Consider the following 56,120-nt stretch of genomic DNA (forward strand, 5'->3'; position numbering starts at 1 on the left):
CCCGCATTGCGGGGTTCGACCGAAGGAAGAATTCGCGGTCCGCGGCGATGCTTCGCGCGGCCGCCCCGAACCGATGGACTCTGACGAAGCCTGGCACGACTATGTCTATGTGCGCGCCAACCCGCGCGGCCGGACCTTCGAGCACTGGCATCACGTTGCCGGCTGTCGCCGCTTCCTGGTGGTCGAGCGTGATACGGCAACCCACGAGGTCTATTCCGTCGTCGATGCCGCCGAGTTTGCGCGGAGGGTTGAGCGATGACCGGCTATCGTCTCTCCTCCGGCGGTCTGATCGATCGCAGCAAAACGCTGAGCTTCACCTTCGACGGCAGTCCATTGCGCGGCTTTGCGGGCGATACGCTGGCCTCGGCTCTGCTTGCCAACGACCAGCTGCTCGTCGGCCGCAGCTTCAAGTACCATCGGCCGCGCGGCATCGTCAGCGCCGGGCCCTCTGAGCCGAACGCGCTCGTCACCATCGGCTCCGGTGCCCGCACCGATGCGAACACCAAGGCGACCGTCGCCGAACTCTATGGCGGGCTGACGGCGCGAAGCCAGAACCGTTGGCCGTCGCTCGGCTTCGATATCGGGGCAGTCAACGGCGTGTTGTCGCCCTTCCTCGGCGCCGGCTTCTACTACAAGACGTTCATGTGGCCGAAGCAGTTTTGGGAGCGGGTCTACGAGCCCTCCATTCGCCGCGCCGCCGGCCTCGGCCGGGCCGTGCTCGAGCGCGACCCGGAGAGCTACGAGAAATCCTGGGCTTTCTGCGATCTGCTCGTCGTCGGTGCCGGTCCCACCGGACTGATGGCGGCGCTGACTGCCGGCCGCGCCGGCCTCCGCGTTATCGTTGCAGACGAGGATTTCCGGCTCGGCGGTTCCCTGCTTTCGACCAGCGAGACCATCGACGGTGCCCCGGCATCCGTCTTCGCCGACCGCACGGTCGCGGAACTGCAATCGCTGCCCAACGTCACACTGCTTTCGCGCACAACTGTCTTCGGCTGGTACGACGACAACGTCTTCGGCGCCGTCGAGCGCGTGCAGAAGCACGTCGCCGAGCCGTCGTCGAAGCTTGTGAGCGAGCGCGTCTGGCGAATCGTTGCCAAGCGCGCGCTGCTCGCAACCGGTGCCGAGGAACGGCCGCTGGTCTTCGGCGGCAATGATCGCCCCGGCGTGATGATGGCCGGTGCCATGACCACCTATGCCGAACGCTACGGCGTGGGCGCAGGCAAGACGGTCGCGATCTTCACCAGCGGCAGCGCCGGCTATCGCACGGCGCGGGCGCTTTCTGCGAAAGGCGTCGCGATCGCAGCGATCGTCGATGCCCGTGCGGAATCCGGCGATCAGGCGCCCGATGGCATCAGGGTCATCCGTTCGGCCTCCATCGTCGATACCAAGGGCAGCAAGCGTCTCAAGGGCATCGTCGTCGAGCGCTCCGGTTTCGAGGAACTGATCGCCTGCGATGCCCTCGGCATGTCCGGCGGCTGGAGCCCGGTCGTGCATCTTGCCTGCCAGCGGGGTGCAAGACCGGTCTGGTCGGAGGAGTTGAAGGCATTCGCTGCCCCCGATGTCGGTGGCGGTCTGCGCCCCGTCGGTGCTGCCAACGGTATCTATACGCTCGCCGGCTGTCTGTCTGATGGTGCGGACAAGGCCGCAGCGATTGCCGCGGATCTCGGTTTCAGCGCCACCTCGGCCGCGATTCCCGTCGTTGACGGTGAAGAAGCCTCTTCCTTCACTGCGCTCTGGTATGTCCCGGGTGCCAAGTCGAAGGCCTTCGTCGATTTCCAGAACGACGTGCATGCGAAGGATCTTGGCCTCGCGCTTCGCGAAGGCTTCGGCCATGTGGAGCATGCCAAGCGCTACACCACCAACGGCATGGCGACCGACCAGGGCAAGCTTTCCAACATCAACGCTGTCGGCATTCTCGCGGGCATGCGCGGTGTCAGCCCGGCGGAGGTCGGCACCACGACCTTCCGGCCTTTCTACACACCGGTCTCCCTTGGTGCGCTTGCCGGGACGGCACGCGACGAACACGCGGCGCCGGCACGGAAGTCACCGCTGCATGGCTGGGCGATGAAAAACGGTGCGACCTTCGTCGAGGCGGGGCTCTGGCATCGCTCGGCGTGGTTCCCGCGCGCCGGCGAGAAGACCTGGCGCGAAAGCGTCGATCGCGAAGTGCTGAACGTGCGAGCCAATGTCGGCCTCTGCGACGTCTCGACGCTCGGCAAGATCGAGGTTTTCGGCCCCGACGCCGCGGAGTTCCTCAACCGGCTCTACTGCAACCCGGTCTTGAAGCTGCCGGTCGGCAAGGCGCGCTATGGCCTGATGCTGCGCGAGGACGGGTTCGTCTTCGACGACGGCACGGTGAGCCGGTTCGACGAGGCGCATTTCTTCGTCACCACGACGACGGCGATGGCCGGCCCGGTCATGGCGCACATGGAATATTGCGCCCAGGCGCTCTGGCCGGAACTCGAAGTCCGTTTCACCTCGTCGACCGACCAATGGGCGCAGATGGCGATCGCCGGCCCGAAGGCACGCGCGGTGTTGCAGCAGATTGTCGACGGCGACATTTCCGACGGCGCATTTCCGTTCCTTTCCGCCCGGAAGATTGTTCTGAAAAGCGGCGTGGCCGCGCGGCTCTTCCGCATCTCCTTCTCCGGGGAACTCGCCTTCGAACTGGCCGTGCCGGCCGGCAACGGCGAAGCGGTGGCGGACCAGATCATGGAGGCCGGCCGGCCCCACGATATCTGCGCCTATGGCGTCGAGGCGCTCAATGTGCTGCGGCTCGAGAAGGGACTGCTGACGCATGCCGAATTCGACGGTCGCGTGACACCCGACGACGCCGGCCTTGGCCGCATGCTGTCGATGCAGAAAGTCGACTTCATCGGCAAGCGGCTGTCGACGCGCTACGGGCTGACGGCCGCCGATCGCATGCAGCTCGTCGGGCTGAAGCCCGTCGATGCCGACAAGGACATGCGCGCCGGCGCCCATCTCCTGAAGGAAGGTACGAAGCCCTCGACGCTGAACGATCAGGGTTGGGTAAGCTCGGCCGGCTTCTCGCCGGTCCTGGGGCATGCCATCGCACTTGCCTTCCTGAAGTCCGGGCGTGAGCGGTACGGCGAGAAGGTCATCGTTTTCGACAAGCTGCGCGATCAGGAGATCGTCGCCGAGGTCTGCGATCCGGTCTTCGTCGATCCGCAAAACGCAAAGCTGAAGGCCTGAGGAGGCGGCGATGGTTCGCGACTACAACAACCGCCACGCACTGGAACAGAAACTGCGCTCTGCACCGAGGCCCGCGGCCGCCGATCACCTGATGGTCGGCCATTGGCGTGCGATGGCGACGGTACTTGCCCGTGCCGGGCAGGCGGAGGCAGTGCGGCAGTCGATTGCTTCGGTGCCCGAGCTGTCGCTCCGTTTCTCAGGCCCCGGGGAATGGCTGGTGGTCTCCGAGGTGGAGGCGCCGAGCGGGCTCGTGCGTCGCCTCGAAGAGCTCTGCGACGGGGGCGCCTATGTCGTCGACCAAAGCGACGGGCGCGTCGTCTTCCGCCTCACCGGCCCGAACGTGCGCAGCATCCTTGCCAAAGGTATCGGCCTCGACGTCCATCCCGCGACCTTCTCGCTTGGGGGGAGTGCCAATGTTCTGTGCGGCCACATCCCGGTCAATCTCGCCCGGACGGACGAGGATACGTTTGAACTGATCGTGCCGCGAAGCTACGCCGAATCGCTCTTCGACGACCTGATGCGGATGGGGCGGGCGTTCGATCTCACCGCCGCTTTTTCAGACTGAACAGCCTCTTTCGTGAGGCTGAAAACAAATGCGGCATGAAATGCCGCAATCGGGTCGCCGATCCGCCAGCAAACGGCGGAAATGGACAAGCGCCCTTCGCAGCCGTGTCTTTATCGGCGCCGCCTTTCTGACTAGGCTGCCACCATTCGCCGCCTGCGCTTCTGTCCGGAAGGTAAGCGGTCTTGATTTTCTTCCTGACAATTTGGCCATGCCTCCGCCGGAGCATGGAAAGACGGAGTGTACGCATGAAAAGCCATGCCAAGGTCGTCGTTATCGGAGGCGGTGTCGTCGGTTGCTCGGTGCTCTATCATCTGACGAAGTTCGGCTGGACCGATGTTGTCCTGCTCGAACGGTCGGAGCTCACGTCCGGCTCCACCTGGCATGCGGCCGGCGGCATGCACACGATCAACGGTGACCCGAACGTCGCCAAGCTGCAGAAATATACGGTTGAGCTCTACAAGGAGATTGAGGAGTATTCCGGTCAGGACGTCGGCCTGCACATGACATCGGGGATGATGCTGGCGGCCACCAAGGAGCGCTTCGACTGGATGAAGTCGATCCTCGCCAAGGGGCGCTACATGGGGCTCGAGGCCGAGCTGCTGACGTCCAGGGAAGCGCACGACCTGATGCCGCTGCTCGATCCCGACCAGTTCGTCGGCGCGGTCTTCGATCCGGTCGAGGGCCATCTCGATCCCTATGGCACGACGCATGCTTACGCCAAATCGGCGAAGAAGAACGGCGCCGAGATCTATCTGCACACCAAGGTCGAGGACCTGGTGCAGCGGGAGGACGGCTCCTGGCGGGTGATCACCAACCAGGGCGAGATCGTCGCCGAGCATGTCGTCAACGCCGCCGGTCTCTGGGCGCGCGAAGTGGGTCGCATGGTCGGCCTCGAACTGCCTGTTCTCGCCATGGAGCACATGTATCTCATTACCGAGGACATGCCCGAGGTCATCGAATTCAATCAGACGCGCGGCAAGGAACTGATGCACTGCGTCGATTTCGACGGCGAGATCTACTTGCGCCAGGAGCGCAACGGCATGCTGATGGGCACCTATGAGAAGGCCTGCCGCCCGTGGTCGCCGATCTCCACGCCCTGGGATTTCGGCCACGAACTGCTTGCCGAAGACATCGATCGCATCTCGCCGGAACTCGAAGTCGGGTTCCGGCATTTCCCCGCCTTCAATAGGGCCGGCATCAAGAAGATCATCAACGGCCCCTTCACCTTCTCGCCTGACGGCAACCCGCTGGTCGGTCCCGTGCGTGGTCTCAGGAACTTCTGGTCGGCCTGCGCCGTCATGGCCGGCTTCAGCCAGGGCGGCGGCGTCGGCCTGGCGCTCGCCAACTGGATGATCCATGGCGACCCCGGCTTCGACGTCTTTGCCATGGACGTTTCCCGCTACGGCGATTTCGCCACGCTCGCCTATACCAATGCCAAGGTGCGCGAAAACTATTCACGCCGCTTCTCGATCCGCTATCCGAACGAGGAACTGCCGGGTGCGCGGCCGCTGCTGACGACGCCGATCTACGACAGGCTGAAGGCGGCCGGAGCGGTCTTCGGCGCGTCCTATGGCCTCGAAACGCCGCTGTGGTTCGCGCCTGAAGGGGTGAAGGACGCCTTCTCCTGGCGGCGCTCGACGGATTTCGAGACGGTTGGCGCGGAAGCGCGCGCCGTGCGTGAGGGTGTCGGCCTGATGGAGACGTCGGGCTTTGCCAAATATGCGATCACGGGCGAGGGCGCTGAAGCCTGGCTCGACCGGCTGCTGGCCTGCCGTATTCCGCAGGTGGGGCGCATGACGCTGGCGCCGATGCTGAAGGACGACGGCAAGCTGATCGGCGACTTCACGCTTGCCAAGCTCGGGGAGGAAGACTTCCTGCTGATCGGCTCCGGCATCGCCGAGGACTATCACATGCGCTGGTTCGAGGCGCATCTGCCTGAGGACGGCTCGGTTTCGCTGAAGGCGCTGAAGCTGGAACTGGTTGGCCTGTCGATCGCCGGACCGAAGGCGCGCGACGTGCTTGCCGGTCTCACCCATCTCGACGTCTCCGACGCCGCCTTTCCATTCCTGGACATCCGCCGGATGGACCTCGGCATGGCGCCCGTGATCGTCGGCCGCGTGAGCTACACCGGCGATCTCGGCTACGAGATCTGGATGAAGCCCGAATACCAGCGTTATCTCTTCGAGCTGCTGATGGAGAAGGGGGCAGCGTCCGGGATCCGGCTGTTCGGCCTCAGGGCGCTGAATGCGCTGCGCGTCGAGAAATCCTTCGGCAGCTGGGCGCGCGAGTACCGTCCGCTCTATGGCCCGGTCGAGGCCGGCCTCGGCCGCTTCATCGCGACCGGCAAGGACGCGGACTTTATCGGCAAGGTGGCTGCAATGAAGGAGAAGGCGGACGGTGGTGCGCTGCGTCTCAGGACCTTCGTCCTCGGGGCCAGGGATGCCGACGTCATCGGTGACGAGCCGATCTATCTCGACGGCGTCGTGCGCGGATGGGTGACATCGGGCGGTTATGCGCACACGAGCGGCGTTTCGGTGGCCATGGGTTACGTACCGAAGGAGATCGCTGATCGCAGCGATGGCTGGTCGATCGAACTCCTGGGTGAGATTCTGCCGGCACGCCTCCAGCCGAATCCCTTGTTCGACGCAAACGGGCAGCGGATGCGCACCTGAGCGGCGAAGCAGCGCCCAGCCTGGCCATTCGGTGGCCAGGCTGCCACGCGGATCCCCCGCGCATTTGCGACTAAAGTTGATGATTTTGCGGGCGGAAGCTGCGGAAGTTTTGGTTTTTCTGGCTCTAAAAGCGTCAAATCGATTTTATCGAGGAAGTTTTTGGCGAAGTCGCGTTTTTTAGCTTTCCTTTTCGTTTGAAAGAGGTATGGAATCGACCAAACACAGTGCTCAACAATGAGCTTAAAAAACAAGAGACCGGACCTTTAAGGATCTGGTCCAGGGGAAGATTGATGGAGTATTTCGTCCAGCAGCTCGTCAACGGGCTGACTCTTGGGTCTATTTATGGTATGATCGCAATTGGTTATACCATGGTCTACGGCATCATTGGCATGATCAACTTCGCCCACGGCGATATCTTCATGCTTGGCGGTTTCGCCGCTTTGATTGTCTTTCTGCTTCTCACCTCATTTATAGCAGGCGTGCCGGTTGTACTTGCGCTTTTGCTTATGATGGTCGTGGCTATGCTCGCGGCGTCGCTGTGGAACTGGACGATCGAGAAGGTGGCCTACCGGCCACTTCGCGGGTCATTCCGGCTGGCGCCGCTGATCACCGCAATCGGCATGTCGATCGTGTTGTCGAACTTCATCCAGGTGACGCAGGGACCGCGCAACAAGCCGATCCCGCCGCTCGTCTCGTCCGTCTATGAGGTTTTCGGCATCTCCATTTCGCTGAAGCAGATCATCATCATCATCATCACGGCGATCCTGCTTTCCGTCTTCTGGTACATCGTCAACAGGACGCCGCTTGGTCGTGCACAGCGCGCCACCGAGCAGGATCGCAAGATGGCGGCTCTGCTCGGCGTCGACGTCGATCGTACGATCTCGGTGACCTTCATCATGGGTGCGGCACTCGCTGCTGTCGCGGGAACCATGTACCTGATGTATTACGGCGTGGTCGTTTTTACCGACGGCTTCGTTCCCGGGGTCAAGGCATTCACCGCCGCCGTTCTCGGAGGCATTGGCTCGCTGCCGGGCGCTGTTTTGGGCGGACTTCTGATCGGCCTGATCGAGTCCCTGTGGTCGGCCTATTTCACCATCGACTACAAGGACGTTGCGACATTCTCCATTCTCGCAATCGTTCTGATCTTCAAGCCGTCGGGTATTCTCGGACGACCGGAAGTCGAGAAGGTATAATTCAATGGCAAACATTGCTTCTACAACTGCAAGCGCCGGCACTGAGGTGACGGCGCGGGCCCTGCGCGAGTCTGTCTTCGCGGGCCTCATCACGCTCGGACTGTTCGTGCTGTTCGTCGGCCTCAAGACCGACCAGAACATCCGCAACGAGCTGATCCTGACACAACGTTGGGGCCTGCTGGCGATCTTCGTGATCATCGCCATGGTTGGCCGCTTCCTCATGGTCGCCTATGTCCAGCCGCGGCTTGCCCAGCGAAAGGCTGCCAAAGCGGCGGCGCCGGAAGTTGCCAAGGAGGAAAGCTTCTTCAGCCGCAATTTCTCGACGATTGCGATACTTGCCTTGATCCTTTATCCGCCGGTCATCGTCGCGCTAACCGGTGTTCAGGGCTCTCTGAAATGGGTGGACAATTTCGGCATCCAGATCCTGATCTATGTGATGCTCGCCTGGGGCCTGAACATCGTCGTCGGCCTCGCCGGCCTGCTGGACCTCGGTTACGTCGCTTTCTACGCAGTCGGTGCCTATTCCTACGCGCTGCTCTCCACCTATCTGGGCCTGTCCTTCTGGGTGTTGTTGCCGGTGGCCGGCCTCCTCGCCGCCTGCTGGGGCGTGGTCCTCGGCTTCCCGGTGCTTCGTCTGCGCGGAGACTATCTGGCGATCGTCACGCTTGCCTTCGGCGAAATCATCCGTCTTGTCCTGATCAACTGGACCGAGGTCACCAAAGGTACGTTCGGCGTGTCCGGCATTGCCAAGGCAACGCTGTTCGGCATCAAGTTCGATGCCTCCAAGGATGGCTTTGCCGCATTGATGGGGCTGCCGATCTCGTCGGTCTACTACAAGATCTTCCTATTCTACCTGATCCTCGGTCTTTGCTTGATCACGGCTTTCGTGACGATCCGCATGCGTCGGATGCCGATCGGGCGCGCCTGGGAAGCGCTGCGCGAAGATGAGATCGCTTGCAAGTCGCTTGGCATCAACACGGTTACCACCAAGCTGACGGCTTTCGCCATGGGCGCCATGTTCGGCGGCATCGCCGGGTCCTTCTTCGCAGTACGCCAGGGCTTCGTGTCGCCCGAATCCTTCGTGTTCCTCGAATCCGCAGTGATCCTCGCGATCGTCGTCCTCGGCGGCATGGGGTCGCTGACGGGCATTGCGATCGCAGCGATCGTCATGATCGGCGGTACCGAAATTCTGCGTGAGCTTGACTTCCTGAAGGCCGTCTTCGGACCGAACTTCACGCCGGAACTCTACCGCATGCTGATCTTTGGCCTGGCCATGGTCGTCGTCATGGTCTGGAAGCCGCGCGGCTTCGTTGGATCGCGTGAACCGACCGCGTTCCTGCGCGAACGCAAGGCCGTCTCCGGCAGCTTTACCAAGGAAGGGCATGGCTGATGGCCCTCGAGACCACGACGATGACAATGACACAAGATCCCATTCTCAAGGTTGAGCACCTGTCGATGCGCTTCGGCGGTCTGATGGCCATCAACGACTTCTCTTTCGAGGCCTATCGCGGCGACATCACCGCGCTGATCGGCCCGAACGGGGCAGGTAAGACGACGGTATTCAACTGCATCACCGGCTTCTACAAGCCGACGATGGGTATGATCACGATGAAGCAGAAGTCCGGAAAGGAGTATCTCCTCGAGCGGCTGCCGGACTTCGAGATCACCAAGCATGCAAAGGTGGCGCGTACGTTCCAGAACATCCGGATGTTCTCCGGCATGACCGTGCTCGAGAACCTACTGGTCGCGCAGCACAACAAACTAATGCTGGCGTCGGGCTATACCGTGCTCGGGCTCCTTGGATTTCCTGCCTACCGGCAGGCCTCCAGGGAGGCGACTGAACTCGCCAAGCATTGGCTCGAAAAGGCATCGCTGATCGACCGGGCAGACGACCCGGCCGGGGACTTGCCTTACGGCGCGCAGCGGCGGTTGGAGATTGCTCGTGCCATGTGCACGGGACCGGAGTTGCTGTGCCTCGATGAGCCTGCGGCTGGCCTCAATCCGCGCGAATCGCATGCCCTCAATGAACTGTTGCAGGGCATCCGCAGCGACACCGGCACCTCCATCCTGCTGATCGAGCATGACATGTCCGTGGTCATGGAGATATCGGACCATGTCGTCGTGCTCGAATATGGGCAGAAGATCTCCGACGGCACCCCGGATTTCGTGAAGAACGATCCAAGGGTCATCGCGGCCTATCTGGGTGTCGAGGATGAAGAGGTTGAACAGGTGATCGAACAAATCGAGGAAATCGAAGGCGGGCAGGGAGGCACCAAGCAATGACTGCGCCGCTGCTGCAAGTGAAAGCCGTCGAAACCTACTACGGCAACATTCGGGCGCTGAGCGGCGTCGATGTCGAGGTCCATCGCGGAGAAATCGTTTCGCTGATCGGTGCCAACGGCGCGGGCAAGTCGACATTGATGATGACGATCTGCGGCAGCCCGCAGGCGCGCACCGGCACGGTGATGTTCGACGGCCATGACATCACGCGCCTGCCGACCCACGAAATCGCGCGTATGAGGATTGCCCAGTCGCCGGAGGGACGGCGCATCTTCCCGCGCATGACGGTTTTCGAAAACCTGCAGATGGGGGCGAGCCTCGACAACCTGAAGCATTTCGACGAGGACGTGGAAAAGATCTTCAGGCTCTTTCCCCGGCTCAAGGAGCGTAAGGCGCAGCGCGGCGGCACGCTGTCAGGCGGCGAGCAGCAGATGCTCTCGATCGGCCGCGCGCTGATGGCCCGGCCGAAGCTGTTGCTTCTCGACGAGCCGTCGCTTGGTCTTGCGCCGCTGATCGTCAAGGGCATCTTCGAAGCGATCAAGAAACTCAACAAGGAGGAAGGCCTGACCGTCTTCCTCGTCGAGCAGAACGCCTTCGGCGCGCTCAAGCTTTCGGACCGCGGCTATGTGATGGTCAACGGACGGGTGACGATGAGCGGCAGCGGCAGGGATCTGCTCGCCAATCCGGAAGTGCGCGCGGCCTATCTCGAAGGCGGCCGTCATTGATCGGCCGCATCTGGAGCAAGTGACATGCAGGGAATTCTCTACGAAGAAGCGTCGATCTGGCAGTTTCTTTTCATAAGCTGCGTGCTTGGCGGCTGGACCGCCTGGCGCACGGGCAAGAGCGTGGCCGAAAGTTGGCATAACGTTCCGCGGCTGCTGCTCTACGTGGCGTTGCTCGGGCTGGCGATCCGTTTCATCCATCACGCCCTCTTCGGCGGCACGATGTTCAGCCTGCAATACTATATCGTGGACACGATCGTGCTTTTGTTGTTTGCTACCGTAGCTTTCCGGTACTACCGGACCAAGCAAATGACCAAAATCTACTATTGGCTCTACGAGAAGGCTTCACCTTTCTCCTGGAAGACCAAATAAAGGGAACAGCGCGTGCCGGTCCGCCGCGGCCGGTGCGAAGGAAACACCGGCGCAACTATGGTGGGCATTGCGCAGGTTGATAACGAGACCCGCTCGAATATTTGGGAGTAACAAGAATGAAAAAATCTCTTCTGTCGGCCGTTGCGCTGACGGCGATGGTCGCCTTCAGCGGCACCGCCTGGGCTGATATTCTCGTTGGTGTCGCCGGCCCGCTGACTGGCCCGAACGCCGCCTTCGGTGCGCAGCTCCAGAAAGGTGCCGAACAGGCCGCTGCCGACATCAACGCCGCTGGCGGTATCAACGGGGAACAGATCAAGCTTGTGCTCGGCGACGACGTTTCGGACCCGAAGCAGGGCATCTCGGTCGCCAACAAGTTCGTCGCTGACGGTGTGAAGTTCGTCGTTGGTCACTTCAACTCCGGTGTGTCGATCCCGGCATCGGAAGTCTATGCCGAAAACGGCATCCTGGAGATCACGCCGTCTGCGACCAACCCGCAGTTCACCGAGCGCGGTATGTGGAACACGTTCCGCACCTGCGGCCGTGACGACCAGCAGGGCGCAGTAGCCGGTGCCTACCTTGCCGCCAACTTCAAGGACGCGAAGATCGCCGTCATTCACGACAAGACCCCCTATGGTCAGGGCCTTGCCGATGAAACCAAGAAGTCGATGAACGAAGCCGGCCTCACCGAAGCCCTCTATGAAGGTGTCAATATCGGCGACAAGGACTTCTCCGCACTGATCGCCAAGATGAAGGAAGCCGGCGTTTCGGTCGTCTACTGGGGCGGTCTGCACACCGAGGCCGGCCTGATCATGCGCCAGATGAAGGACCAGGGCCTGAAGGCAACGATGATGTCGGGTGACGGTATCGTTTCGAACGAACTGGCCTCGATCGCCGGCGACGCCGTCGACGGCACGCTGATGACCTTCGCGCCGGATCCGCGCAAGAACCCCGCTTCCAAGGAACTCGTCGAGAAGTTCCGTGCTGCCGGCTTCGAGCCGGAAGCCTATACGCTCTATTCCTACGCCGCTCTCCAGGTCATCGCAGAAGCTGCGAAGGCTGGCGGCACGACCGATGCGCAGGCTGTTGCCGAAGCGATCAAGGCCAAGGGTCCGTTCAAGACCGCGATCGGCGAGCTCGGCTATGACGAAAAGGGCGACATCACCCGCCCGGACTACGTCATGTACACCTGGAAGAAGGGCGACGACGGCAAGTACACCTACTTCCAGAACGAGTAGTTCTGATTTCGGACCTTGCGTCCGATCTGTTGCGCCCGGCGAGCGATCGCCGGGCTTTTCTTTTTGGCGAGGCCGAGAGCATAACGCTTTCAAGTGGAACTGCTGGAAGCGGAAGGATGCTCATCTAAGCGATGGGGCTTTGGCGCAGCGATTGGCTATTTCAGCAAGGTGTCTCGCAGTGACGAGACTTCGGCGCGCAACCGCTCGAGATCATCGGCGCCGAGTTTTGTTGCCTCCGTGAGGCCGCGCGGCACATCGACCGCCTTCCGGCGCAGTGCCTTGCCCATGTCGGTCAATTGTACCCGGACCTGCCGCTCGTCCGTCTTATCCCGCACGCGGGCGATGTAGCCGGCCGCTTCGAGGCGTTTCAGCATCGGGGTGAGTGTGCTCGATTCCAGGAAGAGCCGTTCGCCGAGGCTGCCGACGGTCTGGTCGTCCTTTTCCCACAGCAGCACCATCACGAGATATTGCGGGTAGGTGAGGTCGAGTTCCTCCAGCAGAGGCTTGTAGATGCGCGTCAAGGCGTGGTTTGCGGAATAGACTGCAAAGCAGAGGAAACTATCGAGCGTCAGCATCGCATCGTCATCTTTGAGTTCGGTGCCAGTCATCGTTCTCTCCTGTCATTTCCTTAAAATAAATCGTTCGCGATATAATCGCAAGGCATTGACAGGTGTGCGATCACAATATAAAGAGTTGTGCACGATCTAATCGATGGCGATTTAAATGCGAATATATCGCGCACGATTTAATCGCTAGTTATTTACCGGCAGCGCGGCATGACCGCAGGCAAGAAGGAGCGTTTCCATGAGCAAGGCAGTCAGCAAGACCGAAACCAGCAGCATCTCCCGCCGTGATGTCCTCTCGGCCGCTTTCGGCGCTGCGGCGACCGCTGCAGCCCTATCGGCCGCCAACAGCCCGGCTAAGGCCGCCGACGCGTCAGCGGCAAGCAACAACCAGTCGAGCGCCGGTTCGCAAGGTGGGGGGATTTCGGGCAGCCGCATTACCACCCGCGATGGTGTCGAGATCTACTACAAGGACTGGGGTCCAAAGGATGGCCCGGTCGTCGTGCTCAGCCACGGCTGGCCGCTGTCGTCGGACAGCTGGGAAGCGCAGGCCTTCCACCTCGCCGCCAATGGCTTCCGCGTCATCACCCATGACCGCCGCGGCCACGGCCGCTCGTCGCAGCCCTGGGACGGCAACGACATGGATCACTACGCCGACGACCTTGCCGATCTGATCAACGCGCTGGATCTGAAGGACATCTTCCTTGCCGGCTTTTCCACCGGCGGCGGCGAGATCAGCCGTTATATCGGCCGTCACGGCACGGGCCGTGTCGCCAAGGCCGGTTTGATCTCGGCAGTGCCGCCGCTGATGGTCAAGACCGACAAGAACCCCGGCGGCCTGCCGAAGGAGGTGTTCGACGGGCTGCAGGCGGCAAGCCTCAAGGATCGCTCGAAGCTCTACCGCGATATCGCCTCGGGTCCGTTCTTCGGCTTCAACCGCCCGGGCGCGGTCGCCTCTCAAGGCATGATCGACAGTTTCTGGCTGCAGGGCATGACGGGCGGCCACAAGAACACCTACGACTCGATCGTCGCCTTCTCGCAGACCGACTTTACCGAGGACCTGAAGAAGTTTGACGTGCCGACCTTGATCATCCATGGCGACGACGACCAGATCGTGCCGATCGATGCGGCCGCGCGGGCTTCGAAGAAGCTCGTCCCACATGCGGAACTGAAGGTCTATGCCGGCGCGCCGCACGGCATTACCGATACGCACAAGGACCAGCTTAACGCCGACCTGCTCGCCTTTGCCAAGGCCTGATGTGTCTGAAGTCACGGGAAGAGGCGCCTGCAACGACGCCTCATTCTCGCTTTTCGTGATAGGTGTTTCGCTTGTCGAGATGGCTGTCGCGTCGCGCCGTTTCGTGCACTATCTCCCGACGATTCTGTTCCGGAGGCAGACATGAGCTCGAAACCCCGCATTCTCGTCACCCGTCGCTGGCCGGCGGCCGTGGAACAGGTGCTTGCAGAGCGGTTCGACGTCACCTTGAACGAAGGCGACGTGCCGATGACGGCCGAAGGGCTGGCCGATGCGCTCCGGACCTCTGACGCAGTACTTCCAACCGTTTCCGATCGGCTTCCGGCCGAACTCTTCGCCGGCGGCGGCCTCCGGGCGAAGATCCTTGGAAATTATGGCGTCGGCTACAACCACATCGACGTCGCGGCCGCCAAGGCCGCCAATATCGTCGTGACCAACACACCGGGTGTTCTGACCGACTGCACCGCCGACATTGCCATGACGCTGCTGCTTGCAGTCGCGCGCCGGGCGGGCGAGGGGGAGCGCCAGGTTCGGGCCGGCGAATGGACCGGATGGCGCCCGACCCACATGATCGGCAGCAAGGTCACCGGCAAGACGCTCGGCATCATCGGCTTTGGCCGCATCGGCAAGGCGATGGCCAAACGCTGTCATTTCGGCTTCGACATGGATGTCGTCTTCTACAACCGCTCGCGCATCGACCCGGCGGAAGCGAGCCGCTACGGCGCCCGGCAATTGGACACGGTCGAGGATGTGCTGAGAGCTTCGGACTTCGTGTCGCTGCACTGCCCCGGTGGTGGCGAAAATCGGCATCTGATCAATGCGCAACGCTTGGCGCTGATGAAACCGGGTGCTTACCTCATCAATACGGCGCGCGGCGATGTCATCGATGAAGCGGCCCTGGTTGCCGCTCTCGAAAGCGGCGTCATTCGCGGTGCCGGCCTTGATGTCTTCGAGGCGGAGCCGAATGTGCCGGAGCGTCTGCGCAGGCTCGAAAATGTCGTGCTGCTCCCGCATCTCGGCAGTGCCACGGAGGAAACGCGGGTTGCCATGGGTATGAAGGTGGTCGACAACGTCACCGCTTTCTTCGAGGGTCGCGAGCCGCCGGATCGCGTGGCTTAAGCGGCTGCCTGTTTTCTGCGCGGCGCCTGCATGGAAATGCAGCATCCTGGCGATTTTCTTTGCAAAACAATAACTTGACTTGTCGTTCCGCGATGCGGACGATAGCGCGAAGGCAAGGCGACCGACCCAATGGGTGCAGCGCCAGGAATTAAAGGACACCGCTCGGCGGTCGAAACATGAACAAGGCAGCAAGCATCGCTCCGCAACGGGCCTGGGGGAAGGGCCGGCTGGTCGCCAAGATGGCGCTCGGCCAAAGCCGCATTGCCGAACTCTATCAGGAAGGCTGCGCCAAGATCCGGCTGCCGAAGACCTTCGACGCCTCTATGGAAGCGGTGCTCATCAATTCCTCCGGCGGCCTCACCGGCGGCGACCGCATGGTCTGGGAGGTTGCGGCAAGGGCCGGAACCGATGTGACGGTGACGACGCAGGCCTGCGAGAAGATCTATAAGGCGAGTGCCGATACGGTCGAGGTGGCCACGCGTATCGAGGTTGCCGCCGGCGCGCGCGTCGACTGGCTGCCGCAGGAGACGATCCTCTTCGACCGCGCCTCGTTGTCGCGTTCGCTGGAGGTGGAGCTTGCCGCGGACGCGACATTCCTGGCGGTGGAAGCGGTTCTGCTTGGTCGCAAGGCGATGGGCGAGGTGGTGCAAACCGGGCTCTTCCGCGATCGCTGGCGCATCCGCGCCGAAGGCAAGCTGCTGCATGCGGACAATCTGGCGCTTGCCGGAGAGATCGCCAGTCTCGGCCAGCGCCGGGCGGTGCTCGATGGCGCAGCCGCCTTTGCCACGCTCCTCTATGTCGGCCCCGATTGCGAGCCCTTGTTGCCGCGTCTTCGATCGCTCATTGACGGCGAGGCTGGCGTCGGCATCAGCCATTTTCAGGTTGATGGACGCGACAAGCTGGTTGCCCGCTTCGTGGCGTCGGATGGGTTCGCGCTCAGAAAAATCCTCATCCCGGTTATTTCGCACTTGCGCAAGCAGAAGACAGTGCCGAAAGTCTGGGTTCTCTAGGTCATTTCATATTTTTATTGAAACAGTGAAATGATCTAACACGTTGAAACTTTGTAATTCCTGGCGGAAAACCGCTTCGCAGATTTCCTGGGAATTGCTTCACGAACAACCGGTGGCGACGCATGAATCTTACTCCGCGCGAAAAGGACAAATTGCTGATTTCCATGGCGGCCATGGTCGCGCGCCGGCGCCTGGAGCGCGGCGTGAAACTCAACCATCCCGAGGCGATCGCGCTGATCACCGATTTCGTCGTGGAAGGTGCTCGCGACGGGCGCTCGGTCGCCGAGCTGATGGAGGCGGGCGCCCAGGTGCTGACGCGCGATCAGGTGATGGAGGGCATCCCCGAGATGATCCACGACATCCAGGTCGAAGCGACATTCCCCGACGGTACCAAGCTCGTCACCGTTCACGAACCGATCCGCTAAACGAAGGAAACGCGGCCCTTTCCGGCCGTATCCCTCCAACCCTGATCTCAGGAGGCAAGCATGCTGGCTTTGCGCCCCAATTGCGAGTGCTGCGACAAGGATCTGCCGCCGGATAGCCGCGAGGCGATGATCTGTACTTTCGAATGCACCTTCTGCGTCGATTGTGTCGATGGAAAGCTCGATGGCACCTGTCCGAATTGCGGCGGCGAATTCACCAGCCGGCCGGTGCGTCCGGCAGCCCTGCTTGAAAAATATCCGGCCTCCACCGAGCGGGTGCTGAAGCCGCAGGGCTGCGCCGGTTCGAAGGCGGCTTGAGGAGAGAACCATGATCCCAGGAGAAATCATCGCGGTTGCCGGAGAGATCGAGCTCAATGCCGGCCTCGACACGACAACCATCGAGGTTGCCAATACCGGTGACCGCCCGATCCAGGTCGGCAGCCACTACCATTTCGCCGAAACCAATGCCGGGCTGCAGTTTGACCGGAAGGCCGCGTACGGCCGACGGCTCGACATTCCGGCTGGCACCGCGGTGCGGTTCGAGCCGGGGCAGACGCGCCAGGTGACGCTGATTCCTCTTTCCGGCAAGCGCGAAGTCTATGGCTTCCGCCAGCAGGTGATGGGCAAGCTATGAAGCGCCTCGCTGTACTTGCCATCGCTCTCGTTCTGCCGTTTGCGCCGGCTTTGGCGCAGGAGGACAAGGTCGACTGCCAGAATGCGGTGACGCAGATGGACATGAACATCTGCGCCAACAAGGACTACGAGGCGGCCGACACGGAACTGAACAAGGTCTACAAGCTGGCACTGGCAGCGACAAAGCAGCAGGACAAGGAACTCGCCGAGATCGATGCGAACTACGTTGGCGCGGAAGAGGCCCTGAAAAAGGCGCAGCGCGCCTGGATCGGTTACCGTGACGGCCAATGCGAGCTTTCGGGCTTCGAAGCCCGCGGTGGCTCGATGGAGCCGATGCTCGTCTCCGGTTGCCTCACCGAATTGACCAGGGCCCGGACCAAGGAACTCCAGGCCATTGTCGAGCCTGACGGAAACTAGACCTTGAGCGGCGGCCGCATCATCATGATCGTGGGCAATGGCGAAGTGCCTGACGGAGCTGGCACGGTGATCGATGCCGCCGATATCGTCGTGCGTTTCAACGATTGCCGTTCCGTCGGCCCCGGTGGCCACAAGACCGATATCGTCGCCGTCTGCAACACCGGGCGCCCCGGTCTCTCCATGCTCGGCGGTGGCCGCTGGAAGACGAGTGCGGCGGTGCGCCAGGCCCGCGAAATCTGGTGCGTCCGATCCGGCGCGAAGTTCGCCGCGATGCGGGCCGGGCTTGCCGAAACAAATCCGGATCTCGACGATTTCTGTGACGACTACACCATCGGTTTCGAAAGTTTCAGCCGCTCGACCAACCGCGGTTTTCGCGTCGTTCCGGTGGCAGTGCATGACCAGCTGGATCACGATCTCGGCGGCTTCTCACCCGATCCCTACGTCGTCCCATCCAGCGGCCTGATCGTCATTGCCGATATCCTGTCCGATATCGCGATGGCCGGTGACGACGTCGTTGTTGCCGGCTTCGGCCATGTCGGGTGGCAATGGCATCCCTTTGCCGCCGAGCGCCGCTATGTCGACGCGCTGGCGGCGAGCGGTCGCCTTCGCCGCCTCCACCCACTTTCTTCTTCGTCCCAAGGAGCCTGAACCATGCCCTACAAGATGTCGCGCGCGGCCTATGCCAACATGTTCGGCCCGACGGTCGGTGACAAGGTGCGGCTTGCGGACACCGAGCTCTTCATCGAGGTGGAGAAGGACTTCACCACCTATGGCGAGGAGGTGAAGTTCGGGGGTGGCAAGGTCATTCGCGACGGCATGGGGCAGAGCCAGACAACGCGCGCCGAGGGCGCCGTCGATACGGTCATCACCAATGCGCTGATCGTCGACCACTGGGGCATCGTAAAGGCGGATATCGGCCTCAAGGACGGGCGGATTGCGGGGATCGGTAAGGCCGGCAATCCGGATACGCAGCCGGGTGTCACCATCGTCGTCGGCCCAGGAACGGAAGTGATTGCGGGCGAAGGCAAGATCGTCACCGCCGGCGGCATGGACAGCCACATCCACTTCATATGCCCGCAGCAGATCGAGGAAGCGCTGGTCAGCGGGCTCACCTGCATGCTCGGCGGCGGCGCCGGGCCGGGACATGGCACGCTTGCCACCACCTGCACCTCCGGCCCGTGGCATCTCGCCCGCATGATCGAAGCGGCCGACGGCTTCCCGATGAACATCGCTTTTGCCGGCAAGGGCAATGCGTCGCGCCCGGGCGCGCTGGTCGAGATGGTGCTGGCCGGTGCCACCTCGCTGAAGCTGCACGAGGATTGGGGCTCGACGCCGGCGGCGATCGATTGCTGCCTGGGCGTGGCCGACGAATACGACGTGCAGGTGATGATCCACACCGACACATTGAACGAGAGCGGTTTCGTCGAGGACACGATCGCGGCGATCAAGGGCCGCACGATCCATGCCTTCCACACCGAAGGCGCCGGGGGCGGCCACGCGCCTGACATCATCAAGATCTGCGGCCAGCCGAACGTCATTCCGTCCTCGACCAATCCGACGCGGCCCTACACCAAGAATACGCTCGCCGAACACCTGGACATGCTGATGGTCTGCCATCACCTGTCGCCGTCGATCCCCGAAGATATCGCCTTTGCCGAAAGCCGCATCCGCAAGGAAACGATTGCCGCCGAAGACATCCTGCACGACATCGGCGCCTTCTCGATCATCTCCTCCGACAGCCAGGCCATGGGCCGCGTCGGCGAGGTGGCGATCCGCACCTGGCAGACCGCCGACAAGATGAAGCGCCAGCGTGGGCCCTTGCCGCAGGAAACCGGCGACAACGACAATTTCCGGGTGAAGCGCTATATCGCCAAATACACGATCAATCCGGCGATTGCCCACGGGCTCAGCCACGAGATCGGTTCGCTGGAGGTCGGCAAGCGCGCCGATCTCGTCATCTGGAACCCGGCCTTCTTCGGCGTGAAGCCGGACTTCGTGTTGCTCGGCGGCTCGATCGCCATGGCGCCGATGGGTGATCCGAACGCGTCCATCCCGACGCCGCAGCCGGTACATTACCGGCCGATGTTTGCCGCCTACGGCAAGAACCGCACGAGTTCATCGGTCACCTTCGTGTCGCAGGCATCGCTCGATGCGGGTCTTGCCGCCAGGCTCGGCGTCGCCAAGCAGCTGGTGGCCGTCAGGAACACCCGCGGCGGTATCGGCAAGGCGTCGATGATCCACAACAGCCTGACGCCGCATATCGAGGTTGATCCGGAGACCTACGAGGTACGCGCCGACGGCGAGTTGCTGACCTGCGAGCCGGCGACGATCGTGCCGATGGCGCAGCGCTATTTCCTGTTTTGAGCAAGCAGAGACGGAGGATGAAGCGCGGCCTGAAATGGGCCTTCTTCGGCCTGCTGGCTGCGGTCCTGGCGGTCGTTCTCGGAACGCTGCTGCCGCGGCCGCTCTTGCCGGTTTCCGCCGCTGCGGCGGGAGCAGGGACGACGCGCATCCTGGTGCTCTTGGGCCCCATCCACACGGATATCGCCGTGCCCTTGACGGAGGAAACGAGGGCGCGATTCGGCTTCATCGAAGCGGCCGGCGTGTCGCTCAATCATCCGCAGGCACAATGGCTGATCTTCGGCTGGGGCGGGCGCTCCTTCTATCTGGAAACGCCGACCTGGTCGGAGCTGAAGGCCATGCCGGTCTTCAAGGCGCTGACGCTCGACCGCTCGGTCATGCATGTGGATATCGCCGGCCGGATCGTCGAGCCGCAAGCCTCCGTTGCCAGCTTCGAACTGGACGCGGCCGGATATGAACGACTGCTTGGCTTCATTGCCGAGAGTTTCATACGCGACGCCGGGACTGTCGTTCCGGTCGACGGCTTCTCCTACAATGGCAATGACCGCTTCTTCGAAGCCGAGGGCAGGTTCAACGCGCTCTTCGGCTGCAACACATGGACAGCGCGGGCGCTGCGTGAGGCGGGCTTGAGAACCGGCCTATGGAACCCGGTTCCGCCGAGCCTCGGACTATCCTTGCGCATCCACAATTGAGGTGTCACGCAGCCATGCGATCATCGCATGGCTGCCATGCCCGCATGTGAATCGAGGCCTTTCGTGCTGCGCCGCAGCGCAATATCCGATAGGAAAGCGGCTGATCGTTCTCGGTTGTCAGAAATCCTCCCAAGACCTGCCGACCGAGAGCCGAACGAGAGCGGGATGCGGAAACGTGTTTGCGGTTTTCCGCCGGCATCCCGCTCTAACTTGATGGATGTGATCACGTTCATGGTTTTGGGTCGAGCCGGTCCAAATTCATCGTGATCCAAAGGAGATGACGATGCTTGGCAGAAAAGTACCCGCTGTAACGTTCCGCACCCGCGTTCGCGACGAGGCCGTTGGCGGCCCGAATCCGTTCCGCTGGGAGGACGTGTCCTCCGACAATTACTTCGCCGGCAAGCGCGTCGTGCTGTTCTCGCTGCCGGGCGCGTTCACGCCGACCTGCTCGACCTACCAGTTGCCTGATTTCGAAAAGCTGACGGCCGACTTCCGCGCCGAAGGCATTGACGAAATCTACTGCATCTCGGTCAACGACGCCTTCGTCATGAATGCCTGGGGCAAGTCGCAGGGCCTCGAAAACGTCAAGCTGATCCCGGACGGTTCGGGCGAGTTCACCCGCAAGATGGGCATGCTCGTTGCCAAGGACAATCTCGGCTTCGGCATGCGCTCCTGGCGCTACGCCGCCGTCGTCAACAACGGCGTCGTGGAGCAGTGGTTCGAGGAAGAAGGCTACTCCGACAATTGCGACAGCGACCCCTACGGCGTTTCCTCGCCGCAGAACATTCTGGAGACGCTGAAGTCTCAGAAGCTTGCTGCCTGATGCGGCCAGAACGCTTCTTTTTCTGAATTGAAAAAGCCCGAAGATCGGATCCGGTCTTCGGGCTTTTTGTTGTTCGGGAGCTGCATGCCAGATGGTTGAAAACCGGCTCTGCGACTGGCGCAGAAGCGAATTCTTGATACACTGGCGGGCACAAAAGATATCGAGGGTTCAATGGTTTACATTATCGCCTACCTGACCGCGCACAAGGGCAAGGGAGATGACGTCGTGTCGCTGGCAGCACCGCTGATCGAGGCCACGCGCCGCGAGGCCGGCTGCATCAGCTACGACCTCTACCGCAAGCCTGCCGATCCGGACGCGCTGGTGTTCGTCGAGACCTGGAAGGACAAGGCGGCTGTCGATGCGCATTTCGAAGAGCCGCATCTGAAAGCCTTCCAGGCAGCCATGGCCGATCTGCTCATCGAGGCGCGCATCGAGCTTGTGTCGCCGGAAAAGGTCGAGGTGCTCTGAAGATGCCGTACCGCTCCACCCAGGTGCTTTCGCCGGGCCCAGCCGGCACGACTCCGCTTCACAGCGTGACGCTGGCGCACGACGCGCGGCATCTGCGGCGTAAGCTGCTGCACCTCGAAAACGACGATGTGGTGATGCTCGACCTCAAGGAAGCGGTGATGCTCGCCGATGGCGACCTTCTGGTGCTCGAAGGCGGCGGCTATATCCGGATCGTTGCCGCACCAGAAATGCTCTTCGAAATCCGTCCGCGTGATCCGCTGCATCTCATCGAACTCGCCTGGCATCTCGGCAATCGCCATCTGCCTGCGCAGATCGAGCCGGACCGCATTCTGATTACCCGCGATCCGGTCATCCGCCAGATGCTCGAAGGCCTGGGCGCGGCGGTGAGCGAGGTTTCGGAACCCTTCCATCCGCTGCGCGGCGCCTACCATGCCGCCGGCCACAACCATGGCCACAGCCATCACCATCATGGCTGAGCGGCTCGATACGCAAGCTCTGCTTCGCCTGGTCACCTGGATGTCGCCGGCCTTCCCGGTCGGTGCCTTCTCCTATTCCAGCGGGCTTGAACAGGCGGTTCACGATCGCCTCGTCACCGATGCGGAGGAGCTTCGCTGCTGGTTGGAGACAATGCTCGGCCACGGCTCTGGCTGGAACGATGCGCTGCTTCTTGCCGAGAGCTATCGTGCCGTGAATGACAGCGTCCGGCTGGCTGCGGTCGCAGACCTTGCCGAAGCTCTGGCGGGAAGCCGCGAGCGGCATACGGAAACCATGCTGCAGGGCCAGGCGTTTCTGGCGGCCGCACAGTCGTGGCCGCACCCGGTTCTTGATGTGCTCCCGGAGACCGTCGCCTATCCGGTGGCGGTCGGTGCCGTGGCCGGCGCCCATGAAACGGGCCTCGAGCCTGCGCTTGCCGCCTTTCTCAACGCCGCCGTTTCGAATGCCGTTTCGGTGGCGATCCGCTGCGGCGTCACCGGCCAGCGGGATGGCGTCGGCGTCATCGCGGCGCTCGAACCGATCATCGCGGCGGCGGCAGGCAAAGCGGCCAGCGCCTCGCTCGACGATCTGGGCTCGGCCACGATCATGGCGGATATTTCGGCTTTGAAACACGAAACCCTGCATTCTCGGCTCTTCCGATCCTAGGAAGAGACCCCTTGAAAGGACATCCAGATGGCATCGAAGAACGGTCCCCTTCGTATCGGCATCGGCGGGCCGGTGGGCTCGGGCAAAACGGCGCTGACCGACAAGCTCTGCAAGGCGATGCGGGAGAAGTACTCCGTCGCCGTCGTCACCAACGATATCTATACCAAGGAGGATGCGGAGGCGCTCGTGCGCATGCAGGCGCTGCCGTCCGACCGCATCGTCGGCGTCGAGACCGGCGGCTGCCCGCACACGGCGATCCGCGAGGACGCCACGATCAATCTGCAGGCAATCGCCGACCTTAACCGGCGCATTCCCGACCTCGATGTCGTCTTCATCGAATCCGGCGGCGACAATCTCGCGGCGACCTTTTCGCCCGACCTTGCCGATCTGACGATCTATGTCATTTCCGTCTGCCAGGGCGAGGAGATCCCGCGCAAGGGCGGGCCGGGCATCACCAAGTCCGATCTGCTCGTCATCAACAAGAAGGATCTTGCTCCCTATGTCGGGGCCGATCTCGACGTCATGCAGCGGGATGCGACGCGGATGCGGGCGGAAAAGCCCTTCGTGTTCACGGACATGAAACGCGGCGACGGCATCAACCGGATCGTCGATTTCCTGACGCTGCACGGCGGGCTGTGATGCCGCCAGGCTTCTGACAGCCGAACCTTGGTCGGCGCGTCAGAAGCGTTCGAGCGCCTGCCGGTCGTGGATTTCGATCACGCGGCCCTTGACCGTCACGCCCGAGCGGCGAAGTGCCGAGAAAGCGCGCGAGAGTGCTTCCGGCGCCAGGCCAAGCTTGCCGGCCAGCACATTCTTCTGGAAGGGCAGGCGGAAGGAAAAGTTCGTGATGCCGTCCGGGCAGTTCCCGAGAATATAGCTCGCGACCCGCTGCGGGGCCGTCAGCAGCCGGTCTTCCGCCAGGCAATCTTCCGCCATTTGCGCGTGCCGGCACAGGAGCTGCATCAACGCGTCGGCGACTTCAGGCGTTTGCTCGGCGAGTTTGCGCAGCTTGCGGCTGTCGATGCGGGCGAGCATCGTCGTTTCGATCGTCTGGGCGTTGGCTGTGGCGCGGTTGCCGAGGAACATGGCGCTTTCACCGAAAAGCTCACCTCGCGGAAACACGGCGATATCCGCCTCGCGTCCGTCCTTGCCCAGCCGGTAGAGACGCACCAGGCCGGAAAGAACGAAAAAGACGTGATCGAGCGGCTCGCCCTGGCCAAAGAGGATGTCGTGCTCCTCGTGGGTTGAAACGACCACATCCTCCAGAATTGCGTTCGTTGCCGCCATCGGCAGCTTCCCGAAGAAGCAAGAACCGAGCAGCACCGCCCTATCGTTCGAGTTCAATCGCAACGTCTTCATCACACCCGTCCTGAGTAAGATCCAAGTGCAAGGTAATAAAGCTTGGCGGAAGGTGGTTTGACCTCGATCAAATAAGAATGACAAAAAGCCCGCGCTTGCAGGGCGCGGGCTCGTTCCTGGATTGTGACAGTCCCGGGCGAAGCGCCGCTTCAGACCTGGCCTATTCGGCGGCGAGCGCCGGATGGTTGATGACCTTGCCGCCGGGTCGTCCCTTGCTCTGGTCCGATTCCAGCGTCTTCAGCCGGTCTTCCAGGCCTTCGATCGTCTTGTTCTGCTCATGCACCAGACCCGTCAGGGCTTCGCGGTCGAGCGGAAGGTTCTCTTCGTCCTTCTGGCCGACGAACCGCCCGAAGAGGCGGGCGAGTAGCCGCGAGAGGTCGTCCATGATCAGGAAGAACGACGGCACGATCACCAGGCTCAGCACCGTCGAAACGATGATGCCACCGATCACGGCGGTCGCCATCGGCGCGCGGAACGAGCCGCCTTCGCCGACGCCAAGCGCGGAGGGCAGCATGCCCGCCGACATGGCGATCGAGGTCATGATGATCGGACGGGCGCGTTTGCGGCCGGCCTCGATCATGGCCATCTGGCGGTCCATGCCGTGGTGCATCATCTCGATGCCGAAATCGACGAGCAGGATCGCGTTCTTGGTGACGATGCCCATCAGCATCAGAATGCCGATCAGCACCGGCATGGACAGCGCGTTCTGCGTCAGGATCAGCGCCGCAGCAACGCCGCCGATCGCGAGTGGCAGCGAGAACAGGATGGTGAACGGCTGGATCACGTCCTTGAACAGCAGGATCAGCACCACCAGCACCAGCATCAGCCCAAGCAGCATGGCGTTGCCGAAGCTCTGCTGCATCTCCGCCTGAACCTCAGCGTCACCGCTTTCGAGGAACTCGACGGACTTCGGCAAACCGGCCTGGCCGGCGATCTGCTTGAAGCGGTCCGAGGCGGTATTCAGTGCGACGCCGACCGGCAGGTCCGCCCCAAGCGTCACGACGCGGTTGCGGTCGTAGCGCTTGATCGAGCTCGGGCCCTCCGAATAGTTGATGTCGGCAACACTCGAGAGCGGCACCGTCGTGCCTGAAGCGGTGGTGATCTTCAGGTTGCGGATGGCGGCGATATCCGTGCGAAAATCGCGGTTGATCTGCACGCGGATCGGGATCAGCCGCCCGTCGAGCGCGATCTTGGTCAACGCGGCGTCGATATCGCCGATGGTGGCGACACGGATCACTTCAGAAATCTGTGCCGTGGTGATGCCGAGGCGCGACATCTGCTCGTCACGCGGACGGATCTGTAGCTCCGGGCGAGGCAGCGCACCGTCCGGGCTGACATTGGCCAGCAACGGATCGCTGCGCAGCCTGCCTTCGAGCGTCGCCACCGCCTGGTCGAGATCGGCCTCGTTGTTGGAGAGCAGGTTGAAGGAGAGATCGCGCTCACCGCGGTCGTTGAGCTTGATGACCCGGACGTCCGGTATGTCACGGACGCGGGCGAAGATTTCCTTCTCGATCTGCGACTGCGGGATGATGCGACCAGCGGGGGCCATCTTCGGTAGGTAGGGGCCGATCAGTGGCGTGCGGCCGATGACGTCGTTGACGATCTTGTTTACGAGCGAATGGTCGAGCTTTTTCAGAAGCACCGTCACGGTCGCGCGGCGCAATTCCAGGTCGCCCTTCGGCGAAGCGCCACCAAGGACGAATATGTTGTCGACCCCTTCGATATTCTTGACCCGGTTGTAGATCTCCGTGGTCGTTCGGTCGGTGTCCTCGAGCATGGCGTCCGGCGGCAGCTCGATCGACAGGCTGACGCGCGAGGCGTCTTCCGGAGGCAGGAAACTGCCGGGCACATAGAGGATCAGCGCGAATACCGACCCAACGGAGAAGGCGATCGCGGCAAGCAGCGTCAGGTAGCGCGTGTACCAGTAGTGTGTCGTGGCGCGCACGAGACGCGTGTAGTTGCGCATCATGAAGCCGTCTTCGTCGTGGCGACTGCTGCCTGCGTCCGAGGGACGCATCAGGTAGGCCGCCATAACCGGCGTGATCAGGCGGGCGACGAGCAGCGAGAAGAACACTGCGACGGCAACCGTCAGACCGAACTGGATGAAGTACTGGCCAGGAATGCCCGGCATGAAGGACACAGGCACGAAGACGGCGATGATCGTGAAGGTCGTCGCGATAACCGCCAGACCGATCTCATCCGCTGCCTCGATCGACGCGCGATAGGGCGACTTGCCCATGTGGATGTGCCGCTCGATGTTCTCGATCTCGACGATCGCGTCGTCGACGAGGATACCGGTTGCGAGCGTCATCGCGAGGAAGCTGACGAGGTTCAGCGAGAAGCCGAGCAGGTCCATGATCCAGAAGGTCGGGATCGCCGAGAGCGGCAGCGCCACGGCCGAGATCAGCGTGGCGCGCCAATTGCGCAGGAACAGCATGACGACGATGACGGCGAGCAGTGCGCCTTCCATCAGCGTGTGCAGCGCTGCCTCGTAGTTGCCGTAGGTGAAGTAGACGGAATCGTCGACCATCTCGATGGTGACATCGGGATTGGCAGCACGGATCTTTTCGAGCGATGTGGCGACGGTCTCCGCAACGCTCACTTCGCTGGCGCCCTTGGCGCGGAAGACCGCAAAGGTCACGCCGGGATTACCGTTGAAGCGCGAGAAGGAGCGTGGCTCCTCATAGGTGTCGGTGACCGTACCGAGGTCGGAAAGGCGAACGAAGCGACCGCTCGGCACCGAGATCATCGTGTTGGCGAGCTGGTCGACGTTGCGGGTGTCGCCGAGGGTACGGATAGCCTGCTCGCTGCCGCCGACCTGGCCGCGGCCGGAGCCGAGGTCCATGTTCATGCGGCGGAGCTGGCCGTTGACGTCGGCGGCGGTGATGCCGAGCGAATTCAGCTTGTCTTCGTTGAGCTCGACCCGAACCTCGCGGTCGGCGCCACCATAGCGGTCGACACGGCCGATGCCCTTCTTGCCCTGGATCTCGCGCTTGATGACGTCATCCACGAACCAGGAGAGCTCTTCCAGCGACATGCCGGGGGCGGAGACGGAGAAGGTCTGGATCGCCTGGCCCTCGACGTCGACCTTGGAGACGATCGGCTCCTCGATCGAGGTGGGGAGATCGCTGCGGATGCGGTCGATCGCGTCCTTGACGTCCTGCACCGCCTGGGTCGTCGGCACTTCCATGCGGAAGATGACGGCGGTCGTCGACGTGCCGTCATTGATCGTCGACTGGATATGGTCGACGCCGGTGACGCTCGCGACCGCGTCCTCGATTTCCTTGGTGACCTGCGTTTCAAGCTCGGCCGGCGATGCGCCGCTCTGCGTCACGTTGATCGAGACGATCGGCACATCGATGTTGGGGAAACGGGTGATCGGCAGCGATACGAAGGACTGATAGCCGAGCACCATCAGAACGACGAAGGCAAGGATCGGTGCGATCGGATTGCGTATGGACCAGGCTGAGAAGTTCATGGTCACGGTTCCTGTCAGTTGGTCGCTGGTTCAGCGGACTTGACGGGGTTGATGCGGTCGCCGTCGCGGACATAGGCTCCGGCCCTCGCCACCACTTCCTCGCCAGCCTTCAAGCCTTCGAGGACTTCGATGAACTTGCCGTCGGAAATCCCTGTCTTGACTGGCAGGATGCGGATGACGCCGTTTTCGACCTTGCGGACGATCGTGCGGCCATTCTCATTGGTAACGGCCGTTTGCGGCAGGACCACTGTCTGCTTCTGTTGGGCGGTGATCAGCGCGCTTGCATACATGCCGGCGCGTGCCTTCTCGGTATCCGCCAGGTTGATGAAGACGGTTCCGAGGCGGCTGACGGGATCGACGGTCGGGGCGATCAGGCGGATGGTGCCCTCGACCTTGGTGTTGCCGCCGGCGAGCGTCACGGTTGCCGGCTGGCCCACGGCGAGCTTGATGATGTCGGCTTCGGCAACATCTGCCTTCATCTCGATCGCGCCATCGCGGATCATGGCGAAGAGCGGTTCGCTATTGCCGGTGGCGATCGCGCCGACCTTGGCGTTCTTGGCGGAGATGACGCCGGCGACGGGCGCCTTTACCTCGGTACGAGCGAGGCGAAGGTCGATGTCGTCGATCTGCGCTTCGGCCACCTTGATGTCGGCATTGGCGACGGCGACGGCCTGCTCCGCCGAAAGGACGCGTGCCTGCGTCGCAATCGCGAGCGCCCGCACCCGGTCGGCCTCAGCCGTCGAAACCGTGCCGTTCTTCGAAAGTCCCGCAGCGCGGTCGCTGACGCGTTTGGCCTCGTCAGCGTTCGCCCTGGTTTCGCTGAGCTGTGCGTTCAGTTGAGCAAGCCCGGCCTCCGCCTTGGCAAGCGACGCTTGGAGTTCGCTTTTTTGCAGGCGAAGGGCGTCGTCGTTCAGGACCACGAGCACGCTGCCGGCTTCGACCTTGTCGCCGACATCGACATTGAGTGTCCGGATGGAAAGGCCCTCGACCATGGGGGCGACGTAGACCTGCTCGACCGCCTGGATGGTGCCGGTCGCAACGACGCGGTCGCTGATCGATTGGTCGACCGCTGTGGTGACAACGATGGAGGGGAGGTTTTGCGTCGGCTTCGGTTGCGTCGCTTCCTCCGCCCAGACGGACGAAAGCGAACCAAAGGTCATCGCAGCGCACACGCTGAGAACGGGCAGTACTTTTAGAGCCATCGGCTTCACAGTCCCGGCAATGGAAACAACATCGAGCGGATCACCGCTCGATGCAGGATCCACGGGCAATCAGGCGATTTTATCACGCCGACATCTCGCCCCGGCGGATTGCGCGGGGACAGGAGACTGCGCTTTCCTCATTTCGCGCTCCGCGTGCACGGTATCAGACCGTAGACGCGGGCGGAACTGGGACCGGTTACCGCAGGCAAAACATCGGGAAAAGGGTGCCCTCCACCATGCCTGCCTCCAACAAACATCGGGGCCTATGTAATCTCGGCCTTCGACGCTTACAAGTGCGCATGAAGCGATGGTGCCTCAATATTCGACCTGTTCTGCGGTTATGGTTGCGATCTTGACACGATCTTGACAATGGCAAGCAAGGGTAGCGCCGTTGCTTCCAGGGTTACCACCCCCACGCCCGGTACCCGGCAGCAATTTGGCGGATGCGAACGGCCGCCGAGAAAACGGAAGAGGGCCGCACGATCGTGCGACCCTCTTCTGACGATTTGGCGATGTCTACTTCAGTGCGGCATCGGTGATCTCGTGCGTCCAGGCGCCTTCCGGCTCCTTGGAGATCACGGGATCGGAGCCGCCCGCGAGCAGCGATTGCACCGTGCGCTTGTAGTCGGCCTCATCCAGCGCGCCGTTCGAGCCGGCCGTGAGCTTGGCCACTTCGCCCATCATGCGCTTCTGGTGTTTTTCCGTCTGGGCGCCGGTGGAGTCGTTTTCGAGCACGATGCCTGCGGCTTCATCCGGGTTCTCTTCCGCGAATTTCCAGCCTTTCATCGAGGCGCGCACGAACTTGACCATCTTTTCCTTGAAGGCGGCGTCCTTGAGCTTGTCTTCAAGCACGTAGAGGCCGTCTTCGAGCGTCGCCACGCCCTGGTCCTCGTATTTGAAGGTAACGAGGTCGTCCGGCTTGATGCCGGCGTCGATGACCTGCCAGTATTCGTTATAGGTCATGGTCGAGATGCAGGCGGCCTGCTTCTGGATCAGCGGGTCGACGTTGAAGCCCTGTTTCAGGACCGTGACGCCGTTCGGGCCGCCATCCGTCGGGATCTTCAGATGCGCCATCCAGGAGAGGAACGGATACTCGTTGCCGAAGAACCAGACGCCGAGGGTCTGGCCCTTGAACTTGTCGGGGCTGGTGACGCCGGTTTCCTTGAGGCAGGTCAGCATCATGCCCGATTTCTTGAAGGGCTGGGCGATGTTGACGAGCGCGACACCCTTTTCGCGGGTGGCAAGGGCAGAGGGCATCCAGTCGACGATCACATCGGCGCCGCCGCCGGCGATCACCTGTGCCGGTGCGATATCAGGACCGCCGGGCTTGATGTCGACGTCGAGACCTTCCTCCTCGTAATAGCCCTTGTCCTTGGCGACGTAGTAGCCGGCAAATTGCGCCTGGGTCACCCATTTCAGCTGCAGTGTCACCTTCTCGGCGGCCTCAGCCTGGAACGCTGCCAGCGAAAAGACGCCTGCGGCGAGAAGCGATGCAAGTCTTTTGTTCATGTCAGTTCCCTCTTGTTTTTGTTTCATTTTCTTTCAACTGCGCAATTCCGGACGGAAAACCGTTTCACACTTTTTCTGGAATTGCTCAGGCAGTATGCGTCAGGCGCGCCCTCCGCGGATGGAAGGATGCCAGAAGGTGACAGCGCGCTCGATGAGCGCGACCACCCCGTAGAAGGCGGAGCCTGCGACCGCCGCGACGGCGATCTCGGCCCAGACCATGTCGACATTCATGCGTCCCACTTCCGTGGAAATCCGGAACCCCATGCCGACGATGGGGGTTCCGAAGAACTCGGCGACGATGGCGCCGATCAGCGCCAGCGTCGAATTGATCTTGAGCGCGTTGAAGATGAACGGCCAGGCGGCCGGCAGGCGCAGCTTGACGAGCGTCTGCCACCAGGAAGCCGCATAGGTGCGCATCAGATCGCGCTCCATGTGGCTGGCGGCGGCAAGGCCGGCGACCGTGTTCACCAGCATCGGGAAGAAGGTCATGATGACGACGACCGCGACCTTCGACTGCCAGTCGAAGCCGAACCACATGACCATGATAGGCGCGACGCCGATGACGGGGAGGGCCGAGACGAAGTTGCCGAGCGGCAAGAGGCCCTTCTGCAGGAACGGCGAGCGGTCGATGAGGATCGCGACGGCAAAGCCGAGGCCGCAGCCGAGCGCGTAGCCAATCAGCACCGCCTTCAGGAAGGTCTGGCGGAAGTCGGCGCCAAGCGTCGGCAGCGAATTGATCAGCTTCTGCCAGATCATGGAGGGTGCCGGCAGCAGCACGGACGGCACGGAGAAGCCGCGAACGATGCCTTCCCAGAGAACCAGGATGGTGATGCCGAAGAGCAAGGGCACGGCAAATCGTGCGGCGCTGTTGGCGACGTCGCTTTGGAATTTTTGGCGCACCAGCCACTCGTTGAAGGCCCAGGCGGCGAGCCAGAAGATGATCGCTGCTGCAAGGACTGGCAGGTTCATGGCTTGGCTCCCATGCGCTTCAGGACGGCGGTGTGGGCAAAGCCGACGATCATGACGAGGACAGCGGCGAGTGCTGCCGCCATGAAGAGGGCCGCCCAGATCTGCACCGTCTGGCCGTAATAGGAACCGGCGAGCAGGCGGGCGCCGAGGCCGGCGACAGCACCGGTCGGCAGCTCGCCAACGATCGCGCCGACCAGCGAGATGGCAACGGCAACCTTCAGCGAGGTGAAGAGATAGGGCATGGACGACGGCCAGCGCAGCTTCCAGAAGGTCTGTGCCGATGAGGCGTAATAAGTGTGCATCAGATCGAGCTGGATCGTTTCCGGACTACGTAGCCCCTTCACCATGCCGACGACGACGGGGAAGAAGGAAAGGTAAGTGGAAATCAGCGCCTTCGGCAGCAGGCCCGAGATGCCGATGGCGTTCAAGACGACGATGATCATCGGCGCGATGGCGAGGATCGGGATCGTCTGGCTGGCGATCACCCACGGCATCAGCGAACGATCCATGGCGCGGTTGTGCACGATGCCGACCGCGAGCAGGATACCGAGTGCTGCACCGATGCCGAAGCCGAGCAGGGTCGCCGAAAGCGTGATCCAGGCGTGGTAGACGAGGCTGCGTTTCGACGTGATTGCCTTGTTGAACGTCGTGTCCCAGATCTCGGCGATCACCTGGTGCGGCGCCGGCAGCACCGGGCGTTCCTGCGCCATGGTGTTGCGCATGATCTCGGAGAAGGTGATTTCGGTGCCGGCACGCGCGGCCGTGTCGCGCTCGAAGGGCGCGTTCAGGAAGACGACTGCGACGTACCAGAGCGCGATCAGCAGCACGACGACGGTGCCGACCGGCAGCAACTTGTCCCTGAGGAAGCTTGGTTCCTGCATTGTCACGCCTTTCCGCTTGCGGGCAACAACATCAGACCCATGGCGACGATGCCGAGAAGGACACCGGCGGCCTGTGTGAGGCTCAACCGTTCACCAAAGACCGCAAAGGCGATGATGTTGACGAGCACGAGCTGTACGATCGCCGAAAGCGAAATTGCGAGGCCGAGGCCACCTTCGCGCATCAGCTTCACCATGATGATGTTGCCGATGACGTAGAGCCCAAGCGCGAGGACGAGCATACCGAGGTGATTATTCGAAACATAGGCGCGCGAGGCGGTCGCGCCGCCGAGAAAGATCGTCGTTGCCAAGAGCATCCAGAGGCCAAAGGCGAGGTTCATGCCTGCATCTCCTTGGCCTGCCAGCGATAGTGGATATCCGGCAGCTTCTCTTCGTTGTCGCCGTCCGTGCGCCGCACGACTTCGAAGCCCTGGTGCTGGTAGAAGCGCTGGGCGTCACGATTGTGTTCGAAGGTCCAGAGATTGAGTTCTTCCGGAGACAAGTCCTTGGCGGCCTGCACGAGCTGCGAGCCGATGCCGGCGCCGCGGTGAGGCGCGTCGATGTAGAGCGCCGTGACGTAGCGGTCGTCGGAAAGCGCAAGGAAGCCGGCGACGTCGTTCTTCCGCTCCGCCACGATCACCCTGCGTTCGGCAAACACCGTGTCGGCGTAGTAGCGCTCGACGTCGGCATGATCGTGCACGCGCGGCATCCACGGTGTTGCGTCGATCCAGCGGTTGAGGATGCCGGCGCAGGCGGCCATGTCGGTCCGTTCGGCCGGGCGGATCACGGCACTATTCGTCATAGCTGTGTCCCGCGCGCAGGCCCTCGCGAACGCGATGGGCAATCTCCAAGAATTCCGGCGTCTCGCGAATGCCGAGCGGGCGTTCGCGCGGCAGCGTCGATTCGATGACGTCGGTGACGCGGCCGGGACGCGGGCTCATCACCACGATCTTGGTTGAGAGGTAGACGGCCTCGGGGATCGAGTGGGTAACGAAACAGATCGTCTTGTTGGTGCGGGCCCAGAGCTTCAACAGCTGTTCGTTGAGGTGATCGCGGACGATCTCGTCGAGCGCGCCGAAGGGTTCGTCCATCAAAAGCAGATCGGCATCGAAGGCGAGTGCACGGGCGATCGAGGCGCGCTGCTGCATGCCGCCAGACAGCTGCCAGGGATATTTCTTGCCGAAGCCCGTGAGGTTGACGAGGTCGAGCGTGCGCTCGATGCGCGCCTTCTTCTCTTCCCTCGAATAGCCCATGATCTCCAGCGGCAGGGCGATGTTGTTCTCGATCGTGCGCCAGGGATAAAGCGCTGCCGCCTGGAACACGTAGCCATAGGCGCGCTGCTTGCGCGCTTCCTCGGGCGTCATACCGTTGACGCTGATCTTGCCGGAGCTCGCCTTTTCGAGATCGGCGATCACTCTGAGAAACGTCGTCTTGCCGCAGCCGGACGGGCCGATGAAGGAAACGAAGTCACCCTTGGCGACGTCCAGATTGACGCCGGTCAGCGCATGCACCGGTCCATCGGCGGTTTCGAAAGTCAGGCAGAGGTCCCGGGCCGAAACCACGGATGCGGTATTGGACGTCATCGGCGAATACTCATTCTGGCTGGTCTGTGTCAGACTGCTATCCGGACCGGCAACATGCAATCGCGGATTTGGGTGCGGAGCCGTTTGTTGCTGGTTTTTCAGGGAATTCTGGAGAACAGTCATGTCTCGATCATCCAATCCGGGCTGTCGCGTGGTTCGTCCTGAAGGCGTGCAGGCCGGCCAGCAGGGGCTCAACTATTTCGAGGGCATTGCGGCGGAGACCGTAGGTGCGACTGGCCTCAGCATGCATATCGTCACGATCCCGCCCGGCGCGCGCGCCAAGGCGCATCTGCACGAGAGCCACGAGACGGCGATCTATGTGCTTTCGGGCGAGGCCTGGACCTGGTTTGGCGAGAAGCTGGAGGAACACGTCGTCGCCCGGGCCGGTGACATGGTCTATATCCCCGCCGGCATGCCACACCTGCCGGAGAACCGTTCGAATGAGCCCTGTTCGGCCGTCATTGCGCGCACGGACCCGAAGCAATTGGAAAGCGTCATGCTTCTGCCCGAGCTCGACGCGCTCGTGCCTGCCTGACGCCACCCGCGCCGAAGTGCCCCGCCGATCTGGCAGGGCATGTCCGGTGGGACAGAGCGGCGCGAAGACGTGCAAGCCGCGAAACATGAGGCCTCAGACGCCGGTCGTCGGAATGCCGGTGCGCTGGACGGCGCGCGGTGCCGTGACTTCCTTCCAGGTAGAAAGAGCGGAGCTGACGGCCGGGAACGGATCGCGGTGGACGAATTCGCCGTGGCCTTCGCGGGTCTTGATCGTGCTTTCCTCGATCGCGACGACGCCGCGGGTCAACGTGTAGCGTGGCAGGCCCTTCACCTCCTTGCCCTCGAAGACGTTGTAGTCGATCGCCGACTGCTGGTTCTTGGCCGAGATGGTCTTGGTGCGCTTCGGGTCCCAGACGACCAGGTCGGCATCGGCGCCGACGAGGATCGCGCCCTTCTTCGGGTAGATGTTGAGGATCTTGGCGATGTTGGTCGAGGTGACCGCCACGAACTCGTTCATGGTGATGCGGCCGGTGTTGACGCCATGGGTCCAGAGCATCGGCATGCGGTCTTCGAGACCGCCGGTGCCGTTGGGGATCTTGGTGAAGTCGCCGAGGCCGGAGCGTTTCTGTTCGCTTGTAAAGGCGCAATGGTCGGTCGCGACCACCTGCAGCGAGCCCGAGGCGAGACCGGCCCAGAGTGAGTCCTGATGCAGCTTGTTGCGGAAGGGTGGCGACATCACGCGGCGGGCCGCATGGTCCCAGTCCTTGTTGAAATATTCGGTTTCATCCAGCGTCAGATGCTGGATCAGCGGCTCGCCGAAGACGCGCATGCCCTTGGCGCGGGCCCGGCGGATCGCCTCATGCGCCTGCTCGCAGGAGGTGTGCACGATATAGACCGGGCAGCCGGCCATGTCGGCGATCATGATCGCGCGGTTGGTTGCTTCGCCCTCGACTTCGGCCGGCCGCGAATAGGCGTGTGCCTCCGGACCGTTGTTGCCTTCGGCAAGCAGCTTCGCCTGGAGCTGGGCGACGACATCGCCGTTTTCCGCGTGCACGAGCGGCAGCGCGCCGAGGGCTGCGCAGCGCTGGAAGGACGAGAACATCTCGTCGTCGTCGACCATCAGCGCGCCCTTATAGGCCATGAAGTGCTTGAAGGTGTTGATGCCCTTGTCCTTAACGATGGTCTCCATCTCGTTGAAGACCTGCTCGCTCCACCAGGTGATCGCCATGTGGAAGGAATAGTCGCAGTTGGCGCGGGTAGACTTGTTGTCCCACATGGTGAGCGCTTCGAGCAGCGACTGGTTGGGGGAGGGCAGCGCGAAATCGACCACCATGGTCGTGCCGCCGGCAAGTGCCGCACGCGTGCCGCTTTCGAAATCGTCCGAGGAATAGGTGCCCATGAAGGGCATTTCGAGATGGGTGTGCGGGTCGATGCCGCCCGGCATGATGAAACAGCCGCTCGCATCCAGCGTCTCGTCACCGGAAAGATTGGGGCCGATCTCGACGATCCTGCCGCCCTCGATCTTGACGTCCGCCTTGTAGGTCAGGTCGGCCGTGACGATGGTTCCACCCTTGATGACAGTGCTCATGGTACTTGATCCTCGCGATTGCGCTTCCGGCGCCCACACGGCCGCCACGAAAAAGGGCGGAACTTTCGTCCCGCCCGCAAACTCATTCGACGATTTCAGCCGTTTCGACGACGGCGTGGAAGAGGACGTCGGCGCCGGCGCTGGCCCACTCCTTGGAGATATCCTCCGCCTCGTTGTGGCTGAGGCCACCGACGCAAGGGCACATGATCATCGTCGTCGGCGCCACCTTGGCGGCCCAGCAGGCGTCGTGGCCGGCGCCCGAGATGATGTTCATGTGGCTGTAGCCGAGCCGTTCGGCGGCATCGCGCACGGCGGTAACCAGTTTCGGGTCGAAGGTCACCGGTTCGAAGTGGCCGATCGCCTCGATGGAACAGCCGACGCCGAGCGGCTCGGTGATCTTTGGCGCTTCGGCCTCGATCCTGGCGCGCATGCGATCGAGCTTCTCCTTGTCGGGCGAGCGGATATCAACGGTGAAGACCACCTTGCCCGGCAGAACGTTGCGGGAATTGGGGGAGAAGACCACCTGGCCGACGCCACCGACGGCACCCGGCTGGTTCACCATGGCAACACTCTGGACCATTTCCATGATGCGGGCCATGGCGAGGCCGGCATTGACGCGCATGTTCATCGGCGTCGAGCCGGTATGGGCTTCGCGTCCCGTCAGCGTGAACTCCAGCCACCAGAGGCCCTGACAGTGGGTGACGACGCCGATGTCCTTCCCCTCGGCTTCGAGGATCGGGCCCTGCTCGATATGGTATTCGAAATAGGCATGCATCCTGCGGGCGCCGACCTCTTCGTCGCCGACCCAGCCGATGCGTTTCAATTCATCGCCGAAGGTCTTTCCTTCCGGATCCTTGCGGCCATAGGCGAAGTCCTGGCTGTGCACGCCGGCAAAGACGCCGGAGGCGAGCATGGCCGGCGCGAAGCGTGCGCCTTCCTCGTTCGTCCAGTTGGTAACGACGACCGGGTGCTTGGTCTTGATGCCGAGGTCGTTCATCGAGCGAATGACTTCGAGGCCGGAGAGCACGCCCAACACACCGTCGAACTTGCCGCCGGTCGGCTGGGTGTCGAGATGCGAACCGACATAGACGGGCAGAGCGTCCGGGTCGGTGCCGGCGCGTGTGAAGAACATGTTGCCCATACTATCGACGCCCATGGTGAGGCCGGCCGTCTCGCACCAGGACTCGAACAACCGGCGCCCTTCGGCGTCCGCGTCGGTCAATGTCTGGCGGTTATTGCCGCCAGCAACGCCAGGGCCGATCTTGGCCATTTCCATAAGTGAATCCCACAGGCGGTCGGCATTGACACGCATGTTCTCGCCAGGTGCAGCCACGGCGGTCTCCTCATCTTTTCAGGGCCTTGCCTCAATCGGCGCGCCCTTATGTTCCCTTGGTCAAATCCAGGCTTGGTTTTTTCTGGTGCCCTTCGATCAGCCGTTGCCTTTGGCGGTGAACTGGCTGATAATTTGACCGGTTGGTAAACATTACAACTTCCATTGCGGCACTCAAGCCGGAAAAGCAAAAAAACGAAGTTGTTGCCCAAGAAGATGGCGAGGCCGGAAATTGGGCAGATCGGTTCTTGCGCGGCGAGGCGCGCGGGGATCGCCAGGGGGACAGATGGTACTACCGAGAGCGGCCAGGACCCAGAGGCGGACACGCATCCAGGAAGAGAAAGAAGAGCGCATTCTGGAAGCGGCGCTTGAAGTCTTCTCCGCCAATGGTTTCCGCGGCGCGACCGTCGACCAGATCGCCGAAGTGGCGGGCATGTCGAAGCCCAATTTGCTTTATTATTTCCGCACGAAGGAAGCGATGCACCGGGCGCTGATCGACCGGGTGCTCGATACCTGGCTCGATCCCCTGCGCGAGTTCAATGCCGAGGGAAATCCGGTCGCCGAGATCCGCAGCTACATCCGGCGCAAGCTCGAAATGGCCCGCGACTATCCGCGCGAAAGCCGGCTCTTCGCCAACGAGGTGCTGCAGGGTGCTCCGCATATCGAGGACGAGCTCAAGGGGCCGTTGAAGGCGCTGGTCGACGAGAAGGCGGAGGTGATCCGCGCCTGGGCGAAAGCCGGCAAGATCGCCAAATGCGACCCCTACCACCTGATCTTTGCGATCTGGTCAACGACCCAGCATTATGCCGACTTCGACGTGCAGGTACGCGCCGTGCTTGGCCAGGGCAATGCCGGCGAGGGACGGTTCGAAGACGCAGCGCGCTTTTTGGAGCGGCTCTTTGTCGACGGGCTGCAGGTCAGCGAGCAGCCGGCGGCCTGAGCCGCCCGCACATCTTCAATCGGGCAGCAGCGCCATCAGGAGCAGGCCGCAGGCCGTGGTCAGCGCGCCGGCAAGAACCGGCAGGCTGGTCCAGCCGTGGCCGAGCAGCCCTTCGAGCAGAATGATGAAGCTCGGCGTCAAATAGCCATAGCCGAGCACCTTGGATGCCGGCAGCCGCATCGAAGCATATTGCAGCAGCAGGAAGGTGATAGCGGTGGTGACGACGGCGAGATAGAGGACGGCGACCCAGACGATCGCGGGAAGCGCTGTAAAGTCCGTGGTGATGAGACCGATGCCACCGGGCACCAGCAGCCAGGGCACGGTGAAGACCGCGACCCAGAAGCCGAAGGCGAAGGGGTTTTCCTGTCGGCCGAACTTGCGGATCAGCGGCACATAGATCGCGTGGCAGACGACGCCGACGAAGAAGATTAGCTCGCCCTGGCCGATATCGAAGGCAAGGATCGCCTGGATATTGGCGCGGAAGATCACCCAGACGGCGCCGAGGGCTGCGATGATGAGGCCCGCGAGCACGCCCGGGCGCGTGCGCTGGCCGAGCAGCAGATAGGCGAAACCGGCGCTGAGCAACGGCATCAGGGTGAAGACCGCGCCGGTGGAAACCGGGTTGGTGAATTCCAGCGCCTTGAACATCGTCAGCATGTAGACCGCGATCAGGCCGCCGAGGATCACGAAGCGCCACGATTGCTTGGGGAAGTGAAAAGGCACGCGCGCATAGCCGAAGGTCATCAGCCCCAGCACGATGACAGTCAGCAGATAGCGCCAGAGCGTCAGCGGTCCGGCGCCCATGTGCTGGGTGGCGAGGCCGCCGAAGGAGAAAGAACCGGCGATCAGGATGGCAAAGCTCATCATCGCCAGATGCGCCCTCAGCTTCTCGATGCCTATGGCGTGAACCTGGTGGGGCGTTTTCGGGGATACGTCCTGCTTCATTCACGATTCCGGGGAGCATGAGGGCGGGGACGCCAACCTAAGCGTTTGATGGCGTTGGTTGCAAGGCCGCGGAGATTCGTGCGGCATCCTCGACGATCCAGGTTTCGAGCGTCGCCTGCCGGCCGCGCAGGCCGATGTCCAGCCGCTCATGGCCTTCGATCACGAGACCCGCCCGGTTGACGAGTTCGGCGGAGACGGCGAGCTGCACGTCATGCTCTTTGGCGAGGCCCTCCAAGCGGCTGGCGGTGTTGATCGTGTCGCCGACGGCCGTCAGCGACGTCGCCTGGCCATAGCCGATCTCACCGATGATGGCGGGGCCGGAGTGCAGCCCCATCGCGATGCGCAGCGGTTCGTCGAGTTCGCCGCGGAAGGTCTGATTGAGCGTCTCGATACCCTTGGATATGCGCACGGCGGCGGCGAGCGACTGCCGGCAGGCCTCGGTATAGGAGCTCTTGAGGCCGAAGATCGCGAGCGCGCCATCGCCGATGAACTTGTCGATGACGCCGCCGGAATCCTCGACCGCTTCGCCCACCATTTCGAAGTAGCGGTTGAGCAGGAACACTGTGTCGAAGGGCAGCTTGTGTTCGGCAATGCTGGTAAAGCCGCGCATATCGCAGAAGAGCACGGCGATGCGTCGCTCCCGGCCTTCGCCGCCCTCGCGTCCGATCTGTTTCTTGATACCGAGGCTGTCGCTGTCGAGGATCGGCACGACGGTGACGTTGTGCACAGGGCGGAACTGGCAGGCGAGACGGACATTGTCGGGCGCGCCGATACGGGTCAGCGTCGCAAGCTCGGCGTCCTCAGGGGCAGGCTGGTCTTCCAATCCCTGGATGACGCGGACGCGGCAGGTCGAGCAACGCCCGCGGCCGCCGCAGACCGAGACATGCGGGATACCGGCGGCGCGGCTTGCTTCCAGCACGCTGAAGCCGAGATTGACGGTTGCGGTCCTGCCATCGGGATAACGGACGCGAATGCGGCCGCCCTTCGGCATCGCCCGCAGCAGGAAGGTGCCACCGATCAGCCCGCCGAAACCGAGATAGAGGCCGAGGCGGATATCCTCGAGAAGCGTGAGATCGACCGCCGGCTTGGTGTCGGCCCTGTCGCCGTAGCCACCGTGTTCTTCATAATTGCTCTCGATCGAGCGGGCGCCGCTGACGAAGCCGAGCAACGCGAAGATCGGCAAGAGGATTGCGACTGTGTAAAGCAGGATTTCATAGCGCGGGAACCAGGCGCGGCCGCGCATCCAGAACCAGGCGCCGAGGCAGCCATGGCCCCAGACGAGCAAGAGGGCGACCGATTGCCTGATGGCGTTGACCGAGTTCGACCAGAGAATCCGGAGCATGTCCGGGTAATCCGTATCGACGCCTGTGAAGAGCGGTTCGACGCGCGCGGCGGTAACATGGCCGATCAGCAGAAACGGCAGGCTGAGACCGAAGATGATCTTCAGCGCTTCGCGCGCCGGCATTCTGAGCGTCTGCCGGCGGTAGATGCTTTCGAGCGCCATGGCGAAATGCAGCAGCAGGGCGCCGTAGAGGAGCACCGTGCCGGGGACGCTGTGCCAGATGAGATTGAACGCCTTGCGGGCGGTTTCCATCGCTTCGATGGAAATGAGACCGAGCGAATGGTTGAAGAAATGGGCCAGCACGAACGAACCGAGTATCGCCCCGGATACGAGGTGCATTCGCTTGCGTCGGTTGGCCGAAATGATCGTCAAGCAAAAGTCCGGCTCTGCCGGAGCTTTGTCCGGCCGCAGTTTCAAAACCGTCGGAAGATGCGTCGCCGATCCCGGATCGAACGTCACGCACCCCCGGTGTGAGTTCTCCCTTATTATCCAGATCGCGCGGGTCGACAACTTACCATTTTTACACAATCTGTTTCGTTTTCGTGTCCTGTTCGTTATCGGCGGGGAGCGCTATTGAGCGGGGTTCGGTGCCGTCGTTCGAACGGGTTCGCCACATGCATGTCGAACTCCCCATGCTTTTGGCTTGTGATGGCGGCGCCGGAAACAGCGGCCACCGCTTGCTTCATTCCATCATGGCCGGCAGGCGTGCGGCAAGCGTATCGATGAGCAGCCGCAGCTTTGGCGGCATGTATTGGGTTTTCGGCCAGACGACATAGGCGCCATAGGAGAGCGCCGGCGCATCGGCGAGAATCCGGACCAGCGAGCCGGCGGCGATTCGGTTTCCCACGAGCCAGCACGGCAGCCAGGCGATACCGAAGCCGTCGGCTGCCGCGTCGGCGATTGAGGTCAGGTCATCGAGCCGCAGCCGCGCCGGCGGCGTGATCGCCTGGGGCTGGCCGGCCTTGACGGGAAAAGACCAAGCGAGCGGCTGTCCGCTGCGCCGGTAGAGGATCGCCTGATGCGACATCAGGTCATCGATCGTTCCAGGCGTGCCGTTTGCTTCAAGATAGGCCGGTGAAGCGCATACGATCATGCGCTGGTCGGCGATCTTGCGCGTCATCAGTTCGGGATCGCTCCTCAGCGGGCCGGAGCGGATGGCGAGATCGAAGCCGTCCTCGATGAGGTCGACGTTGCGGTCGCTGAAGTTGAGATCGAATTCCAGGTGCGGATGCAGCCGGAGCAGTTCCGACAGCAGCGGCATGATGCATTGGCGGCCGAAATGCACAGGCATCGACAGGCGCAGGCGGCCCCGGATCTCCTGTTTGCCCGATTCCAGCAGCGCCTCTCCGGCCCTGATTTCGCCGAGCGCCCTCAGGCAGTTTTCGTAGAAGAGCTGGCCTTCGTCGGTCAGGCTCTGGGTGCGGGTGGTGCGATGGAAGAGGCGAACGCCCAGCCTCTGTTCCAGCTTGGCGACCGTTTTTCCGACTGCCGAGCGCGACAGGTTGAGCCTTTCGGCCGCCGCAGAAAAGCCGCCGGCGTCGGCCGCTTCCACGAACACCGAAACTCCGTTCAGGTAGCTCATGTTTGTATCCTTAGTGGAACCAATATGGCGAAATCATATCGCAACTGGAGAGATAAATTCAACGCTATGGTTTCTTCATCAGCAAACCGATGAAAGGAAAGACCATGGCAAGACTGATGAAGGAATGGACGATCGATACATTCGGCGCCTCGAACCTGAAGGTCACCGAGCGGCGCGTTCCTGAGCCGGGTGCGGGCGAGGTGCTCGTTCGCACCACCGCCTTGTCGCTCAACTTTCGCGACAAGCTGGTGCTGGAAAACGGCATGGGCATGCCGCTCGCCTTCCCCTTTGTGCCGGGTTCCGACATGGCCGGCGTGGTGGAAGCGGTCGGCCGCGACGTCACGCGGTTTAAGCCGGGCGATCGTGTGATTTCCGTCTTCGATCCGACCTGGATTGACGGTCAGAAGCCGGGGACCGCCCGTCATCCGACGTCGTTTGCGCTTGGGGGCCTCAACCCGGGTGTTGCCTCCGAATATGTCGCCTTCCCAGAGGACTGGTTCGTGAAGGCACCTGAGAGCCTCGACGATGGCGAGGCGAGCACCTTGCCCTGCGCCGGGCTGACGGCCTGGTTCGCTCTGGTCGAGACGGGGCATCCGAAGGCCGGCGACCGCGTCGTCGTGCAGGGTACCGGCGGTGTTTCACTGTTCGGGCTGCAGATCGCCAAGGCGTACGGGGCCGAAGTGATCGTGACATCGGCCAGTCAGGAAAAGCTCGAACGTGCGCGCGCGCTTGGAGCCGATCACGGCGTAAACCGGCTGTCGGAAGACTGGGCGGAGCGTGTTCTCGACATTACCGGCGATCATGGCGCGGACCATATCCTCGAGCTCGCCGGTGGCGCCAATCTCGGCAAGTCGTTGCAAGCGGTGGCCGTGCAGGGGCGGATCTCTGTCATCGGCGTGCTCGAAGGCGGCGAGATCTCGGCGCCGGCGCCGTTTGTGCTGTTGAAGTCGCCGGTCATCCAGGGCATCGGCGTCGGCCATCGCCGGGCGCTGGAAGATCTGGTCGGCGCCATCGATCGGACCGGCATCAGGCCGGTCATCGATGCCCGCTACCGCTTCGCAGAGTTACCCGAGGCGCTGGCGCATCTCGATCGCGGGCCGTTCGGCAAGGTGGTCGTCGAGTTCCAGGGTTGAAAGACAAAGCCGCCGGATGGATGTCCGACGGCTTTGCTCGATGCGATCGCGGGCGAACCCGCTTGGGCGCCCTTACTCCGCGGCCTGGCGGGCCATCGGGTTGTTCGGGTGGGTCGTCCAGTTGGCGTAGTTCGGGTCGACCGGCTTGCCGGTGCGCTGGTCGATCGTGCCGGCCGGCAGTTCTTCCATGGTGATGCAGTTCTCGACCGGACAGACGCTGACGCAGAGGTTGCAGCCGACGCACTCGTCTTCCATTACCTCGAAGTGGCGCACGCCGTTGACGAACTGGGTGATCGCCTGGTGCGAGGTGTCCTCGCAGACGATGTGACAGCGGCCGCACTTGATGCAGGAATCCTGATCGATCTTGGCCTTGGCGATATAGTTGAGGTTGAGGTACTGCCAGTCGGTGACATTCGGCACGGCGCGGCCGGTGATGTCGTCGAGGTCGCGGTGACCCTTGGCATCCATCCAGTCGGAAAGGCCGGAGATCATTTCCTGGACAATCTTGAAGCCGTAGGTCATCGCCGCGGTGCAGACCTGCACGTTACCGGCGCCAAGCACCAGGAATTCGGCCGCGTCGCGCCAGGTGGTTATGCCACCGATGCCGGAGATCGGCAGGCCATAGGTTTCGGGATCGCGGGCGATTTCGGCGACCATGTTGAGTGCGATCGGCTTGACCGCCGGGCCGCAATAGCCGCCATGAGTGCCCTTGCCGCCGACCGTCGGGTTCGGGGCGAAGTTGTCGAGATCGACTGACACGATCGAGTTGATCGTGTTGATCAGCGACACGGCGTCGGTGCCGCCGGCCTTGGCGGCGCGGGCAGGCTTGCGGATGTCGGTGATATTCGGCGTCAGCTTGGTGATGACAGGCATGCGCGTGTACTGCTTGCACCAGCGCACGACCATCTCGATATATTCCGGCACCTGGCCGACCGCAGCGCCCATACCGCGCTCGGACATGCCGTGCGGACAGCCGAAGTTGAGCTCGATGCCGTCGGCGCCGGTTTCTTCCACCAACGGCAGGATCGCCTTCCACGCCTCTTCCTCGCAGGGCACCATGATCGAGGCGATCAGGGCCCGGTCCGGCCAGTTCATCTTGACCTGCTTCATTTCGCGCAGGTTCACATAAAGGTCGCGGTCGGTGATGAGCTCGATATTGTTGAAGCCCAGCAGCCGGCGGTCGGCACCCCAGATCGCGCCGTAGCGCGGTCCGTTGACGTTGACGACCGGCGGTCCTTCTTCGCCGAGCGTTTTCCAGACGACGCCGCCCCAGCCCGCCTTGAAGGCGCGCTCGACGTTATAGGCCTTGTCCGTCGGCGGGGCGGATGCCAGCCAGAACGGGTTCGGGGATTTGATGCCGACGAAGTTATTGCGAAGATCAGCCATTGGTTTCTCCTCCCGATCCTTTAGGCAACTGCGCTCGCATGCGGCGCTGCCGCGGCGAGGGCCCGGTTGATCGATTCAGCCGCATCGCGGCCCATGGCGACGGCCGAGACGGTGAGGTCTTCGCCGCCGAGCACGCAGTCGCCACCGGCCCAGACGTTGTCGATCGAGGTTCGCCCTTCGGCATCGGTGACGATACGGCCGCCTTCAAGCTGCAGGGCGCCAAGGCCGCTTCCGAGGAAGCTCTGGCCGATTGCCTTGAAGATCTGATCGGCGGCAATGATACCCGTTTCGCCGGTCGCCGTCAGCTTTCCGTCTTCAAGCGTGGTGTATTCCAGCTCGATGCCTGCGACCTTGCCGTCCTTTTCGGCAATGCGCTTCGGCTGCAGCCAATGGCGGATGGTGACGCCCTTGGAGGTGGCGAGATCCTGCTCGAACTCGGAGGCGTTCATGTGCTCCTTGCCGCGGCGATAACAGATCGTTACCTCTTCGGCGCCGAGCAGCTTTGCCTGGACGGCGGCGTCGATCGCGGTCATGCCGCCGCCGAGGACGACGACACGGCGCCCGACGGGGATGTCGGCCTTCGTCTTCGACTGACGCAGTGCTGCGATGAAGTCGACGGCATCTTCGACGCCCTCGGCGTTTTCGCCTTCCATGCGCAGGGCATTCACGCCGACGAGGCCGAGACCGAGGAAGACGGCATCATACTGCTCGGAGAGTTCGGCAAGACTGAACTCCCGCCCGAGTGCCTGGCCGTTGCGAACCTCGATGCCGCCGATCGACAGCACGTAGTCGACTTCCTTCTGGGCGAAGTCGTCGACCGACTTGTAGGCGGCAATGCCGTATTCGTTGAGGCCGCCCGACTTCGGACGGGCGTCGTAGATCACGACGTCGTGGCCCTTGACGGCGAGCCGATGGGCCGCCGCCAGTCCCGCCGGTCCGGCGCCGACGACGGCGACCTTACGGCCGGAGCTTTCTGCGCGGGTGTAGAACTGCTTGTTTTCCATCATCGCCACGTCGGTCGCATAGCGCTGCAGGCGGCCGATCTCGACCGGGCGCTCCTCGGCGGTGTTGCGAACGCAGGCCTGTTCGCAGAGCGTTTCGGTGGGACAGACGCGGGCGCACATGCCGCCCAGGATGTTCTGGTCGAAGATCGTCTTGGCCGATCCGATCGGGTTTCCAGTCGATATCTGTCGAATGAACAGCGGGATATCGATGGAGGTGGGACAGGCTGTCATGCACGGCGCGTCATGACAGAAATAACAGCGGTCGGAAGCGACGAGGGCCTCGTGCTTGTCGAGCGGCGGATGGAGGTCGGAGAAATTGCTCTCGTACTCCCCGAGCGGCAGGCGGCCGCCGAGGATCCCAGATTGTGTCGTTCCCATTTTTGGCTCCCAATGTTTTCTCAGGATGATGGAACGGTAACATGCTTTATTTTTTTATCAAACGGTAAAAGTTTGCGGTCGAAATCACCGGAAAGCCTTGTGATCCCGGGCTTTTCTGCCGGCGCGCCAAGCCATTGTTCTTGGCCGATGTTTGACAGGGCAGGGCAAATAGTGGCAGCAAATTAGAGCGGGATGAGGAATGGTGTTTGCGGTTTTTCGGCCGCTCCCCGCTCTAACTTGAGAGAATCGATCACGATGTCTTTGGGGAGTTCGACCCAAAATCATCGTCATCCGGGGGAACGGAGAACAGGCATGGCGCGCAGGGGCGAGGCGAACAACAGGCTTGATGACGCCGCCCGGGCGGGCTGGCTATACTATGTCGCCGGCCGCACCCAGGACGAGATCGCGACCGTCATGGGGATTTCGCGCCAATCGGCGCAGCGGCTCGTTTCTCTCGCCATGTCCGAGCGGCTGATCAAGGTTCGGCTCGACCATCCGATCGCCGCATGTCTGGAGGCGGCGGCGGGCCTGCGCGACAGATACGGGCTGAAGCATGTGGAGGTCGTGCCGAGCGATCCGGGGTCGACCTCGACGACCGTCGGCATTGCCGAGGCGGGTGCTGCCGAAATCGAGCGCTGGCTGAAGTTGCCGGAGCCGCAGGTGTTGGCGATCGGTACCGGACGCACGCTGAAGGCGGCGGTCGACCAGCTGCCGCCGATGGAATGTCCGCAGCACCGCATCGTTTCGCTCACCGGCAATATCGGCCTCGACGGCTCGGCCGCCTATTACAACGTCATCTTCAGCATGGCCGATGCGGTCAAGGCGCGGCATTTTCCGATGCCGCTGCCCGTGCTCGCCGCCTCGCCGGAGGAGAGGGAAGTGCTGCACAGCCAGAGCCTGGTTCAGGTGGCCCTGAAGCTCGGCGCAGAAGCCAATGTCGCCTTCGTCGGCGTCGGCGAACTCGGCCCGGACGCGCCGCTTTGCCAGGACGGGTTCCTGGCGCAGGACGAGATGGCCGGTCTTACCAGAGCTGGCGCGGCCGGCGAAATCTGCGGCTGGATGTTCGACCATGACGGCGTATTGCTCTCCGGCAGCTTCAACGAACGCGTCGCTTCGGTGCCGCTTCCCTCGCGGGACAAGGCGTCGGTGATCGGCCTTGCCAAGGGGCGGCGCAAGTACGAAGCGCTGTGGGCGGCCGTGAAGGGTGGAATCATCAACGGTCTTATCACCGATGAGGCGACGGCGCGCTATCTGCTCAACGCCTGATCGCAAAGAGCGCGTCCGTTAAAAGGCCGGCCCAGCGCCGGCCTTTCGCACTTGCGTAAAGAAAAAATCGGCAATCAAAACAATCTTCTAATGTTTCTGTGTGCGGCGCAGCAACGATTGCGCATTGACAATTTGTCATGAGAAGTGAGTAATTGCTCATGAGCGAGGCAAATGCTCAATTCTTCTGGGAGGAAGTCGATGAACTTGAGAACTTTCCTGCTGGGCACGTGCTCGGCAGTCGCGCTGTCGGGTCTGGCCCAAGCAGAAACCCTGACGATCGCGACCGTGAACAACGGCGACATGATCCGGATGCAGAAGCTGACGGAGGATTTCACGTCCAAGAATCCGGACATTCAACTCGAGTGGGTGACGCTCGAGGAAAACGTGCTGCGCCAGCGCGTGACGACCGACATCGCCACCAAGGGCGGCCAGTACGACATCATGACGATCGGCACCTATGAAGTGCCGATCTGGGCGAAGCAGGGCTGGCTGCTGCCGCTCGACAATCTCGGCGCCGACTACGACGTCGACGACCTCCTGCCGGCGATCCGCTCCGGCCTGACCATCGACGGCAAGCTCTATGCTGCGCCGTTCTACGGCGAAAGCTCGATGGTGATGTACCGCAAGGACCTGTTCGAGAAGGCGGGGCTCACCATGCCCGACGCGCCGACCTGGGACTTCATTGCCGACGCGGCGCGCAAGATCACCGACAAGAACAACGAACTCTACGGCATCTGCCTGCGCGGCAAGGCCGGCTGGGGCGAGAACATGGCCTTCCTGACGGCGACCGCGAACGCCTTCGGCGCCCGCTGGTTCGACGAGAACTGGAAGCCGCAGTTCGATCAGCCGGAATGGAAGAACGCACTCGACTTCTACGTCAAGCTGATGAACGACGCCGGACCGCCCGGCGCTTCCTCGAACGGCTTCAACGAAAACCTGTCGCTGTTCCAGACCGGCAAGTGCGGCATGTGGATCGATGCGACGGTTGCGGCCTCCTTCGTCACCAACCCGAAGGAATCGACCGTTGCCGACAAGGTCGGCTTCGCGCTCGCTCCGGACACCGGCCTCGGCAAGCGCGGCAACTGGCTCTGGGCCTGGAACCTCGCGATCCCCGCCGGCTCGCAGAAGGTCGCTTCGGCCGAGAAGTTCATCGCCTGGGCAACCGGCAAGGACTATCTGAAGCTCGTGGCTGACAAGGAAGGCTGGGCGAACGTACCTCCGGGCACGCGAACCTCGCTCTACGCCAACCCCGAGTACCAGAAGGCGGCGCCGTTCGCGAAGATGACGCTCGACTCGATCAACGCGGCCGATCCGAAGAACCCGGCCGTCAAGCCGGTGCCCTATGTCGGCGTGCAGTTCGTGGCGATCCCTGAATTCCAGGGTCTCGGCACGGCGGTCGGCCAGCAGTTCTCGGCGGCCCTTGCCGGTCAGATGAGCGTCGACGATGCGCTTGCCAGCGCCCAGAAGCTGACCGAACGCGAAATGACCAAGGCCGGTTACATCAAATAGCGCTCCCAAGGGCCCGGGGTGCCGGCCGCAAATGGCTGGCGCCCCGGTAATTCCCGGAGGCGGCCACTGGGCTCGTGCGGACAAACGCGCCGGCCCGGCCCGATCTCGAAACAGCATTGAATTCCTTCATTGGGGGGACGCCATGGCGACCTTGCACACCCGCTCCGCCGCGCGGCTGATGATCGCGCCTTCGGTGCTTCTGCTTCTGGCCTGGATGATCGTTCCGCTGGCCATGACCATCTACTTCTCGTTCCTGCGCTACAATCTGTTGATGCCGGGGATGGAGGAGTTCGCCGGCTTTTCGAACTACAGCTACTTCCTCACCGATCCCGCCTTCTTCCAGGCGATCTTCAACACGCTCGCGATCGTGCTCGGTGTGCTGTTCATCACCGTCGTCGGCGGCATCGCACTGGCGCTGTTGCTCGACCAGCCGATGTTCGGGCAGGGGATCGTGCGCATCCTGGTGATCGCGCCGTTCCTGATCATGCCGACGGTCGCCGCACTCGTCTGGAAGAACATGTTCATGAATCCGGTCAACGGGCTCTTCGCCTGGGTGGCCAAGCTCTTCGGGCTGCAGCCCTTCGACTTTCTCGCCAATGCACCGCTGATGTCGGTGATCCTGATCGTCGCCTGGCAATGGCTGCCCTTTGCGACGCTGATCCTTCTGACGGCCCTGCAGTCGCTCGATGAAGAGCAGAAGGAAGCCGCACAGATGGACGGCGCCGGCGCCTGGAGCCGCTTCATCTATCTGGTGCTGCCGCATCTCTCGCGCGCCATCACCGTGGTGATCCTGATCCAGACGATCTTCCTGCTCTCGGTCTTCGCCGAGATCCTGGTGACGACCAATGGCGGGCCGGGTACGCAGAGCACGAACCTCACCTTCCTCGTCTATGCGCAGGCCCTGCTGCAGTTCGACGTGGGCGGCGCATCCGCCGGCGGCATCATCGCCGTCATCCTCGCCAACATCGTCGCATTCTTCCTGATGCGCATGATCGGCAAGACGCTGGAGGCTTGAGAACCATGGCACGCAATGTCTCCACCCAAAGAAAGATCGTCGTTACCGTCGTCGCCTGGACGATCGGCATCCTGATCTTCTTCCCGATCCTCTGGACGTTCCTGACGAGCTTCAAGACCGAGGCCGAGGCGATCGCCTCGCCGCCGTCCCTGTTCTTCTTCGACTGGACGACGGAGAACTATCACGAGGTGCAGAGCCGATCGAATTACTTCCTGCACTTCATGAACTCGGTCGTCGTCTCCTTCGGCTCGACGCTGATCGGCCTGATCATCGCCATTCCGTCCGCCTGGGCGATGGCGTTCTCGCCGACCAAGCGCACCAAGGACGTCCTGATGTGGATGCTCTCCACCAAGATGATGCCGTCGGTCGGCGTGCTGGTGCCGATGTATCTGATGTTCCGCAACACCGGCCTGCTCGACACCCGTACCGGCCTCGTCATTGTGCTGACGCTGATCAACCTGCCGATCATCATCTGGATGCTCTACACCTACTTTAAGGAGATCCCCGGCGAAATCCTGGAGGCCGCCCGCATGGACGGCGCCTCGCTCTCCAAGGAGATCATCTATGTGCTGACGCCGATGGCGATCCCCGGCATCGCCTCGACGCTTCTGCTCAACATCATCCTCGCCTGGAACGAGGCGTTCTGGACGCTGAACCTCAGTGCCGCGAAAGCCGCGCCGCTGACTGCCTTCATCGCCTCCTATTCGAGCCCCGAAGGCCTGTTCTACGCCAAGCTCTCGGCCGCCTCGACCATGGCGATCGCCCCCATCCTCATACTCGGCTGGTTCTCGCAGAAACAGCTCGTACGCGGCCTCACCTTCGGCGCGGTCAAATAAGGGATACGACAATGGGAAGCATTACACTCAGCAAGGTTTCGAAGGTCTTCGGCGCCCATGCCGTCATCCCCTCGATCGACCTCGACATCAACAATGGCGAGTTCGTCGTCTTCGTCGGCCCGTCCGGTTGCGGAAAGTCGACGCTGCTCAGGCTGATCGCCGGCCTGGAAGATGTCAGCGACGGCGACATCGTCATCGATGGCAAGAACGCCACCGAACTGCCGCCGGCACAGCGCGGCCTGTCGATGGTGTTCCAGTCCTACGCGCTCTATCCGCACATGAGCGTGCGCTCGAACATCGCCTTTCCGCTGAAGATGGCGGGCGAGGACAAGGCCGTCATCGACAAGAAGGTGTCGGATGCGGCGCGCGTGCTGAACCTTACCGATTATCTCGACCGCAAGCCGCGGCAGCTTTCCGGCGGTCAGCGCCAGCGCGTCGCGATCGGCCGGGCGATCGTGCGCCAGCCGAAGGCCTTCCTGTTCGACGAGCCGCTGTCGAACCTCGATGCAGCGCTTCGCGTCAACATGCGGCTGGAGATCAGCCAGCTGCACCAGGACCTGAAGACGACGATGATTTACGTCACCCACGATCAGGTGGAGGCCATGACCATGGCCGACAAGATCGTGGTGCTCAATCGTGGGCGCATCGAGCAGGTCGGCTCGCCGCTCGACCTCTACCACAAGCCGGACAATCTGTTCGTCGCGGGCTTCATCGGTTCGCCGCGCATGAATATCGTCACTGGTCCTGCGGCTTCTGCCTATCAGGCGCATACGATGGGCATCCGCCCCGAGCATCTGGCGCTCTCCAAAGATAGTGGCAGCTGGCAGGGCACGGTCGGCGTCGCCGAACACCTCGGCTCCGACACCTTCCTGCACGTCAATGTCGACGACGGCATCGGCACGGTGACGGCGCGCGTCAGCGGCGACTTTGCCGTCACCCACGGCGATCGCGTGTTCCTGACGCCGGACCCACAGCGCGTCCACAGGTTCGACGACAAGGGGTTGGCAGTGCGATGAGAAGGCTCGAAGGTAAAAGCGCGCTGATCACCGGGTCTGCGCGGGGGATCGGCCGTGCCTTCGCGGAGGCTTATATCCGCGAAGGCGCCACGGTCGCGATCGCCGACATCAATATCGAACGGGCACGGCAGACGGCCTCCGAGATCGGTGCCGGCGCCTACGCGGTCGAGATGGACGTGACGCAGCAGGCATCGATCGATGCTGCGATCGCAGCGGTCGTCAGGCAAGCGGGCGGCCTCGATATCCTCGTCAACAATGCAGCACTCTTCGACCTTGCGCCGATCGTCGAAATCACCCGCGAAAGCTATGACCGGCTGTTTTCGATCAATGTTGCCGGCACGCTGTTCGCGCTGCAGGCGGCCGCAAAGCAGATGATCGCCCAGGGCAGGGGCGGCAAGATCATCAACATGGCGAGCCAGGCGGGCCGCCGCGGCGAAGCGTTGGTCGCGATCTATTGCGCCACCAAGGCGGCGGTCATCAGCCTTACCCAGTCGGCCGGCCTCAACCTCATCAAGCACGGCATCAACGTCAACGCGATCGCGCCCGGTGTGGTCGACGGCGAGCACTGGGACGGCGTCGACGCGCTGTTTGCCAAATACGAAAACCGCCCGCTCGGCGAAAAGAAGAAGCTGGTTGGCGCGGAGGTGCCCTATGGGCGCATGGGAACGGCCGAGGACCTGACCGGAATGGCGATCTTCCTCGCCTCAGCCGAGAGCGACTACGTCGTCTCGCAGACCTACAACGTCGACGGCGGCAACTGGATGAGCTGAGCCTGCGCAGCCGGTGAAGCCTCGAAAGGATACGGGATCATGACGACCAAACTCTCACTTGCCGCCCTCGACACGATCAAGGCCAAGGCCGGCGTGCCGAACTACGACCGGTCGCAATTGACGGCGGGGATCGTGCATTTTGGCGTCGGCAACTTCCATAGGGCGCACCAGGCCGTCTATCTCGACGATCTCTTCAATGCCGGCCACGACCGGGATTGGGCCATCATCGGTGCCGGCGTACTTGCCTCCGATGCAACGATGCGGGCGAAACTCGCGGCGCAGGATTTCCTGACGACGGTCGTCGAGCAGGACAACAACCGCACCGGCGCCCATATCACCGGCGCGATGATCGACTACCTGGAACCAGGCGACATCCCGGCGATCATCGCGAGGCTGACCGATCCGGCGATCCGCATCGTGTCGCTGACGATCACCGAAGGCGGTTATTTCATCGATCCGGCGTCGGGTGTATTCAACCCGACCCATCCGGCAATCGTCGCCGACGCGCAGAACCCGGCTGCTCCGAAGACCGTGTTCGGACTGATCGTCGCCGGCCTGAAAGCGCGCCGCGACAAGAACGTTCCGCCCTTCACCGTGATGTCCTGCGACAACATTCCCGGCAATGGCGAGGTCACGCATGCCGCTGTTTCCGGCCTTGCTCGGCTCGTCGATGCTGATTTCGCTGACTGGATCGATGCCAATGTCGCTTTCCCGAACGGCATGGTGGACCGGATCACGCCGGCAACCGGCACACGTGAAATCGGCATTGTCGCCGACGATTACGGCATAGAGGACGCCTGGCCGGTGTTCTGCGAGGAATTCAAGCAATGGGTGCTTGAAGACCATTTCCCGCTCGGCCGTCCGGCGCTGGAGAAGGTCGGCGTCCAGTTCGTGCCCGACGTCGCGCCGTACGAACACATGAAGATCCGCATCCTCAACGGCGGCCATGCGGCGATCGCCTATCCGGCGGCTCTGCTCGACATTCATTTCGTGCATGAGGCGATGGAAGAGCCGCTGATCCGTGCCTTTCTTGCCAAGCTTGAACATGACGAGATCATTCCGGTCATTCCGCCCGTGCCGAACACCGATCTCGGCGATTACTACAAGCTGATCGAGACGCGCTTTGCCAATCCGAAGATCGGTGACACGATCCCGCGTCTGGCGCAGGACGGTTCCAACCGCCAGCCGAAATTCATCCTGCCGTCGACGGCCGATCGCCTAGCGCGCGGCGAAGATGTCGTCGGTCTGTCGCTGGTTTCGGCACTGTGGTGCCGCTACTTCGCCGGCACGTCCGACAGCGGCAAGGCGATCGTCTTCAACGACCAGAGCGCCGACCGGCTGAACAAGGCGGCGCTTGCCGCCAAGAACGATCCGGTGGCCTTCCTGGAGCTCGGCGATATCTTCGGCGATGTCGCGCGCTCCGATCTCTTCCGCCGCCGTTTCAGCCATGCATTGAAAACCCTCTGGGAAAGGGGTACGCGCGCTACGCTCCAGCTTTATCTGGACGACAAGCTCACCGCATAATTCCCTGGATCACATCGAACCAGGGACGAGATTATGCGCCAATTCAAAGCGTTACAGCGACCTTGGCGCCTTATATCGCGCGTAGCTGTAAGGGGTAGGGTGCGATGGCGGACACAGCGTCCAGGCTGGTGATTTTCGATTGCGACGGCGTGCTTGTCGATAGCGAGCCGATCTCGCTGGAAGTGCTGGTGGACGTGCTCTCGGCCGCCGGCGTTCCGATGACCGCCGAAGAAGCGACGGAACGATTTCTCGGGCGCAGCCTGAAAAGCATGTCGGCGATCCTCCACGACGAATATGGCCTTGCCACCGACGATGCCTTCCTCGAGGGCATGCGCCTTCGTCTGTATCAGCGCTTCCGCACCGAATTGCAGCCGATTGCAGGTATCCGCGAAGCGGTCGAAGGGCTCGAGGGTGCGTGCTGCGTCGCCTCGTCCAGCCAGCCGGAACGCATCCGCCTGTCGCTGACCGTCACCGGGCTCATCGACCTCTTCGAGCCCAATATCTTCTCCGCCACCATGGTGAAACACGGCAAGCCGGCGCCTGATCTCTTCCTGCATGCGAGCCGCGAAATGGGTTTCGCGCCCAGGGATTGCGTCGTCGTCGAGGACAGTCCAGCGGGTATCGAAGCGGCGAAGGCGGCGGGCATGCGGGTCTTCGCCTTTGCCGGCGGCAGCCATGCCCGATCCGACCGGCACCGCCAAAGTCTCGCGAATCTCGGTCCCGACGTGCTGTTTGACGACATGGGCGAATTGTTACAGTTTGTCCGCCGGTAGCAGGGACAAGAGGGGCGGGACTTTCATTGATGCGTGAATTCGTCGTTGCGGTCGATGTCGGCACCGGCAGTGCGCGCGCCGGTATCTTTGACCGGAAGGGCACGCTGCTCGCGCGTGCCGACCTGCCGATTGCCATGAACCGGCCGGAAGAAAACCACGCCGAACATGATTCCGAAGATATCTGGCGCGCCGTCTGTGGCGCGGTCCAGGCGGCCAAGGACAAGGCCGGGATCGCCGCTGAAAGCGTTGCCGCGATCGGCTTCGACGCCACCTGCTCGTTGGTGGTGCGCGACCGCGAAGGCGAGCCGCTATCCGTCAACCGCAAGGGCGAGGCGCGCTGGGACACGATCGTCTGGCTCGACCATCGGGCGCTCGCCGAGGCAGATTTCTGCACGGCGACCGGCCATCCGGTGCTCGACTTCTCCGGCCGCGTCATGTCGCCGGAAATGGAAATGCCGAAGCTGATGTGGCTGAAGCGCAATCTGCCGCAACAATGGCAGAAGGCGGGCTTCTTCTTCGATCTGGCCGACTATCTTTCCTGGCGGGCGACGGGGAGCGCTGCGCGTTCGCGCTGCACGCTGACGGCGAAGTGGAATTATCTGGCGCATGAGAAGCGCGGCTGGCAGCCGGACTATCTCGAAAAGATCGGGCTTGAAGATCTCATCGAACGCGGCGGACTACCGGAAGAAACGCTGCCGATCGGAAGCTCGATCGGTCATTTGAGCGCTGCGGCCGCCGCAGAGCTTGGGCTCGACGAAGCCTGCCAGGTGGCGCCGGGTCTGATCGACGCCTATGCCGGTGCGCTCGGCGTCGTCGGCGAGTTTATCGGGAAGCCGGAGAAGCTCGAAAAACAACTCGCGTTGATCGCCGGTACATCGAGCTGCATTGTCGCCTTTTCCAAGGATATGAAGCCGGGCTTCGGCATGTGGGGCCCCTATTACGAAGCGGTTCTTCCGGGCGCCTGGCTGATCGAGGGCGGGCAATCGGCGACAGGTGCGCTGCTCGACCATATCGTGCGGCTGCATGGCGGCGGCATTGAACCGACGGCAGAGACCCACGGCCGGATCATCGCCCGGGTGCAGGAACTGCGCGCCGAGCAGGGCGCCGCTTTTGCCGATCGCCTGCATGTGCTTCCCGATTTCCACGGCAACCGCT

The 56,120-nt window shown here is 62.6% G+C and carries 55 protein-coding genes (2 of these 55 running past the window's edge); 38 read left to right on the top strand and 17 right to left on the bottom strand.

The genetic code is table 11. The features are described from left to right. The 10 genes from ACTJKM_RS18405 to ACTJKM_RS18450 form a co-directional block, all read left to right on the top strand. Window positions 1-259 carry the 3' portion of a sarcosine oxidase subunit delta gene (locus ACTJKM_RS18405; protein WP_058326469.1) on the top strand. Its footprint begins 20 nt before the window's first position, so 259 of the gene's 279 nt are visible here — the last part of the coding sequence; the start codon falls outside the window, past its left edge; its stop codon occupies window positions 257-259. Continuing rightward, window positions 256-3,213, top strand: coding sequence for a sarcosine oxidase subunit alpha family protein (locus tag ACTJKM_RS18410; protein ID WP_058326468.1), 2,958 nt, complete (start codon window positions 256-258; stop codon window positions 3,211-3,213). The genes ACTJKM_RS18405 and ACTJKM_RS18410 overlap by 4 nt, the downstream gene beginning before the upstream one ends. Window positions 3,214-3,223: 10 nt before the next feature. Next, the gene (locus ACTJKM_RS18415; protein WP_057249020.1) at window positions 3,224-3,778 is read left to right on the top strand and encodes a sarcosine oxidase subunit gamma; all 555 of its coding nucleotides are present in this window, start codon (window positions 3,224-3,226) and stop codon (window positions 3,776-3,778) included. A 245-nt stretch (window positions 3,779-4,023) separates the two neighbouring features. Next, window positions 4,024-6,450 carry a GcvT family protein gene (locus ACTJKM_RS18420; protein ID WP_440637790.1) on the top strand — a complete coding sequence of 809 codons (2,427 nt, stop codon included), beginning with the start codon at window positions 4,024-4,026 and terminating at the stop codon, window positions 6,448-6,450. A gap of 290 nt (window positions 6,451-6,740) precedes the next feature. Next, the gene (locus tag ACTJKM_RS18425) at window positions 6,741-7,643 is read left to right on the top strand and encodes a branched-chain amino acid ABC transporter permease (RefSeq protein WP_053248038.1); all 903 of its coding nucleotides are present in this window, start codon (window positions 6,741-6,743) and stop codon (window positions 7,641-7,643) included. Window positions 7,644-7,647: 4 nt separating this feature from the next. After that, entirely contained in the window at window positions 7,648-9,033 is a 1,386-nt protein-coding gene (livM, locus tag ACTJKM_RS18430) for a high-affinity branched-chain amino acid ABC transporter permease LivM (RefSeq protein WP_057249022.1), read from the top strand. Then, a complete protein-coding gene (locus tag ACTJKM_RS18435; RefSeq protein WP_057249023.1) occupies window positions 9,033-9,926 on the top strand; it encodes an ABC transporter ATP-binding protein in 894 nt (297 codons plus the stop codon). Before livM ends, ACTJKM_RS18435 begins: the two co-directional genes overlap by 1 nt. Next, a complete protein-coding gene (locus tag ACTJKM_RS18440) occupies window positions 9,923-10,648 on the top strand; it encodes an ABC transporter ATP-binding protein (protein WP_057249024.1) in 726 nt (241 codons plus the stop codon). The genes ACTJKM_RS18435 and ACTJKM_RS18440 overlap by 4 nt, the downstream gene beginning before the upstream one ends. Before the next feature lie 24 nt (window positions 10,649-10,672). Next, window positions 10,673-11,017 carry a DUF6867 family protein gene (locus tag ACTJKM_RS18445; protein ID WP_057249025.1) on the top strand — a complete coding sequence of 115 codons (345 nt, stop codon included), beginning with the start codon at window positions 10,673-10,675 and terminating at the stop codon, window positions 11,015-11,017. Window positions 11,018-11,133: 116 nt separating this feature from the next. Continuing rightward, window positions 11,134-12,252: a branched-chain amino acid ABC transporter substrate-binding protein gene (locus ACTJKM_RS18450; RefSeq protein WP_058320754.1), complete on the top strand. Its 1,119-nt coding sequence runs from the start codon at window positions 11,134-11,136 to the stop codon at window positions 12,250-12,252. Window positions 12,253-12,407: 155 nt separating this feature from the next. Here the strand turns inward: ACTJKM_RS18450 and ACTJKM_RS18455 are convergent, their stop codons facing one another. Continuing rightward, on the bottom strand, window positions 12,408-12,860 hold the full coding sequence (locus tag ACTJKM_RS18455; protein ID WP_057249027.1) for a MarR family winged helix-turn-helix transcriptional regulator: 453 nt from the start codon (window positions 12,858-12,860) through the stop codon (window positions 12,408-12,410). A 196-nt stretch (window positions 12,861-13,056) separates the two neighbouring features. On the opposite strand from ACTJKM_RS18455, the gene ACTJKM_RS18460 reads away from it, so the two are divergent. The 15 genes from ACTJKM_RS18460 to ureG all read left to right on the top strand — a co-directional run bounded on the left by ACTJKM_RS18460 (window position 13,057) and on the right by ureG (window position 23,794). Beyond that, a complete protein-coding gene (locus tag ACTJKM_RS18460; RefSeq protein ID WP_058326465.1) occupies window positions 13,057-14,073 on the top strand; it encodes an alpha/beta fold hydrolase in 1,017 nt (338 codons plus the stop codon). 141 nt (window positions 14,074-14,214) lie between these two features. Next, window positions 14,215-15,189, top strand: coding sequence for a 2-hydroxyacid dehydrogenase (locus tag ACTJKM_RS18465; protein ID WP_058326464.1), 975 nt, complete (start codon window positions 14,215-14,217; stop codon window positions 15,187-15,189). 176 nt (window positions 15,190-15,365) lie between these two features. Further along, the gene (locus tag ACTJKM_RS18470) at window positions 15,366-16,199 is read left to right on the top strand and encodes an urease accessory protein UreD (protein ID WP_058326463.1); all 834 of its coding nucleotides are present in this window, start codon (window positions 15,366-15,368) and stop codon (window positions 16,197-16,199) included. A gap of 122 nt (window positions 16,200-16,321) precedes the next feature. Beyond that, window positions 16,322-16,624 (top strand): urease subunit gamma, encoded by a 303-nt coding sequence (locus ACTJKM_RS18475; RefSeq protein WP_057249031.1) that lies wholly within the window; start codon window positions 16,322-16,324, stop codon window positions 16,622-16,624. A gap of 60 nt (window positions 16,625-16,684) precedes the next feature. Then, window positions 16,685-16,939: a DUF1272 domain-containing protein gene (locus tag ACTJKM_RS18480; protein WP_058326462.1), complete on the top strand. Its 255-nt coding sequence runs from the start codon at window positions 16,685-16,687 to the stop codon at window positions 16,937-16,939. Window positions 16,940-16,949: 10 nt separating this feature from the next. Further along, window positions 16,950-17,255, top strand: a complete 306-nt coding sequence (locus ACTJKM_RS18485; protein ID WP_058326461.1) for an urease subunit beta — start codon at window positions 16,950-16,952, stop codon at window positions 17,253-17,255. After that, window positions 17,252-17,671, top strand: a complete 420-nt coding sequence (locus tag ACTJKM_RS18490) for a lysozyme inhibitor LprI family protein (RefSeq protein ID WP_058320760.1) — start codon at window positions 17,252-17,254, stop codon at window positions 17,669-17,671. The genes ACTJKM_RS18485 and ACTJKM_RS18490 overlap by 4 nt, the downstream gene beginning before the upstream one ends. Before the next feature lie 3 nt (window positions 17,672-17,674). Then, window positions 17,675-18,319 carry a Urease operon accessory protein gene (locus ACTJKM_RS18495; protein ID WP_113514244.1) on the top strand — a complete coding sequence of 215 codons (645 nt, stop codon included), beginning with the start codon at window positions 17,675-17,677 and terminating at the stop codon, window positions 18,317-18,319. 3 nt (window positions 18,320-18,322) lie between these two features. Then, a complete protein-coding gene (gene ureC, locus ACTJKM_RS18500) occupies window positions 18,323-20,035 on the top strand; it encodes an urease subunit alpha (protein WP_057249035.1) in 1,713 nt (570 codons plus the stop codon). A gap of 17 nt (window positions 20,036-20,052) precedes the next feature. Continuing rightward, a complete protein-coding gene (locus ACTJKM_RS18505; protein ID WP_058326460.1) occupies window positions 20,053-20,724 on the top strand; it encodes a TIGR02117 family protein in 672 nt (223 codons plus the stop codon). Window positions 20,725-21,007: 283 nt separating this feature from the next. After that, window positions 21,008-21,547: a peroxiredoxin gene (locus ACTJKM_RS18510; RefSeq protein WP_057249037.1), complete on the top strand. Its 540-nt coding sequence runs from the start codon at window positions 21,008-21,010 to the stop codon at window positions 21,545-21,547. Between the two features lie 171 nt (window positions 21,548-21,718). Further along, window positions 21,719-22,015, top strand: a complete 297-nt coding sequence (locus tag ACTJKM_RS18515) for a putative quinol monooxygenase (protein WP_082615759.1) — start codon at window positions 21,719-21,721, stop codon at window positions 22,013-22,015. A 2-nt stretch (window positions 22,016-22,017) separates the two neighbouring features. After that, the gene (gene ureE / locus ACTJKM_RS18520; protein ID WP_058326459.1) at window positions 22,018-22,491 is read left to right on the top strand and encodes an urease accessory protein UreE; all 474 of its coding nucleotides are present in this window, start codon (window positions 22,018-22,020) and stop codon (window positions 22,489-22,491) included. Then, entirely contained in the window at window positions 22,484-23,155 is a 672-nt protein-coding gene (locus tag ACTJKM_RS18525; protein WP_058326497.1) for an urease accessory protein UreF, read from the top strand. The genes ureE and ACTJKM_RS18525 overlap by 8 nt, the downstream gene beginning before the upstream one ends. Before the next feature lie 27 nt (window positions 23,156-23,182). Beyond that, entirely contained in the window at window positions 23,183-23,794 is a 612-nt protein-coding gene (gene ureG / locus ACTJKM_RS18530) for an urease accessory protein UreG (protein WP_057249040.1), read from the top strand. A gap of 39 nt (window positions 23,795-23,833) precedes the next feature. Here the strand turns inward: ureG and ACTJKM_RS18535 are convergent, their stop codons facing one another. The 9 genes from ACTJKM_RS18535 to ACTJKM_RS18575 all read right to left on the bottom strand — a co-directional run bounded on the left by ACTJKM_RS18535 (window position 23,834) and on the right by ACTJKM_RS18575 (window position 34,133). Further along, complete coding sequence (locus ACTJKM_RS18535) at window positions 23,834-24,514, bottom strand: Crp/Fnr family transcriptional regulator (RefSeq protein ID WP_058320764.1); 681 nt, start codon at window positions 24,512-24,514, stop codon at window positions 23,834-23,836. Window positions 24,515-24,674: 160 nt separating this feature from the next. Beyond that, window positions 24,675-27,992, bottom strand: a complete 3,318-nt coding sequence (locus tag ACTJKM_RS18540) for an efflux RND transporter permease subunit (RefSeq protein WP_058326457.1) — start codon at window positions 27,990-27,992, stop codon at window positions 24,675-24,677. Between the two features lie 14 nt (window positions 27,993-28,006). Then, on the bottom strand, window positions 28,007-29,194 hold the full coding sequence (locus tag ACTJKM_RS18545) for an efflux RND transporter periplasmic adaptor subunit (RefSeq protein WP_057249127.1): 1,188 nt from the start codon (window positions 29,192-29,194) through the stop codon (window positions 28,007-28,009). Window positions 29,195-29,710: 516 nt separating this feature from the next. Continuing rightward, window positions 29,711-30,703 carry an ABC transporter substrate-binding protein gene (locus ACTJKM_RS18550; RefSeq protein ID WP_057249043.1) on the bottom strand — a complete coding sequence of 331 codons (993 nt, stop codon included), beginning with the start codon at window positions 30,701-30,703 and terminating at the stop codon, window positions 29,711-29,713. A gap of 99 nt (window positions 30,704-30,802) precedes the next feature. Further along, window positions 30,803-31,672, bottom strand: coding sequence for an ABC transporter permease (locus ACTJKM_RS18555; protein WP_058326456.1), 870 nt, complete (start codon window positions 31,670-31,672; stop codon window positions 30,803-30,805). Next, window positions 31,669-32,553 (bottom strand): ABC transporter permease, encoded by an 885-nt coding sequence (locus ACTJKM_RS18560; protein ID WP_057249045.1) that lies wholly within the window; start codon window positions 32,551-32,553, stop codon window positions 31,669-31,671. The genes ACTJKM_RS18555 and ACTJKM_RS18560 overlap by 4 nt, the downstream gene beginning before the upstream one ends. Before the next feature lie 2 nt (window positions 32,554-32,555). Beyond that, window positions 32,556-32,891 (bottom strand): hypothetical protein, encoded by a 336-nt coding sequence (locus tag ACTJKM_RS18565; RefSeq protein WP_058326455.1) that lies wholly within the window; start codon window positions 32,889-32,891, stop codon window positions 32,556-32,558. Continuing rightward, window positions 32,888-33,352, bottom strand: coding sequence for a GNAT family N-acetyltransferase (locus ACTJKM_RS18570; protein ID WP_058326454.1), 465 nt, complete (start codon window positions 33,350-33,352; stop codon window positions 32,888-32,890). Before ACTJKM_RS18570 ends, ACTJKM_RS18565 begins: the two co-directional genes overlap by 4 nt. Continuing rightward, complete coding sequence (locus ACTJKM_RS18575) at window positions 33,342-34,133, bottom strand: ABC transporter ATP-binding protein (protein ID WP_057249048.1); 792 nt, start codon at window positions 34,131-34,133, stop codon at window positions 33,342-33,344. The genes ACTJKM_RS18570 and ACTJKM_RS18575 overlap by 11 nt, the downstream gene beginning before the upstream one ends. A 121-nt stretch (window positions 34,134-34,254) precedes the next feature. Between ACTJKM_RS18575 and ACTJKM_RS18580 the strand changes: the two genes are divergently transcribed. Next, complete coding sequence (locus tag ACTJKM_RS18580; RefSeq protein WP_058326453.1) at window positions 34,255-34,668, top strand: cupin domain-containing protein; 414 nt, start codon at window positions 34,255-34,257, stop codon at window positions 34,666-34,668. A gap of 93 nt (window positions 34,669-34,761) precedes the next feature. Here ACTJKM_RS18580 and hydA read toward each other — a convergent pair whose 3' ends face one another. Continuing rightward, a complete protein-coding gene (hydA, locus tag ACTJKM_RS18585; RefSeq protein WP_058326452.1) occupies window positions 34,762-36,216 on the bottom strand; it encodes a dihydropyrimidinase in 1,455 nt (484 codons plus the stop codon). A gap of 82 nt (window positions 36,217-36,298) precedes the next feature. Then, on the bottom strand, window positions 36,299-37,549 hold the full coding sequence (locus ACTJKM_RS18590) for a Zn-dependent hydrolase (RefSeq protein WP_093234882.1): 1,251 nt from the start codon (window positions 37,547-37,549) through the stop codon (window positions 36,299-36,301). Between the two features lie 283 nt (window positions 37,550-37,832). Between ACTJKM_RS18590 and rutR the strand changes: the two genes are divergently transcribed. Beyond that, on the top strand, window positions 37,833-38,486 hold the full coding sequence (rutR, locus tag ACTJKM_RS18595) for an HTH-type transcriptional regulator RutR (protein ID WP_057249052.1): 654 nt from the start codon (window positions 37,833-37,835) through the stop codon (window positions 38,484-38,486). Between the two features lie 15 nt (window positions 38,487-38,501). On the opposite strand, the gene ACTJKM_RS18600 is transcribed toward rutR, so the two are convergent. Together ACTJKM_RS18600 and ACTJKM_RS18605 are read right to left on the bottom strand one after the other, a co-directional pair. Next, window positions 38,502-39,431, bottom strand: coding sequence for a DMT family transporter (locus tag ACTJKM_RS18600; protein WP_058326451.1), 930 nt, complete (start codon window positions 39,429-39,431; stop codon window positions 38,502-38,504). A 37-nt stretch (window positions 39,432-39,468) separates the two neighbouring features. Continuing rightward, window positions 39,469-41,145 carry an adenylate/guanylate cyclase domain-containing protein gene (locus ACTJKM_RS18605; RefSeq protein ID WP_058326496.1) on the bottom strand — a complete coding sequence of 559 codons (1,677 nt, stop codon included), beginning with the start codon at window positions 41,143-41,145 and terminating at the stop codon, window positions 39,469-39,471. Here ACTJKM_RS18605 and ACTJKM_RS18610 point away from each other — a divergent pair. After that, window positions 41,135-41,350, top strand: a complete 216-nt coding sequence (locus ACTJKM_RS18610) for a hypothetical protein (protein WP_162764770.1) — start codon at window positions 41,135-41,137, stop codon at window positions 41,348-41,350. The two genes, ACTJKM_RS18605 and ACTJKM_RS18610, sit on opposite strands and share 11 nt — an antisense overlap. Window positions 41,351-41,455: 105 nt before the next feature. Here the strand turns inward: ACTJKM_RS18610 and ACTJKM_RS18615 are convergent, their stop codons facing one another. Then, a complete protein-coding gene (locus ACTJKM_RS18615) occupies window positions 41,456-42,355 on the bottom strand; it encodes a LysR family transcriptional regulator (RefSeq protein ID WP_058326450.1) in 900 nt (299 codons plus the stop codon). 104 nt (window positions 42,356-42,459) lie between these two features. On the opposite strand from ACTJKM_RS18615, the gene ACTJKM_RS18620 reads away from it, so the two are divergent. Beyond that, the gene (locus ACTJKM_RS18620; RefSeq protein ID WP_440660720.1) at window positions 42,460-43,488 is read left to right on the top strand and encodes a zinc-dependent alcohol dehydrogenase family protein; all 1,029 of its coding nucleotides are present in this window, start codon (window positions 42,460-42,462) and stop codon (window positions 43,486-43,488) included. A gap of 72 nt (window positions 43,489-43,560) precedes the next feature. On the opposite strand, the gene preA is transcribed toward ACTJKM_RS18620, so the two are convergent. Both preA and ACTJKM_RS18630 read right to left on the bottom strand, forming a co-directional pair. After that, on the bottom strand, window positions 43,561-44,874 hold the full coding sequence (gene preA / locus ACTJKM_RS18625) for an NAD-dependent dihydropyrimidine dehydrogenase subunit PreA (RefSeq protein WP_058320777.1): 1,314 nt from the start codon (window positions 44,872-44,874) through the stop codon (window positions 43,561-43,563). Window positions 44,875-44,894: 20 nt separating this feature from the next. After that, on the bottom strand, window positions 44,895-46,256 hold the full coding sequence (locus ACTJKM_RS18630; RefSeq protein WP_058326448.1) for an NAD(P)-dependent oxidoreductase: 1,362 nt from the start codon (window positions 46,254-46,256) through the stop codon (window positions 44,895-44,897). Between the two features lie 312 nt (window positions 46,257-46,568). Here ACTJKM_RS18630 and ACTJKM_RS18635 point away from each other — a divergent pair, with 312 nt between their 5' ends. From ACTJKM_RS18635 to ACTJKM_RS18675, 9 genes are all read left to right on the top strand, one after another. Next, window positions 46,569-47,522: a sugar-binding transcriptional regulator gene (locus tag ACTJKM_RS18635; RefSeq protein WP_057249058.1), complete on the top strand. Its 954-nt coding sequence runs from the start codon at window positions 46,569-46,571 to the stop codon at window positions 47,520-47,522. A gap of 198 nt (window positions 47,523-47,720) precedes the next feature. Then, on the top strand, window positions 47,721-49,031 hold the full coding sequence (locus ACTJKM_RS18640) for an ABC transporter substrate-binding protein (protein ID WP_057249059.1): 1,311 nt from the start codon (window positions 47,721-47,723) through the stop codon (window positions 49,029-49,031). A 142-nt stretch (window positions 49,032-49,173) separates the two neighbouring features. Then, entirely contained in the window at window positions 49,174-50,046 is an 873-nt protein-coding gene (locus ACTJKM_RS18645) for a carbohydrate ABC transporter permease (RefSeq protein ID WP_057249060.1), read from the top strand. 5 nt (window positions 50,047-50,051) lie between these two features. Then, on the top strand, window positions 50,052-50,882 hold the full coding sequence (locus tag ACTJKM_RS18650; protein ID WP_057249061.1) for a carbohydrate ABC transporter permease: 831 nt from the start codon (window positions 50,052-50,054) through the stop codon (window positions 50,880-50,882). An 11-nt stretch (window positions 50,883-50,893) separates the two neighbouring features. Then, window positions 50,894-51,898, top strand: coding sequence for an ABC transporter ATP-binding protein (locus ACTJKM_RS18655; RefSeq protein ID WP_057249062.1), 1,005 nt, complete (start codon window positions 50,894-50,896; stop codon window positions 51,896-51,898). Continuing rightward, window positions 51,895-52,668 (top strand): L-iditol 2-dehydrogenase, encoded by a 774-nt coding sequence (locus tag ACTJKM_RS18660; protein ID WP_057249063.1) that lies wholly within the window; start codon window positions 51,895-51,897, stop codon window positions 52,666-52,668. The genes ACTJKM_RS18655 and ACTJKM_RS18660 overlap by 4 nt, the downstream gene beginning before the upstream one ends. Window positions 52,669-52,707: 39 nt before the next feature. Next, window positions 52,708-54,192 (top strand): mannitol dehydrogenase family protein, encoded by a 1,485-nt coding sequence (locus ACTJKM_RS18665; protein WP_093234888.1) that lies wholly within the window; start codon window positions 52,708-52,710, stop codon window positions 54,190-54,192. Window positions 54,193-54,296: 104 nt separating this feature from the next. Continuing rightward, window positions 54,297-54,965 (top strand): HAD family hydrolase, encoded by a 669-nt coding sequence (locus ACTJKM_RS18670; protein ID WP_058326447.1) that lies wholly within the window; start codon window positions 54,297-54,299, stop codon window positions 54,963-54,965. 29 nt (window positions 54,966-54,994) lie between these two features. After that, window positions 54,995-56,120 carry the 5' portion of an FGGY-family carbohydrate kinase gene (locus tag ACTJKM_RS18675; RefSeq protein WP_058326446.1) on the top strand. 458 nt of this gene lie beyond the right edge of the window, so 1,126 of the gene's 1,584 nt are visible here — the first part of the coding sequence; its start codon is at window positions 54,995-54,997; the stop codon falls past the right edge of the window.

Origin of the sequence: Ensifer sp. 22460 (genome assembly GCF_052044935.1) — a bacterium.
In the GTDB taxonomy this organism is placed as follows: domain Bacteria; phylum Pseudomonadota; class Alphaproteobacteria; order Rhizobiales; family Rhizobiaceae; genus Ensifer.

Excerpts from the sequence above, each read along its gene's own strand:
- ACTJKM_RS18410 (WP_058326468.1), top strand. The coding sequence starts at position 256 with ATGACCGGCTATCGTCTCTCCTCCGGCGGTCTGATCGATCGCAGCAAA.
- ACTJKM_RS18415 (WP_057249020.1), top strand. The coding sequence starts at position 3,224 with ATGGTTCGCGACTACAACAACCGCCACGCACTGGAACAGAAACTGCGC.
- ACTJKM_RS18420 (WP_440637790.1), top strand. The coding sequence starts at position 4,024 with ATGAAAAGCCATGCCAAGGTCGTCGTTATCGGAGGCGGTGTCGTCGGT.
- ACTJKM_RS18425 (WP_053248038.1), top strand. The coding sequence starts at position 6,741 with ATGGAGTATTTCGTCCAGCAGCTCGTCAACGGGCTGACTCTTGGGTCT.
- livM (WP_057249022.1), top strand. The coding sequence starts at position 7,648 with ATGGCAAACATTGCTTCTACAACTGCAAGCGCCGGCACTGAGGTGACG.
- ACTJKM_RS18435 (WP_057249023.1), top strand. The coding sequence starts at position 9,033 with ATGGCCCTCGAGACCACGACGATGACAATGACACAAGATCCCATTCTC.
- ACTJKM_RS18440 (WP_057249024.1), top strand. The coding sequence starts at position 9,923 with ATGACTGCGCCGCTGCTGCAAGTGAAAGCCGTCGAAACCTACTACGGC.
- ACTJKM_RS18445 (WP_057249025.1), top strand. The coding sequence starts at position 10,673 with ATGCAGGGAATTCTCTACGAAGAAGCGTCGATCTGGCAGTTTCTTTTC.
- ACTJKM_RS18450 (WP_058320754.1), top strand. The coding sequence starts at position 11,134 with ATGAAAAAATCTCTTCTGTCGGCCGTTGCGCTGACGGCGATGGTCGCC.
- ACTJKM_RS18455 (WP_057249027.1), bottom strand. The coding sequence starts at position 12,860 with ATGACTGGCACCGAACTCAAAGATGACGATGCGATGCTGACGCTCGAT.
- ACTJKM_RS18460 (WP_058326465.1), top strand. The coding sequence starts at position 13,057 with ATGAGCAAGGCAGTCAGCAAGACCGAAACCAGCAGCATCTCCCGCCGT.
- ACTJKM_RS18465 (WP_058326464.1), top strand. The coding sequence starts at position 14,215 with ATGAGCTCGAAACCCCGCATTCTCGTCACCCGTCGCTGGCCGGCGGCC.
- ACTJKM_RS18470 (WP_058326463.1), top strand. The coding sequence starts at position 15,366 with ATGAACAAGGCAGCAAGCATCGCTCCGCAACGGGCCTGGGGGAAGGGC.
- ACTJKM_RS18475 (WP_057249031.1), top strand. The coding sequence starts at position 16,322 with ATGAATCTTACTCCGCGCGAAAAGGACAAATTGCTGATTTCCATGGCG.
- ACTJKM_RS18480 (WP_058326462.1), top strand. The coding sequence starts at position 16,685 with ATGCTGGCTTTGCGCCCCAATTGCGAGTGCTGCGACAAGGATCTGCCG.
- ACTJKM_RS18485 (WP_058326461.1), top strand. The coding sequence starts at position 16,950 with ATGATCCCAGGAGAAATCATCGCGGTTGCCGGAGAGATCGAGCTCAAT.
- ACTJKM_RS18490 (WP_058320760.1), top strand. The coding sequence starts at position 17,252 with ATGAAGCGCCTCGCTGTACTTGCCATCGCTCTCGTTCTGCCGTTTGCG.
- ureC (WP_057249035.1), top strand. The coding sequence starts at position 18,323 with ATGCCCTACAAGATGTCGCGCGCGGCCTATGCCAACATGTTCGGCCCG.
- ACTJKM_RS18505 (WP_058326460.1), top strand. The coding sequence starts at position 20,053 with ATGAAGCGCGGCCTGAAATGGGCCTTCTTCGGCCTGCTGGCTGCGGTC.
- ACTJKM_RS18510 (WP_057249037.1), top strand. The coding sequence starts at position 21,008 with ATGCTTGGCAGAAAAGTACCCGCTGTAACGTTCCGCACCCGCGTTCGC.
- ACTJKM_RS18515 (WP_082615759.1), top strand. The coding sequence starts at position 21,719 with ATGGTTTACATTATCGCCTACCTGACCGCGCACAAGGGCAAGGGAGAT.
- ureE (WP_058326459.1), top strand. The coding sequence starts at position 22,018 with ATGCCGTACCGCTCCACCCAGGTGCTTTCGCCGGGCCCAGCCGGCACG.
- ACTJKM_RS18525 (WP_058326497.1), top strand. The coding sequence starts at position 22,484 with ATGGCTGAGCGGCTCGATACGCAAGCTCTGCTTCGCCTGGTCACCTGG.
- ureG (WP_057249040.1), top strand. The coding sequence starts at position 23,183 with ATGGCATCGAAGAACGGTCCCCTTCGTATCGGCATCGGCGGGCCGGTG.
- ACTJKM_RS18535 (WP_058320764.1), bottom strand. The coding sequence starts at position 24,514 with ATGAAGACGTTGCGATTGAACTCGAACGATAGGGCGGTGCTGCTCGGT.
- ACTJKM_RS18540 (WP_058326457.1), bottom strand. The coding sequence starts at position 27,992 with ATGAACTTCTCAGCCTGGTCCATACGCAATCCGATCGCACCGATCCTT.
- ACTJKM_RS18545 (WP_057249127.1), bottom strand. The coding sequence starts at position 29,194 with ATGGCTCTAAAAGTACTGCCCGTTCTCAGCGTGTGCGCTGCGATGACC.
- ACTJKM_RS18550 (WP_057249043.1), bottom strand. The coding sequence starts at position 30,703 with ATGAACAAAAGACTTGCATCGCTTCTCGCCGCAGGCGTCTTTTCGCTG.
- ACTJKM_RS18555 (WP_058326456.1), bottom strand. The coding sequence starts at position 31,672 with ATGAACCTGCCAGTCCTTGCAGCAGCGATCATCTTCTGGCTCGCCGCC.
- ACTJKM_RS18560 (WP_057249045.1), bottom strand. The coding sequence starts at position 32,553 with ATGCAGGAACCAAGCTTCCTCAGGGACAAGTTGCTGCCGGTCGGCACC.
- ACTJKM_RS18565 (WP_058326455.1), bottom strand. The coding sequence starts at position 32,891 with ATGAACCTCGCCTTTGGCCTCTGGATGCTCTTGGCAACGACGATCTTT.
- ACTJKM_RS18570 (WP_058326454.1), bottom strand. The coding sequence starts at position 33,352 with ATGACGAATAGTGCCGTGATCCGCCCGGCCGAACGGACCGACATGGCC.
- ACTJKM_RS18575 (WP_057249048.1), bottom strand. The coding sequence starts at position 34,133 with ATGACGTCCAATACCGCATCCGTGGTTTCGGCCCGGGACCTCTGCCTG.
- ACTJKM_RS18580 (WP_058326453.1), top strand. The coding sequence starts at position 34,255 with ATGTCTCGATCATCCAATCCGGGCTGTCGCGTGGTTCGTCCTGAAGGC.
- hydA (WP_058326452.1), bottom strand. The coding sequence starts at position 36,216 with ATGAGCACTGTCATCAAGGGTGGAACCATCGTCACGGCCGACCTGACC.
- rutR (WP_057249052.1), top strand. The coding sequence starts at position 37,833 with ATGGTACTACCGAGAGCGGCCAGGACCCAGAGGCGGACACGCATCCAG.
- ACTJKM_RS18600 (WP_058326451.1), bottom strand. The coding sequence starts at position 39,431 with ATGAAGCAGGACGTATCCCCGAAAACGCCCCACCAGGTTCACGCCATA.
- ACTJKM_RS18610 (WP_162764770.1), top strand. The coding sequence starts at position 41,135 with ATGATCGTCAAGCAAAAGTCCGGCTCTGCCGGAGCTTTGTCCGGCCGC.
- ACTJKM_RS18615 (WP_058326450.1), bottom strand. The coding sequence starts at position 42,355 with ATGAGCTACCTGAACGGAGTTTCGGTGTTCGTGGAAGCGGCCGACGCC.
- ACTJKM_RS18620 (WP_440660720.1), top strand. The coding sequence starts at position 42,460 with ATGGCAAGACTGATGAAGGAATGGACGATCGATACATTCGGCGCCTCG.
- preA (WP_058320777.1), bottom strand. The coding sequence starts at position 44,874 with ATGGCTGATCTTCGCAATAACTTCGTCGGCATCAAATCCCCGAACCCG.
- ACTJKM_RS18630 (WP_058326448.1), bottom strand. The coding sequence starts at position 46,256 with ATGGGAACGACACAATCTGGGATCCTCGGCGGCCGCCTGCCGCTCGGG.
- ACTJKM_RS18635 (WP_057249058.1), top strand. The coding sequence starts at position 46,569 with ATGGCGCGCAGGGGCGAGGCGAACAACAGGCTTGATGACGCCGCCCGG.
- ACTJKM_RS18640 (WP_057249059.1), top strand. The coding sequence starts at position 47,721 with ATGAACTTGAGAACTTTCCTGCTGGGCACGTGCTCGGCAGTCGCGCTG.
- ACTJKM_RS18645 (WP_057249060.1), top strand. The coding sequence starts at position 49,174 with ATGGCGACCTTGCACACCCGCTCCGCCGCGCGGCTGATGATCGCGCCT.
- ACTJKM_RS18650 (WP_057249061.1), top strand. The coding sequence starts at position 50,052 with ATGGCACGCAATGTCTCCACCCAAAGAAAGATCGTCGTTACCGTCGTC.
- ACTJKM_RS18655 (WP_057249062.1), top strand. The coding sequence starts at position 50,894 with ATGGGAAGCATTACACTCAGCAAGGTTTCGAAGGTCTTCGGCGCCCAT.
- ACTJKM_RS18660 (WP_057249063.1), top strand. The coding sequence starts at position 51,895 with ATGAGAAGGCTCGAAGGTAAAAGCGCGCTGATCACCGGGTCTGCGCGG.
- ACTJKM_RS18665 (WP_093234888.1), top strand. The coding sequence starts at position 52,708 with ATGACGACCAAACTCTCACTTGCCGCCCTCGACACGATCAAGGCCAAG.
- ACTJKM_RS18670 (WP_058326447.1), top strand. The coding sequence starts at position 54,297 with ATGGCGGACACAGCGTCCAGGCTGGTGATTTTCGATTGCGACGGCGTG.